The sequence below is a fragment of the Patescibacteria group bacterium genome (genome assembly GCA_041665345.1).
Classification (GTDB): Bacteria; Patescibacteriota; Patescibacteriia; order PEXW01; family PEXW01; genus JBAYJA01.
The window spans coordinates 627,521-685,191 of sequence record JBAYJA010000001.1; the positions used below are offsets into that span (position 1 = coordinate 627,521).

Below are 57,671 nucleotides of genomic sequence, written 5' to 3' on the forward strand. Positions count from 1 at the left end.
TTGCCCAACCTTGTTTTGAATTGGGGCCACTGCTTCATTCCGAAATTTGTCATTGTAATTATTAAATTCATCAACCCAAAAACCCTTGACGATTGGATCAGTGACCTTGGTGAGTACGCGGGTGCGGTAATTCCGGTCAACCAGCATCCGCGCCACCCCCAACATGGTTGAGCCAGGATACTCCAAGAGTGCGAGAATGGTGTTGTTCAAGATGTACTCCATACGCGCAGACCACACCCCTTCCCAAATCTTGGTAAACACACCCATTAAACCGGAAGCAACTAAGTGCCGCTGCGTTGCGTCCACTGCTTCCAGTACGTTGAACGCAATGGGGTACTCCATGTCAGACGGATTGAAGTACACCACATCATTCACTCGGTGGTTGGGAATGAAGTCTAAGACTTTTTCCACCAGGTCGCCGTGCGGGTCAACCAGGGCTAAGCCATGACCAGCGTTGATATCATTAATAATCAAATTTTCCAAAACCGTGGTTTTGCCCATACCCGTCTTCCCAATGAGGTACATGTGGCGCCGGCGGTCATCCAGCTTTATGCCAAAACGCCGATGCCCACCCTGGTAATTGGTGGCAGCAAAAACGTTAATTTCTGGACGCGCTTCAGGCATAGTTACTCAATGAAAGGAAGATTTGTTGGAATTTGCGGTTGCGGTGGTGCAGGCTCCGTTGGCTGCGGTTGCGCTGGGGCTACAGCTGGGGGCGGGGTCAGTGGCTCTGCTGTGGGAAGTGCTGCCGGCGCTGAGGCTTTTGCGGCAACTGAAGCTGAGCGCATTTTTTGGATAATTTGTGGGGTTTCCGTTGGCAGGTAAACTGGCGCCCCGCCCCGCTTCGTCTCCGATTTCTGCACTTGCCCAGCTTTCACGTCAATGGTTGGGAAGTGGAAAATGGATGCCATTTCTTCAACATTCATGTAGATTGCTTCGCGGCCACGCCACACCGAACGAATGCGATAGTTGTACAAATTACGCCGCTTCCGGTCTCGCATCCGGTACTCCTTCAAAAGCACAATATCACTGGTCTTTGTGAGTTTGCTAAAGGTAAAAATGTTACTATCCGCAATTGCGTACTGCTTCAACGCACCAACGACGCCGTTCACGCCCTTGGCTTTGTTAAAAGGTTTCCGACCATCTGGCCCGGGCGTGACTTTCCCCCAGTAAATGAAACGACCCTTGACCTTGAAAGCGATTTTCGAAAGCTTCATTTCAATCTGGGTTACCGTATCCCGCTCACCCGGAGAGAGGTGCAGCATGAGGGAAGGCGGATCATCCTTCTTCTGCTTCTGCGTTTCCCATGACCCAGGAGGGATGAGCGAGGCGGTGAGCGCTTCCCGAACACCCTGACCCACAAGCCGTGGCACCTCCCAAGGGCTACCTTTTTCCTTCCCCTTCTTGCCAATAAGCTTGTGCACAATTTCCTGTGCTTTGTCGCGCCAGGCGTAGTCCTCTTGCTGCAAGCACCACTGAATCCAAATCTGCTCGTCAGGACTAATACGGCTCATAATTTCCAGTAACGCACCCATAGGATCAATGAGCTTCTGCGACATGCTGTGTTCGAAGAAGGGGTAGGTCCGGATTGGGTAGGCACTGTGGCGTAAAAAGTTTATTTGTGCGGACCAGCAGTCCCACTCTTTCTGATGCTCCAGCTCTCTAGGCTTCGGCATGAAATCCACATAGTCCTCCACCTCGGTAATTTCCGCATCTGGGTACTGAGCGTAAATTGCAGACTCAATGATGTCTCGTTGAATAATAAGGCAACGGACAAAAAATTGGACGTACCCACCCAAACTCGCAATTTCTACCGACATGTTTGGCGGCACGAAGCCGTACGAAAAAAACTCGGTGAAAGGCAAGCCCCACTTCTCTGGAAAAATTGGCTGTTTGGAAATGCCATGGAAGTGCGCGAACATCTGCTCCGCTGCTTTTGGAGTTTGCTCGCTATTTTTGGGCACATCCACCGCCAAGAGCACGTACTTCCCCACGTAGTTCTTCATGACGTACCGGGTGGTAATCCACTCAAACCAGGCGTACTTCATGCCAACGAGAAAGGTCCAAACCACAGCGATCCAGCCACCGTTGTTGAAAATGAAAATCGCCATACTGACCGGGTTTCCGGCAGAGGCGCGAAAATCATTCAGGAGAAGCGTGGTGTCGAGGAGGGCCATCGTGAATTAGGCCGAAGGTACGTTTGCGAGGGTGTACTCGCCGGTTGGGAGTTTGGTAAATTTGGAACGATTGGTGAGTGCCAGGTGGATGGTATTTCGTTTCACGACGCGCTGCTTCAGCACCTCCTGCACCAGTTCATCACGTCGCATTGGTCGGCCAGCTTTCTGTAAGGTAGTCACAAGTATGTCAGCAACTACGCCTGGCTGAAAGCCCCATTCCTGCAGAGCATAAATTCCACGGCCAATGAGCACGTACTCTTTATTGAGAATGAGCTCATTATGCACGGTTGGTGCGTACGCAGTCCGATGATCAAATTTTGCTTCATTAATGAGCCGAGTGATCTCATTGAAGTGTAGGGGTTTCTTTGCCTTCTGTAGCACTAAGTGTATCTTATCATTCATTCGCTTGGGGACGATACTCCCCCACGCCACCAAGCCATACTCATCGTACGGATTACGAGCTAAAACCGTGCTGACATCAATGTACGCACTAATGGCGTTGTCGGTTAACTGAAAGCGGTGTTCCTGTGCGAAAGCGGTTTTTCCAATTTCTTGGAGCAATTCTTGCAATTTTATTGGTGTCTGACGTGCTTCGAGAATCCGCACCGCCTCGGTAATGGTATCAGCTACTAAGTGCACCGGGGCAGTCACAGACTGCCACGCTGGCCAGTAGCTTGGATTCTCCTGGAACCGCTTGCAACGATCAGCAAGCAAAAATTCCATCAAGAAGAGTGTGCAGGCGCGGTAGCCTGCATGCGTATCATTGACTCCCAAAAGTTGCTGCAGAAACATTTCTTCCCGCATGACTCCGCCGTGCTGGTCAAGCACTGTGGTAATAGCGTCTGCTACCGGTTGCAATAATTCATGCACGCCGTGCAATTTTCGGAGTTTCCCAATTGCGCCAGTGGCAATTTGACGAACCCGTTCTCGCGTCACCTTGTAGTAGGCACCAATCATCTCCAGGGTTTGCGCATCTTCTCCATTGAGGGCATGCCGACGACGCAAAATATCCTCTTCCCGAGTGGGTAAAGATTTTAGCAGCGTGGTTACCACCTCAACTGGGTTGAAGTGCTCAATCTCCTGGGTCTGCTTCTGGGAGAGTACTCGGTCGAGAATGGAACTGGTATTGTCGCTTTGCACGTTGTCCATACAATGGATTTCGCTAATCGTTGCATAGTATATCACTTTGTTTACAACATGTCAAGTTTTTGTGATGAAATACAAAAAGACTCACCCCACCAATGAGCAGTCTTTTACGCCCGCCGCCGTTGCTTCCAGTTGTTCCAAACAACGAGCAAGGATGCAGCGACAAAAATAGAGGAATACGTTCCGGCGGCTATCCCGATGAGCAATGCAAGAATGAAGTACTGTATGGAACCCCCACCAAAGAGCACAAGCGCAATGAGAATGAAAATTGCTGTAAGTGAGGTGTTGATTGACCGAACCATGGTCTGGTTCAAACTTTCATTCACCACCTCGTCAAAGTGCTTTCCGACAGACTGTAATACTCGTTCTCGAATCCGGTCGTACACCACAATGGTATCGTGGACAGAAAACCCAAGGACAGTCAAGAGGGCGGTGACGAAGAGCGCATCAACTTCGACGCCTCCAAAGTGGCCAAGGATGGCGAAGACGCCGATGACAATGCCAACATCATGGATGAGGGCAATAATTGCCGAAGCACCGTATACCCATGACGGCACAGGACCAGCGGACACTTTCCGAAACGCCCAGGTAACGTAGACAACAATCAAAGCGAGTACAAGAATAGTTGCGACAATTGCTTTACGCTTCAGTTCGGCACCAATGGTTGGACCTATCGTTTCAAAACTTGCTTCCGCAAAAGTTGGGTCCTGCTTCTGCAGCGCCGCAAGAATCGTATCGTGCTGCTCATTGGTTATGTGTTCCATCCGAAGGATGATCCCCTTGCTTTCACTGGTTTGCACATGCACTGTACTCACACCAGTGTCACGAACTGCTTTTTCCAAATCAGCCGTGCTTGGCACAGTTTCAGCAAACGAGCCACGGAGCAATGTGCCGCCGGTGAAATCAATACCCAGCCGTAAACCCCAGACTGCCCACGCCACAAGCCCAGGAATGACCAGAACGAGTGAGAGGGTAAAGAAGATGTTTCGCTTTTGGACTATCCGGTACATAAATTACTTCGGTTCAGACGAATCAAGACGGACACCGTACAAGCTCAATTTTTGCGCCCATTTGAATTGTATGACCAAGCGGAGCAAATTCCGGGTCACGGTAATTGCAGAGAAGAGACTTACCACAATACCAATGAGTAACGTAATGGCAAAACCTTTAATGAGACTGGAACCAAACCAAATGAGAATGAGCGCCGTAATCATGCTCGAAGCATTGGAGTCTCGAATGGAAAGCCACGCTCGTTTAAAGCCTTCTTGGATTGCGCTATCCAACGGGTGCCCGGCTCGCAACTCTTCTTTCGTTCGCTCAAAAATGAGGATATTCGCATCAACAGCAATGCCTATGGTCAAAATGAATCCAGCGATCCCAGCTAAGGTGAGCGTCACTGGCCAGAGTTTGAAAATCGTCAGCACCAGCAAGGTGTACAGACCCAACGCGATCACCGAGAGGAAGCCTGGTAAACGGTAGAAAAAAATCATGAATAGTGCCACGACGATGATTCCCAAAAGCCCAGCAAATAAGCTGCGCTGAATTGAATCTGCACCCAATGAAGCACCAACGGTTTGCTGGCTCACAAGGGTAACGGGAACAGGAAGCGCGCCGGCATTCAGGCGACGGGCCAGGTCTTTTGCATCTTTCAACGTAAAGCTTCCACTAATAACCGCATTGCCACCGGTAATTTCCTGATTCACCGTTGGGTTACTGAGGATTTGGCCATCCAGGAAGATCGCTATGGTCTTCCCAATATTCCGCTTCGTAATTTCAGCGAAGAGTTTTGACCCCTCGTCGTTGAATGTGAGAGCCACCTCAGGCTCGCCAGTCGTTTGCGCAAACGTCACGTCTGCACGCTTCAACTGCTTGCCAGTTAAGCCAGTAGCAACAAATTGTGCACTCGTTTGGGCAGCAGGATCGGTAGTGGTGAAAAGGATATGACTTCCTCGAACTTCTTGCACATCTTTCCCATCAACCTTTGTTGTCCGGGCTTCAATGCGCTTTATAATGTGGTAGCCAAATTGCGTTTTCACTAACTTGGACGTCACTTCTCCATCTTGCAGGTCATCGAAGAGGGCTTTCTCAAATTCCGCAACAAATGTACCACGCTGGGCAAAACCTAAATCGCCACCCTTTCCCTGTCCATCAGTTCCTGCATTACTTGGGTCTTGCGTATTCTCATTTGCTAACTTCGCAAAGTCTGCGCCAGCCGTACGTGCCTGGGTTAAAATGCTTTCGGCTTTTTTCTTCACTTCGGCATTGGCTTTTTCAGCTGCCGCCTTCTGCTCAGCTGTAGGTGCGGGTGGCGTTCCCGCTTCTTGAAATTCCAAAATTGGCGTGTCACCAATGAGCTGGATTGCTTGGGAGATGTCCTTAATCCCAGCAAGCTCCACAATGATTCGCCATTTGTCCCCTACTCTACTGGTTTGGACTACTGGTTCTGATACTCCAAAAGCATTCACACGCTGTTCAATAACGTCACGTGCGCTATCCAGTGCCGCGGCTTGATCAGCCGCAGCCAGAGCCTCTGTATTTGCTTCGTAGACCAAAGATGCTCCACCCTGTAAATCCAGCCCCAGGCGGAGGTCAAAAGACCGTTGCAAAAACGGCAATTTGACATTCAATTTTTCAGGAAGGGCAATGTGGGCGGTAACCGCGGTCAAGAGGATTATCCCACCAAAGGCAGACCAGAGTTTTGTTCGTGTCGTCATAGGGCAAAAACGCGCCAATGCGCCATCCCAGTGTACCAGAAAAAGCCCGGCTGTAAAGCCGGGCGTTAATCCAGTTGCGTACCTTACTCCTGCACAACCACCGTACTACCAACGGTCATCCATTTGAACACCTCAGCCGACTCCTTGGGCGAAAGACGGACGCAGCCATGGGACACGCGGGTGCCAAGATGACTTGTTCCTTCGTAGTAGACGCCGCCATTCTTCAAACGCCAGTACGGTAATGAGTGAATACCATACGCTCCATCGGCAGTAATTGCCATCCAATTATCCATGTACAGCGCGTACCGGCTGGAATACGCGGTGGGAATTTTGTTGTGAATTTGGAACGTGCCAATGGGCGTGGGCATTGACCACTTTCCAGAAGAGATGACATGCGTGGCAATGAGCTGCCCATCTTGGTAGCGGTACATTTTCTGTTCGGAGATATCAATGCGAATTGCTTTGCCGGTTGGAGATGCTGGCGCGCTTGTTGGCGCGGCTCCAGGGACAACCAAGACTTCATTCTCTGCATCCGCATCCACATTCACCGACGCGACATTCAACCCGTAGGTTGCATTTTTCCCAAATGGTACAAAATTCACACCACCGCGTGCACCATCAACTTGGTAGCTAATCACACGACCCTCTTTTCCAGTAGTGGTGCCAATAAGAATTTCTGGAACCGCGCCTGCAGTGGCCACGCGAACTGCACTGGGTGTACCCGCGCTAGTGAAAGATTGGAATACCTCACCGGTTGGCTGAAAAATTTTTACCAGCGCATTGGTGTCTGCACTTACAGCAATAATTTCTGCTGCCTGATCACCATCAACATCCGCAACGGAAACATTCAAACCTTTTCGAAAGGCCTGTGGGTACGCGAAAAATTGGTGTACGCGAGTTCCGTTGCCCCGGAAGAGTACCACCTGTGGTCCACCACCTTTGCCCGGCGCGGCAATAATTTCTGCCCGACCATCCGCATCAATATCTCCAACCGTAACCGAAACACCACCTCGGAAAGCTTTATCGAACGCCAAGAATGCAGCACGGCGTATGCCGTCCGTGCTGTAGACACGAATCTCCGGCGTCGTCCCCTGCCCAAAGGCAACAACGACTTCTGGGCGACCATCTGCATTCAAATCACCAAGTGCCACACGTACAGCAGGGAGGCCTTTCACATTCTCCAGGTACTTCGTTGTGATTACTGAACCATCCAAACGCAGTAAAGAAAAACTTGGCCGCACTCCAGCAGGGCTGCCTATGATAATTTCTGGTGTACCATCCAGAGTCGCATCCGCAATCACGACGCTCGCCCCAGCCGGAATTTTTGGCAGCGTTCGAATGATCTTTCCATTCTGGTCGTAGACCCCGGAGACAACCTTTGCTGCAGCTTGTGAAATTTGCCCAAAACAAAAGACGCCTAATGCTATGGCGAGTACTCCCAGATAGTGGATGGATCGTAAATGCATAAATTTCCTTTATTTTTGTTTAGTATGATTGCATTATAGCACAATATTGACGCTCTGTCAAAGAATCGGACTACTATTTTGTCTCCCAATCAAATTCTGTATAGGTCACGCCTTGTTGCTGCAGTGTAATTGCCTTTTTGATGTACGGGATGACATTATTGTTCATAGATGCTAAAAAAGTTGACACACTTTCAGCTTAGAGGTAGGTTTGAAAAAATAAACACACTACCTAAGGAGGAGCCCGTGAGTAAAGTACCAGATACGTTAAAGGATTCTTTCTTGCAATTCTCACGTAACGGCCGCTGGGGCACATGCGCCGCATGTCCAAGAGACTCAAATGGTCATGCCTACCCTGAGTTCTGTTATTTCACAGAACGTTACGACCACCAACTAGACGTTGATGAACTTGCGAGCACATACAAAGTGTATACACAAAATGCTCCGCCCGCATCAGTATAAGAACTTTCAACCCACTGCAACGAGTGGGTTTTTTGTCTGCTGAAACGTATACATGCACTAGGTGCTGCTATGCAACTTCTAATTCCTGAAAACCAGTCGTTGCATCAAATACTCTTTTATATTTCACATCCTCAAAAAGACCAATCACAATTTCAACTGTTACTCCAACTCTGCAACTATCCTTCAAATGACCGCCCAGCACTTTTCCTTCTTGATCTGAAACTGCAATGTGGATATGACAACCATCTGCGGAAATCGTGCCAGTCCCAGACACAATCTCAAATGGGCCGACCAAATTTTTGACTATCTGGTTCTCTGCTGTGGCACCAGCCATACGGAGGTTAGCATTTTCTAAAGCACCAACGATAGAAAGTAATACACCGGCGGAAATATGCTTCGTCCGATTCTCAATTTCCTCTTTGAGGAGATCTCCTGGATGTAATCGAAAGGTGAGTTGCTGCATATAAATACTTTCTAGTAAAACTTCTTTTTGGGAAAAAACATGTCGATACACTCTTCCAGGTCATGCATCAAGGGTAGGTCTGTTGCATTTTCTGGGGTGACCCATTGGTAGGCATCATGCTCACCATCCCGAATTTGGATGACAGGAGCGTTGGCTAAGGCGAGTGAGAACATAACATAGGCAAAATCAGAATCAGCATATCGAACGTAGACTTTCCGAAAGAACTGCAAGTCTTCTTCGGCAACCTGTATCCCAGTTTCTTCAAACAATTCACGAACCATAGCTTGCACTTCCGTTTCACCTAGCTCCATCTTTCCGGCTGGCACACCCCATTTGCCGCCATGTGACTTGTGCAAAGGACGGTGCAGCAGCACAAACTTCCCATCATGGACTACCCAGCAACCAACGACGGGCCGACGGGGTTGAAAATCTTTGGGTGGTTCAGAAAAAATCATTGAACCTTAGCAATTGCTACGCCCCATGACACTTTTTGTACTTCTTCCCACTCCCATCCACCGACGCTGCTGCTTTGGTGGACTCCGCTTGTGGGTCTAGAAAACTAAGCATCCTTGCCATGACATTGTTTATACTTTTTTGGTGTTCCATCGGGTTTCTTCGCTCCGCATGGACAAGGGTCATTCCGGCCAACCTTTTGCCCAACGTAAGGATCTGTACTTGCTGCAGAAGAACTTACCTGCGGCATTGACTGACTACCAGGCGCTGGATCCTGTGCTTCTTTTGCCGGAGCGGTTAAGGTCATGGGTCGCTGCGTTTGCGCTTGAGACAAATTGGACGTGATCCGCGTTTTAAAAATTGTATGCGTCAGCTGTGAGCGAATACCATCCAGGAGCTGCGTGAAGAGCACGTACGCTTCTTTCTTGTACTCTACCAAGGGGTCGCGCTGCCCATACCCACGCAGGCCAATCCCCTGGCGCAAGTAGTCCATGAGTTGGAGGTGTTCGATCCACAGGGTGTCAATGATCCGAAGTTCCACGGCGCGTTCCAGTAAGCGCATGAAATTTTGACTGCTGCCCTGCGCCTGAGCTGCGCCAGAGCGTTGCACTTCCTTTTCCAGATCTGCGTAAGCTTGCTGCAGCAGGCCGTGCAAGTGATCAGTTATTTTGCTTCGCGCGGCGGCGGTTGAGCCAACATCCCCTGTCCCTTGCCGGAAGGCTTCCATTTTCAAACGGGCTTCCAGTGGGATTGAAAAAATTGCATCAACGGATTCATATACTTCGTCCAAATTCCACTGCTCTTCACGCTCAGTGGACGTATGGGTGGACACAATCCGGTCAATCTCTTCCTGCATGGCTTGGAGCACCTGCGGACGCCGACCCTCCGGCGTTTCCAGCGAACGGAGCACATCTCGCCGGCGGGAGTAGATCACTTCCCGGTGCTTGTTAATCACGTCATCGTACTCCACCAAGTGTTTGCGGATATCAAAGTTATGTCCTTCCACTTTGCGTTGCGCGCTTTCAATACTTCGGGAGATCATGCGGTTCTCAATGGGCATATCATCTGGCACACCCATGCGCTCCATAAGCGACTTCACCCGGTCACCGCCAAAGATGCGCATGAGGTCATCTTCCATGGACAGGAAGAACTGGGACGAACCAGGGTCACCTTGCCGGCCCGCGCGGCCACGGAGCTGGTTGTCTATGCGACGTGATTCGTGGCGTTCTGTACCAACGACGTGCAAACCACCGAAGTCACGAACAATATTCCCTTCCTCAGGAACGGGCGGATTGCCACCCAGAATAATGTCCACGCCGCGGCCAGCCATGTTGGTTGCCACGGTCACTGCGCCTTTTCGGCCAGCCTGAGCAATAATCTCAGCTTCACGCGCGTGGTTCTTGGCGTTGAGCACCTCATGGGGAATGCCCTCACGCTTCAAAATTTGGCTAAGTACCTCATTCTTCGCAATGGAAATGGTACCAATGAGCACGGGTTGCCCTTGCTGATTCCTCACCTTCACATCACGGGCAATGGCTTCGTACTTTGCTTGCTCGGTTTTATACACGCTATCCGGACTGTCTTTCCGAATCATGTCACGGTTCGTGGGGATCGTCAGGACTTCAAGTTTGTAGATGGAAGCAAATTCTTCCGCTTCGGTTGAGGCCGTACCGGTCATCCCTGCTAACTTCTGGTACATGCGGAAGTAATTCTGGAACGTAATGGTGGCCAAGGTTTGCGATTCCTGCTTAATGTCCACTTTCTCTTTCGCTTCAATTGCCTGGTGCAGCCCTTCTGAGTACCGCCGGCCAAACATCAAACGACCAGTGAACTCATCCACAATCACCACTTCTCCTTCTTTCACCACGTAGTCACGGTCTTTCTTGAAGAGCGCATGCGCTTTTAGGGCTTGCTCCACGTGATGCACCATTTCCACCCCACCCACATCATATATGTTGCCAACCCCAAGCCATTTCTCAATTTTCCCGATCCCCTGTTCGGTGAGGGTTACGGCGCGGAGCTTCTCATCCAAATTGTAATCCGGACCTTCTTCCAAACGCTGGACCAAATCTGCAAATTTGTAGTACTGCTCGCTGGGGGTTTGGCTGGGACCAGAAATGATGAGCGGGGTGCGCGCTTCGTCAATGAGAATGGAGTCTACTTCGTCCACAATCGCGTAAACCAGATCCCGCTGCGCCAAGTACTGTGGGTCTGGCACCATGTTGTCACGCAAAAAGTCAAAGCCAAACTCGTTGTTCGTCCCATAGGTTATGTCTGCTGCATACGCCGCAGGACGCTGGATGGGACGCAGCTGGTGCGTTTGCTCATCACCTTCGTAGAGAGGATCGTACTGAAAAGCTGCTTCGTGCTGGATAATGCCAACGGATAGACCGAGGAAATGGTAAATTTGCCCCATCCACCGTGCATCACGCTTGGCCAGGTAGTCGTTAACGGTGACGACGTGCACGCCTTTGCCCGTCAGCGCATTCAAATACACTGGCAGGGTTGCAACCAGGGTTTTCCCTTCACCAGTCCGCATTTCTGCAATCTTCCCTTGGTGGAGGACAATGCCACCGAGCAACTGCACGTCAAAGTGGCGCTGCTTAATGGTGCGCTTTCCCGCTTCTCGAACCAAAGCAAATGCTTCTGGGAGCAGGTCATCTAAAGACTCACCTTTGGAAAAGCGGTTGTACAGTGCTTTGGTCTTCTCAGGAAAGTCAGCGTCCTTCAACTTCTGCACTTCTGGTTCCAACGCATTAATGCGTTCTACCTGCGCCTGCAAGCCTTTCACTGCCCGTGCATTGGGATCACCGAACAACTTCTGGAGTAATGCCATAGTTTCTCTATCTTCTCGGAAAACCAGCAAAAAAGCAAGCTTCTGCGGCTTTTCGGTGGTTTCCTGGCAAAAACTTCTAGTGGAGACCGTGGTGCCCAACCCGTGCACTCAGGCCACGTTCTTTGGCATCCCGAAGTTGGCGTTGCAATTTTTCCACAGCCAGGTCAACCGCTGCATACATTTCATCTGCCTTTTCTCCGGCTTTGTAGGTTTTTCCTTGCCAGAGCGCGGAAACTTCCACGCGGAAAATATTCCCATGCTTCTGGTTCTTATCCACGTCAAAGCGCACCCGGAGCTGGGTTAAGGGCTTTCGGCTGAGGTGCACCAGTGCACCAAATTTCTCTTCAGCGTATGCTTGCAGGCTGGGGGTCAGTTTGAAATTCTTGGCAGAGAAAATCATAGGGAGGCAAAATTTGCTTGCGAAGGAGTTTCAAAACCCAGGTACCGCACTTCTTCTTCTAACTGTACCCCAAGTTTATCACGGACTTGCTGCTTGACGTAACTAATGAGAATAACGATATCTTCGGCGGTTGCTGTGCCCGTATTGGTGATGAAATTTGCATGGTCTTCAGACACTTTGGCGCCACCAATTTTCTTGCCTTTCAGCCCAGCTTCCTGGATGAGCTTCCCCGCGTGGTTCCCCGTGGGATTTTTGAAAATGCATCCAGCACACCACGCGCCCTTGGGTTGCCAGCCCCGGCGGGTTACCGCTTCACGCACGCGCTCTTGAATGACCGTTGGATTCTCAGGCGTCAATTCCAGCACCCCACCGGTGATGAGTTCCTGGGTATTGTACTTAAAGCGTGAGTAGCGGTAGGACACGTCAAGCTGATCCCGGGTGTAGGTTTTCTCTTCTCCGGCCAAGGTTAGGGCACGTACTTCTTTGGCAAATTCCGCAATGCCATGTCCACCCGTTCCTGCATTCCCAGCCAAAGCACCTCCAAATGAGCCGGGCACACCAACCGCAAATTCTATGCCACCCAAATTGGCACCAATTGCTGCACGAACGATGCGGCTGAGTGTCGTACCTGCATCCGCGTCTACCGTATTCCCTACGACTTCGCACCGGCTGGATGTGAACTGAATAATCAAGCCGGGAAAACCAGCATCTGCGACTAGTACATTGCTGCCACCACCCAGCGGAGCTACCGGTAAATGCGCTTCGTTCGCAAGAGCTAAAGCCTTGGCGATGAGTGCTGTATCGCCAGATGACAGAAAGTACTTCGCCGGGCCGCCAACTTGGAAAGTGACGTGCTTGGCAAGTGGTTCGTTCTGCAGCATCCCTGGGAGTGCTGCAAGTGTCTGAAGTGGATTGGCCATAGACAGAGGTGGGGTGGGTTTGTATACTATAGCGAATAACAGATGAATTCCAAACTCGACACTGTTCCTTAGGAGGGAAACGTGCCCTTTTACATACAAGTCATTATTTTCAGTATAGGTAGTGCAATAATACTCAGCGTTGTCCTGCATCGGTACTTTGAGGCGAGAGGTTTACGTGTCGCCCAGCTGCTGACACGAACGCTCTACTCGGTCGACTATGAAAAGATTGCGGTTCGGACATGGTTACCCTTCCAATGGTCTATTTCCGTACAATTCCCAAAGCGATCCCCTAGTGAGTCTGCAGTACCGGCCTTGCTCTCAACCAATCTCAGCACGAATGCACCACCACTCGCAATGCGTGGCAGTACTCGACCAGACCAACCAACGATTGTTGAATTTGGTGAGTACTTCGTCTACTACCCACCGGAAAATCTTGATGCAAAGCACGCACTCGGGGTGGGTATACCGAAAACCGTCCCGCTGTTTGTTGGACCGCCAAGCGAAAAAACTATCCGCTGGGTGCCAGTTGCGCCAGTACTAGCGCCAGTCTCGGGTACATTTTACCCAGCAAAAATTGACGAGGGCACAAACTTTGCGATTAACCCACGAGAGGTAAAACGACGTGTGGTGTACCGGAATCCAATTTTCACCGATTTCTTGGCAAAAGGTGAAACATTCGGCATTATCATACAAGCGAAAGACTCGCCCCCCGTTCCAGTGCTAGCGCCAAGCGATGCTTTCGTAATCCTGTTCGGATGCTACGCAGGTACCAAGGTTGTACAAGGTGCCAATCTACTCTTGGTGAGTCCAGTTAGTGAAACCGAAATTGTCCTAAGCAACCATGTGGGAACCTACTTCAACCGAAATCTGAAGGGCGAGCCCGTACCCGGTCCTGGTGACTTCGTCATAGCTGGAACCTCGCTTGGAGTGGTAAATGCCTTCGGCCTTGATGCCGAGGAACTTCTCGCGCCGTGCGATGCACACATTCTCCGACAACTTCGTACAGCCACCCCTGTGGACTTTCACATGCCAATCATGCTTCTACAGAAATTGTAATTTCAGCCCCATCTCATTGAGATGGGGTTTTTGTTGCGACATCGTAGAAGGAAGTAATATTCCCAGCCCCTACGGTGAGCACGACATCTCCTGGCTGAAGGATTGCCTGGGTTTTGGTAATGGCATCAGCGACGTCGCGCGCATACTGGGCGCTCTCACCCAAGGCAGTCACAATTTCCTGACTAGAGATTGCTTCGCCCTGCTCACGACCAGCAACGTCGTAAATATCCAAGATCACTTGCTTATCCGCAAGCCGAAGTGCTTGGACAAACCCAGGCAGTAGCGCTTGGGTTCGGCTACGCTGGTGCGGCTGGAACACGCAGAGGATTCTCCGCCCTGGGAATGCCTGCCGCGCTGCCTGTAGGGTTGCCGTGAGTTCGGTTGGGTGATGTGCGTAGTCATCCACAATGTCCGCGCCTTGCCACGTGCCTCGCCGCTCAAACCTTCGCCAGGTGCCGGGGAAGGCAGTAAGTCCTTGGCAAATTGCCGTTGTTGGAATACCCAGATGATGAGCAACCAGCGCGGCAGCGAGCGCGTTGAGGACATTGTGCTCACCCGGAACCTGCAACGTCACGGTTTCCGAAAGCAGCCCGTGGAAAGTGAAAACGGTTTTTCCGCCTGCAGAAGATAAACCGTGAACCTGTAGATCACCAGCGCTGAGTCCAAAGGTATGCACGGTGCCGGTAGCGTGTAACCGCAAGGCTGGGGTGGAAAGGTCTTCAGCGGAGAGTGCAATGGATCCATGCGCAGGCACCCGTGCAACAAAGGTTGCGAAAGCTTCCCGCACCTCAGCGAGATCATGGTACACATCCACGTGGTCAAGCTCTACGTTCAGAACTGCGACGTGGGTTGGTTCGTACGCAAAAAAGGCACGCTGATACTCATCAGCTTCGACAAGTACTTCCTCGCCGTTCCCAATGCGTTCATTCGTTTGCCCAAAGAGCGCAACCCGCGTGCCAACAATAACCGTTGGGTCTTTCTTCGCCGCATCCAGAATGTACGCCAGCATTGCGGTGGTCGTGGATTTCCCATGCGTACCAGCAATGCCAATACCAACTTTCCCCTGCATGAGCTCGCCGACTGCCTGCGGGTATGTCAATAGAGGAATGTGCCGAGTAATCGCTGCTTGGACTTCTGGGTTGGTATCCCCTGCTGCCACTGTCCGAATGACGAGGTCACATGTATCTGGTACGTGAGCTGCCTGGTGTGGCCCAATGGCAACAGCTACACCATGCGCCTGTAGCCACTCGGTTACGGGTTGGGATTGCAAATCACTTCCAGATACTTTTTTCCCGTTTTCCAGTGCCCACTTGGCAATGGCAGACAAACCAATGCCGCTGATCCCAATGCAGTGAATGGAGCTGGCGTTGCGTAAGGTCATACGAGGGAAAGAATTTTTTCCGCCAGGGTTGATGCGCCCGCAGTTGACCAAGACCCGGCGAGGGCTGTGCTGAGCTGCGTTCGATAGTCTGCATCAGCACAGATGCGGCTTATCAACCCTGCGAACTTCTCTGGCGTACACTCTGCTTGCTGGAGAACCACTGCGCCACGTTGAGCAAGGGTTTTTGCATTTTGCTCTTGGTGCGTGCCAGGCAGCGGCACAATAATTGCGGGTTTTTGCAGGGCAACGAGTTCGGCCAGGACATTCATCCCCGCCCGCGTGATGACCATAGTGGCTAGGGCGTACACATCCGGCAAATTTTCGTTGGTAAAGGAAATAGCCACGTACCCTGGTCGGTTGACGTGCGCAGCTTTCTGTTCGCCAGTGATGTGGAGCACTTGAAGGCTACTAGGCAGCAGCGGCAGCGCGCTGAGAAAAGCTGCATTCAGATCCCGCGCACCCGAACTCCCACCAACCACTACAACGGTTGGCTGGTGCGCATCCAACCCGTAGGTTTGGGCAGCCTGGCTAGCCTTGCCGGCCTGCAAATCCGCCCGGAGCACAAAACCTATTGCTTTAGCCCCACCTGGAACCTGCGCTGCTTGTTCTGGAAGCGCAGCGGTACGGAGTTTCGCGACCTTGGCAATCAGCCGGTTCGCCAAGCCCACCTGCATGTCCTGCTGGTACAGAACGACCGGAATACCCAAGCTCGCGGCTGCCCAGGCCACTGGCACAGCCACGTAACTACCAGCCGTTACAACTGCCGCAGGCCTGCTGAGCAGCAGACGAAACCAAGCCACCACGACAGCACAGGCGACCAGACAAATGTCCAAGAAATTTTGGAGCGAAAAATACTGCCGGTACTTGCCAGCCGGAATCCAGCTATAGGGCATGCCCGCAGCCTGCACCACGGACTTTTCCAGCCCAACGCGTCGCCCCCAAAACTTGACCTGGATGTCTGGCCGACGCTGGGCAATTGCACGGCTACAGGCCAGGAGCGGATTCACCGAACCCAGAGTCCCCCCACCCACAAAAAGCAACTTCATACGCGCACGCTTTTAGAGACATTCAGAGCAATGCCAATGGCAGCCAGGGTAATAATTAAGGACGTGCCACCATTAGAAATGAAGGGTAAGGGTACACCGGTCAACGGCAAAATGCCACTCAGCGCCCCAATATTCACAAAGGCCTGCAAAGTGACCCAGGTAATGACCCCCACCATAATCAGCCGGCCAAACGGGTCGCTCAGCCGCCGTGCCAGCTGCTGCCCGCGCCAGAAGAAACCAACGTAGAGTGCAACGAGACCCACGACCATGAAGAAGCCTAGCTCTTCGGCCGCAATGGCAAAAATCGAATCGCCCTCAGCTTCCGGCAAGTAGTTAAATTTTTGGATGGACCGGCCGTAGCCCCGGCCAAAGAGCCCACCAGAGCCAATAGCCAGCAAGGACTGATTAATGTGGTACCCCTCATCTTGCTGGCTGGACGATGGGTTGAGGAAAATGGTCAGCCGTGCGGCGCGGTAGGGTTCAAAGGTAATGAGCAACATAATGGCCACGACGCCTGCTGCAAACAGCAGCGCAATGTACCGACCCGGCGCACCGGCCGCCACGTAGAGGACAGTCGCAATGCCCACAATGACAATGCTCGTACCCAAGTCAGGCTGCAGAATGAGCATACCGCCAATGGCGCCAATCAAAATCAGTAAACGCACAAACACCCGCTGGGGTTCACGCTCCAAATCGCCTAGCTTGGTAAACCACCGCGCCAGGAAAAGAATAAGCGCCAACTTGAGCAACTCCGAAGGTTGGAAGAACAAACCACCAAAGGCAATCCACCGCTTGGCGCCCAAAAGCGAGGTGCCCACTCCAGGGATGAAGAGGGCAACGACGAGCAGGAAACTCACCACCAGAATTGGGACTGCCCACTTCTGCCAGTGCAGGTACGGTACCCGGGCCAGGAGCAGCATGATGGCAATCCCCAAGCAGAGGGAAATGATTTGCTTGGTCACGTACCCGTTTGGGTCGCCCAAATTTTGGAAGGCAGCCACACTGCTGGCTGAAGCCAAAATGATTATGCCAATGACGCAGAGAGCAAGGGTGAGGCTGAGTAAAATGCCGTCGACGCTCTGAGAGGATTTCATACGAGCGTCCGAACAGCTTTGACGAATTGCGCACCCCGGTCAAATTCATTCCGGAACAGTCCAAAGCTGGCTGCCCCAGGAGAAAGCAGAACTATATCCCCAGACTGAGCGTGCTTCTGCGCTTCTCGGACTGCACGAGGCATCGAATTGACCAGCTGGTGACGGACCCGCAAGGCTGGCAACATTTTCTGCGTGGCTGAACCGGGTAAGAGCACCACAAACTTTGCCGACGCATTCAGTGCTCGGATGAGTGGCTGTAAAGGGAAATGCTTGTCTGTTCCTCCGGCAATGACAACACATTTTTTAGGGAAAGCACTCCGAATACTCATGGCCGCAGCTTCCGGGTTGGTTGCGGTCGTGTCGTTGATCCAGGTGACGCCGCGGTGCTGGCGGACGGTTTGAAAACGTTCAGGTACCCCAGGAAAAGTCTGCAAACTTTTCGCAATGGTTGCGGGGGCAATGCCAAGCGCACGAGCAGCTAAGGCGGCAATCATTGCATTTTGCCAAAATGCTGGGTGCGCCACCGCTAATTTTCGCACTGCCACTAGCCTTTCAACCCGAGCACCAAGTTTTACCATAATCCAGCCACGGTCGAGCCAGGCATGGGCCCGAGCCTGTGGCTTGGCGGCAAACCACAGCACACGTGCCCGAGTTTGTTTGGCAAACTGCTGCGCCGCTGGATTATCCAAAGGCAAAAGCAGAAAATCCTTTTTGGTTTGTCCACGAGTAATGAGCTGCTTCGCTGCAAGGTACGGACGCATGCTGCCATACCGGTTCAGGTGGTCTGGAAAAAGGCTGGTCACAATGCCAATGCGCGGTGCTAAGGGCATGGCCTGCGTATCTTCCAACTGAAAAGAAGACACCTCCAGCACCACTCGCGTGCGCCCATCAAATGCCTGCGGAAAAGCCAGGGGCGATACCCCAACATTTCCCGCCAGCACAGTCTTGGGCAAATGACGCCGAAGGATGTGCGCCAGCATGGACGCGGTCGTGGTTTTTCCTTTCGTACCCGTTACCACATACACAGGGTTCTGGCTATGACTGCGGAAAAGCCCAAGGTCACCAATAATCAGCGCACCTTTTTTCCTGGCCGCACGCAGGGCTGGATGGTCTGGCCGGACGCCTGGATTTTTGATAATCACCTCAGCATTTGCAAGCAATGCACTGGGATTTTTTTTCCCAAAAGCGTACTGCACTGGCAGGCCTCGGAGGTTGAGCAAAACTTGAGTAAAATCTTTGCGCGGTCGAGCATCAACAACGCTCACCTGTGCATGATTTGCAACCGCGTAGCGTACGCTCGCTTCTCCCCCACCCTGGACACCCAAACCAAAGACCGCAACTTTTCGACCTCGGAGATCTGTGGGTACTGACGTGCGGGAGATAATGGACAAGGTGTTGGTCTTCGTCTCCCCGTCCCGCCGAAAAGAAGGGAGAGCACTGGTTTCATGCGTGCATGGTGCCTTTGTGTCAATATTCGCTTTTCGCACGCCCATGGCAACCAACTGCCGAACCACCCCAGCCCGTAGGTCAACCAGCCCACCGCGCGCTGTGGGTTGAACACTCCCGCGCAGGGCTTTCCGGATAATTTGCAAACGTTTCTTATTGGTCACCTCGTAGCATCTTCCACAAATGGACGGCCCCAACCATACCCGCACTTTTTTTGGCTTAACCCCTTGGCGTTTGAGAAGCATGATCACCTCAGCCGCAATATTTTTCACTGCACCTTTCCAACCTACATGGAGGAGGCCAACCCAGCCCGTTTCTGGTTCAGCCAGGAAAACTGGGATGCAATCAGCAGTAAAAACCCCAAGGGCAATATTCGGCCGCTGTGTCAGGAGCCCGTCCGTTGCCGGCAAGTAGGTTTTAGGCGCCAGCACCCCGGCGCCAATATCATGATCAGTAACAATGCGCACCCGTTGTCCATGCACTTGTCGGCCGAGCACTAGCCGGTCAACAACAATCCCAACGGCTTTCCCAAACGCTCGCCGCTGCGCCAGCACCTTTTGCCGCGGGTTTGCCCGGAAAGTCAACGGCAAAAAGCCTCTGGCGGCGGTGCCAAACTGAATTCCTGGGAGCTGCGCTAGTTTTGCTGAACGAAAAACCTCCATACCTGCAGAATAGCATATGCTTTTCCTCCCCTGCGAATGGTACGGCGAAGCGTGGTTCTAACCCCGCTCCACCAGGAAGAGCACAATGCCCAGCACGCAGAACACCCCCGCGATGACCCAGAAACGCATGACGATTTTTGCTTCGGGCCAGCCTTTGGCTTCCAGGTGGTGATGGAATGGAGCCGACAGAAAAACTTTTTTCTTGCGAAAGCGTTTCGATAGAAGCTGAATAATGACGCTGACAGACTCGAGAACGAAAAGGATGCCAATGACGGGGAGCAAAAAAACCTCATTGGTGAGCATGGCTAAAATGCCAAGGGTCACACCGAGAGACATGGCACCGGTATCGCCCATGAAGAAGCGCGCCGGCGGTATGTTGAACCATAAGAAAGCAAGCAATGCACCCACCACCACGGCCGTGAACGTAGCTAACTCAAACCGACCCTGGGCAAATGCAATGGCGCCAAAGGCCGTAAACGCGGCGAGTAACGTTCCCCCTGAGAGCCCATCTAAACCATCAATTTCATTCACCGAAAAAGCTGTGGAAACAATGACAAAAATGAAGAGCGGGAAGTACCACCACCCAATGGCAAAATTACCAAAAAATGGAACGTGAATTGTATCAAAATCGAGTTTAAAAAAGAACCACCAAGCACCTATGAGTGCAATCGCGGTGTAAATGAGCACTTTATGCCGGACCTGCAGCCCCCCGCCCTTCGGCCCCCACCCGCGGACATTGAAGTAGTCATCCACCAAGCCAACCAGAGCCGAAGCCACAAGTGTCGCTAATGGCAACCAGGTTTGCTGACGGGTGAGAAAATTAAGATCATGCCAAAACCCGCTGGGCACAACTTGCCGCAGCACAAAGAAGAACACTGCAAAGAGTGCAACCGTAAACCAAATAAGCACGCCACCCATGGTTGGCGTTCCAGCTTTTTTCTTATGGAACTGCGCAAATACTGGCGCATCAGTCGTGGCCCGAATTTTTTTCCCCAAGCGATACTTGTACAGGATACTTGCCCAGAGCGGCGTTAATCCCATGGTAAATGCAAACGCCAACGTTGCAAGCAGAAGAATGCGAATAATCGGAAAGAGGTCGGTCATACAACAATTTGCTGGAAGCGGAGCAAGAAGAGCACCCACAGGACACCAAGATTCACCATGCACGTGCCTGCAGAGAGTAGGGATGGGAGGTGCTGCGAACGTCGGTACACCCATGGCGCAAACCACAGCCACAGTCCCAAGGTAAGAATGCTCGCAATGAGCGGGAGGCTCCACAGTAGCCAACCCACCCCAATGCCGTCAATCCCATAGGGAATGCTATAATGGGTAACCACATTCGCACTACTGGGAGGAATACTGCTAACGACAATGAACCACGCCCCAACGAGCGCACCTGCACCAACGGCAAATCCAATGGTAACCCCACGACGCAATGCAACCACCCCAGCGAACGCTCGGTGGAACATTCCTCGTCCTCTTCGTTTGTGCATGGTTGGAAGTATGCTTTGCCTCATGGCGTTCTTGCAGTGTACCTCCATGCGGGGAGAAGTCCAAACCATTGACGAAGGTGCGCACCTGGCTGCCGGGATGAGCTACTGGCAAACCCGGGATTTCCGGCTCAATGAGGAACACCCACCACTCATCAAGCTTCTGGCCGGTGCCGCTGCCCTTACTGCCCGACCCACACTCCCGTTTGACAATGCTTCGTGGAAGGAAGGGAACCAGTGGGCTTTCGCTCAAGACCTTCTGTACCACAGTGGTAATAATGCCGATGATCTCCTATTTCGAGGACGCGTACCGATGGTTGCGCTTAGTCTCCTTCTGGGTTGGGTTATCTACCTGTGGGCACGTCGCTTCGGGGGTGATATTGCCGGGCTCCTCGCTCTAGGTTGGTACATTTTTGACCCGAACTTCCTTGCGCATGGTCGGTACATTACCACCGATGTGCCAGTGGCTCTGGGCTTTGCAGCAACACTCTACCTCCTCACGCGTTACATTTCGAAGGCAACGTGGAAGTACGGCGTGGCTTTCGGCGCCGTCTTTGCGTTGACGCAAGCAACAAAATTTTCTGCAATTATTCTGTGGCCAATCATTTTCTTCACCCCGCTCCTCTGGATGCTCTGGTCACCAGGGACACGTGGTCAGTGGCGGCTTGCGTGGCAACGCACGTACCGCACGCTTGGGTGGGCGATTGCCGGTATGGTGGTCATTATTCCTCTGGTCTACCTTGGCCAATTCCAAAAAGGCAGCCAAGACTCCTGGATTACCTGGGCCATGGAGGAGCGTGACCGCGTCGTGAGTTCCGAAGCAATGACCACGCAACCCCCAGCGGTGCAACGTCTCATCACGCTATCAGATCCAAGTACCAGTACAGGAAAAGTGGTTCGCAACATCCTTCTGAACACTCCCATCCCCGCTTGGTCGTACGGCAAGGGCTTGGCGCTGGTCATCAACCATGACTTCTGGGGACACCTTTCCTACCTCAACGGTATGTACGGCAACAAAGGCTGGGTACAGTACTTCCCCATCACCTTCCTGGTCAAAACACCGTTTGCAACTCTCATCGTCTTTGCACTCGCGATTGTCGCGGGTTTGGTTGCAGCCAGAAAAAAACTGCTGCAACTGCCTCCAGCTTTCTGGGTACTGAGTGGTAGCGCAATCCTCTACTTCGCCTGGAGTCTCACTAGTCACATCAACCTGGGGCAACGGCACATTTTCCCGGTCTACCCTGCAGTGTTCGTGACCATTGGTCTGTTTCTTGCCGCGGTTGTCCAGCAGCACCGCCGCTGGCTCACCTGGCTGTTTGCCAGCATCACCGGTCTGTACCTACTCACCAGTCTGCTCACCTACCCTGCGTATACTTCCTACTTTTCCGAAGTCATTGGCGGCACTGCCAACGGCCCGCGCTACCTGGTGGATTCAAACATTGACTGGGGGCAAGATGTGAAACGTTTACAAACGTACATGGAGGAAAAGCAAATACCTTTCGTTTGCATGAGCTACTTCGGCCAAGCAAATTTGGTCTACTACGGCTTGGACTTCCGGTACCTCCCAACCAAAGCTGACCGACACGATCCTGCCGCAGTAAATTGTGCAGTTGCAATTAGCGTTACGAGTCTCCTGGCACAGGATGGTGACTACTGGTGGCTGCGGCAGTACGAACCCGATGCACGTATTGGTGGGTCGCTCTACGTGTACGATTTCCGCAACGGCCGATCACCGCAGCTGGCAGCAAATCCGCTGTAATTTTTTAATACCGCGCTTGGTGAAAAGTAGCTTTTTTGGTATAATCATTTCACCATGCTGCAAACAAACGGCCAATAATAATGAAAACGGAAATTCTCACCAAACTCATTACAGAGGCCAATTTGCTTCCAGTACAGTCCTTACTGGATGCGCAAAAAGCTGCGGATGCAAACCATACCCCCTTGGAGCAATACCTAGTGGAGGAAAATGTCGTATCCGAGAATGTACTATACGAGGCAATTGCAAATTACTACCGGCTGCCATTTACTGACCTGAAGCAGAGTACTATCCGCAAAGATGTGCTGAATTTAGTTCCCGAACCTCTGGTGCAGGTCCACCAAGTGGTGGCTTTTGACAGTGACGCGAAAACGATTAAACTTGCAACGCTTGACCCGCGTGACCTGCAAACGTTTGAATTTATCAAGAAAAAAACTGGTCTCACGCCTGAGTTGTCCATCACCACCCCTTCCAGCATCAAGAATGCCATTAGCCAGTACCACAAAGGCATGTCCGCAAAGTTTAAGGAGATTGCTGAGGAAACGGAAGCCAAAGATGCTGGGGGAGCGAAAGAGTTGACTGAGCTTGCCGAAGATTTGCCCATCATCCGGATTGTGGACAGCATGCTGGAGTATGCCATTTTCGAAAGTGCATCTGACATTCACCTGGAGCCCCAAGAAAAGGACTTAAGCGTTCGCTACCGCATTGACGGCCGGCTGAAGCAAGTGATGACCCTGCCAAAAGCTGTGCAGTCCGGGATTATTGCGCGCATCAAAATCCTTTCCAACCTAAAAATTGACGAGCACCGCTTACCCCAGGATGGACGCTTTACCATTACGACGAAAGACTACAAGGTGGCTTTTCGGGTTTCCATTCTCCCCGTGTACGATGGGGAAAAAGCCGTCCTGCGCATCCTCAACGAATCCGCCCAAGTACTGACCATGGAACAGCTTGGCTTGCAGCCCGGCCCCTTGGACATTCTCAAGCGAAACATTCAAAAACCGCACGGTATCATCCTGGTTACCGGGCCAACTGGTTCTGGGAAAACCACGACGCTCTACACCGTCCTGAACATTTTGAATAAGCCCGAAGTGAATATCTCCACGGTGGAAGACCCAATTGAGTATCGCATGCCCCGGGTAAACCAAAGCCAGGTGAATCCCAAAATTGGCTTCACGTTTGCTGGCGGCTTACGCTCACTCCTCCGCCAAGACCCAAACATCATCATGGTGGGGGAAATTCGGGACAATGAAACCGCGGAAATTGCCGCAAACGCCGCGATGACTGGGCACTTGGTCCTTTCCACCCTGCACACCAACGATGCCGTTACCGCCTTGCCTCGGCTGGGGGAAATGGGTGTCCCCTCTTTCCTCATTGCGTCCACGACAAACATCATCATGGCCCAGCGTTTGGTACGCAAAATTTGCCTGCACTGCATCCAAAGTTACACATTGTCGGAAGCAGCCGTGCAGGATCTGCAGAAGCATTTCAACATTGACTTCATTCTCAAAACTCTGGAACGCGAGGGCGCCATTGTCTCTGCCAAAGCTCCCATTGCCTCACTCCTGTTCTACCGTGGCAAAGGCTGCAAGCAGTGCAACCACGAAGGGTACAAAGGCCGCATTGGTATTTACGAAGTTTTGGAGGTTACCCACAGCGTTGCTGACCTGATTTTGAACAAAGGCACCACCGAAGATCTCCGCCGCGCAGCCCAGGAGCAAGGCATGCTCACCATGGCGGAAGATGGTTTCATCAAAGCAAAATTCGGCATCACCACCATTGAGGAAGTCCTCCGCGTTACCAAAGAGTAAACCACTAGTATGCCAACCTTTGCGTACACTGCCCGCGCTACCAACGGTGCCACCACCTCTGGGACGTTGGAAGCAAAAGATGAAAAATTCCTAGCCGCGGTCCTCAACGTTCGCGGACTTGCATTGCTCAACGCACACCAGGCTGAAGCAAAGAGTGGGAAGAAAAAATTTAGCCTGAATATTTCTTTTGGTGGGGTTCCCATTGTCCAGAAAATTTTCTTCTTGCAGAATTTGCAAGTGATGGTCCGAACCGGTTTCTCCCTTGGGCACGCGCTCGATACCCTTGCCCTGCAAACGGAGCATAAAATGTTCCGGGGGATTATTCAGGAACTCAGCCACGATGTTGAGGCGGGCACGACGCTTTCCGCAGCCATGGGCAAGCACCCCAAGGTTTTTACGGAGCTGTTCACCAACATGATTGCAGCTGGTGAAGTGTCAGGTAAATTAGAGGAAGTGCTGAAGCGACTGACTATTCAAATTAAGAAGCAGCACCAACTTGTTTCAAAAATCAAGGGTGCACTCACCTACCCCATCATTGTGGTTTCCGCCATGGTTGTTCTCGGCGTGGTCATGATGGTTGCGGTGCTCCCCAAACTCCTTACGGTATTTGATCAATCTGGCGGCGTGCTCCCGCTGCCGACACGCATTCTCATTGCCATCTCCAATTTTCTGCAACACAACTTGGTGTACGTCATCATTGGCGCGATTATCGTGGTCTTCACCTTCCGCTGGGCGGTGAAAAAGGGCAAGGGCCGTGCGTACTGGCATAGCTTTTTGCTGCAGCTGCCAATCCTGGCGCCAATCATGAAGAAAATTAACTTAGCAAAGTTTACCCGAAACTTAAGTTCACTCCTCAAAACCGACATCCCGATTGTGCAAACGTTTCAAATTATTTCCAAAACCTTGGGGAACGATAGCTACCGACGCGCACTGGAGCACACGGCCGAGATGCTGAAGAAAGGTGCAAATATATCAAAAGTCCTTGCTCAGTCTCCCAAACTTTTTCCGCCCATTGTCGTGCAAATGATTGCCGTGGGTGAAGAAAGTGGTACGCTGGATACAATCTCCGAAGAAATTGCAAACTTCTACGAAGAAGACGTTGACCAAATCATGTCTAACCTGACGTCTATCTTAGAACCAATTCTCATTCTCCTGCTGGGCGCGGGTGTTGCAGGCATGGTGGTTGCCGTAATTTTGCCTATTTACTCCCTCAGTGATCAAATAACCTAATCCATGTCGCTACTTCACCCCTTCAAACATGCAATGGGCATAGATATCAGCGACCAGGTGTTGCGGATGGTGCAACTTGCACCAGCCCGTAAAGGGTACCGAGTTCGTTCGGTCAGCGCTCGCCCGGTTCCAGCAGAAGCTATTCAAGAAGGTGAAATTCGCCAACCTGAAGTAGTCGTGAACATTCTCCGAGATCTGATCCGTCGGAGTGCACTGAAGCACCCAAATACGCGGGCTGCAGTGGTGTGCTTACCAGAACGAAAAACCTTTACCAAAATTATTGAAGTGCCAAACGTTGAAGACGCACAATTTACCGTGTCACTCCGTAATGCACTGGCAGAGCACATTCCACTCAATCTCGACGAAGCATTTGTTGACTGGCAACCCATTGGCTCAGCTGATCCAAAAGCAAAAACCAGGCGGGTTATTGTTGCCGTCGCTCCGCAATTGCTCATTGAGAGCTACGTTTCCGCACTGAAAGCAGTTGGCATTATCCCCATCGTTTTTGAACCAGAGTCAGCCGCACTCAGCCGAGTTGCCATTCCGTCATCAGCGGCGAAAGGCAGCCATCTGATTATTGATCTGGGCGCAACCCGAACTGGACTGATTATCACTGAGGGTGATCTGGTAGCCTACTCTTCTACCCTCCCACTCTCTGGAACTGGGCTAACAAGCATTTTACAGGCGAAGCTTAGCCTAACCACAGAACAAGCTGAGCAAGCGAAACGTTTATGCGGGCTGGATCCGCGGAAGGGCAAGGGCGCAGTACGAGAATTACTGGAACCTGAGTTAAAACCATTACTGCAAAGAATTCTGGAAATCATTAGCTACTACGAGGAACATGCAACTGCTGTGCTGCATGTGGTAGACGTAACCCTGGTTGGTGGTGGGGCAGCTATGCTAGGTCTCCCTGAACTAATGCAGTCAACTCTCAGCCTCCCAGTGCACGCTGGTACCTGGCCAGCAAATATTCGGGTACCTTCAACTCAGCTGCAGGCAGTGGCAACCTCCTACCTCACAGCCTTGGGTCTTGCGCTCCGTGGTGCCTCCGCGCATGCCTGGCGGAATGGGAATAACGACCTATGATGTTGCTCAACCTCACCACTCCAGACCTTCGATCTGAAATTCGTACCCGGCTGACCATCGGTGTTATCCGCAGTACACTCGTCACCCTGTTGGTTATTGCGCTTCTTGCCATACTCATTTCTGGCACTGGCGTTGTGCTGTTGCAAATGAAGGCAAAGGACTTAGCAGCTGAAGCAAATCAATCCACGCTTTTGCTGCAAGCCCAAGGACAATCCAGCATTGCCGAAACCACCCTCAAGCTCAATAGCCAAATTCTGGCTCTCCAAGGTGTGCAGAAGCGCTTTCAAAAATGGTCGCCAGTCATTGAACAATTTGCAGCGCTCACCCCTGCAGGTGTGACTTTAGAAAGCTTGAGCATTAGCCAAGGAACCAACAAGCTTACCTTCAGCGGCACCGCAGCAACCCGAGAAGCGTATACGAACTACGAAAAAGTGTTGCAAAATAGCAGTATTGTGGCTGATGTGATTTTCCCATTGCAAACGAAACGAACTGACTTAGAATTTTCGCTCACCGCGTCAATGAAGAAGCCATGATACGCCGCTCCCCCAAAATGACCCTTTTCGTTTGGTCCATTGGCGGCACGCTTCTGCTGGCTGCTCTTGGGTGGATGAGCATTGTATACATACCCCAAAAAATTTACTCCGTTTCAGCGGACATTGAGGATGCACGCGTGACCATCGCATTGAATGACCTGCAGCGCCAAAACCTTTCAACGCTCACCACGCAGTACGCCACTATCCAGGAGCAGTCAGCAAAACTGAGCGGCGCATTCCTGGATCGCACGCAACCCCTGGTCTTCGTTGAGCATATGGAAAAACTTGCAACCGAAACCAAGGTTGAGCAAGCTTTCGTTCCAACCGAGCCATCCCGTACCCGACCTGGCGGAAATGCATTTAGCCTCGATGAAAAGGCCTTCACCCTCAGCGTCACCGGACCCACAGCAAATGTGCTGCTCTTCCTAAGAAAATTTGAAGCTGATCCTGGCTACGCAATTACCACGTCCATTTCCCTGGCAGAAGTTGAGGCTGGCAATACGTCGCTCCAGCTCGTTGGTACTATCCCCTGGCACTAGTATGAAGAAAGTGAACCTGACACAATTTCGCCAACACCTGCACCCAGAGCGGATTAGCCTTTGGTTTGGATGGGTGCTGCTCGCCATGCTCATTATTGGCTTAGGGATTACTGGGTGGAAGAACTACAGCACGTGGATTCGAACATTAACCGTCAACGAAGTATCAGCCGACGTCCTCTCCCAGAAGCAAGAGCGTATTCGGCTAAAAGAGCTAGAAACCGCCCAAAAAGCCTGGGAAGCGAAGCAGCAGCTCGCACCCACGCCAGAAAAGGCTATCCAGGTCTTTTCCAATGGGTCTTGACGGATGCAGCTGTAGACTTTAGAATACGTTCACACGTTTTTTCTTGATTAACCCTCTGTATGGCACACGTCAAAGGTGTAGGCACAACTAGTCTCGGGCGCGATTCCCAGTCCAAACGCCTGGGCACCAAAGTCTACGCCGGCCAGAAGATCTCTGCTGGCGCAATTATCGTCCGCCAGCGTGGCACCAAAATCCGCCCAGGCAAGAATGTTCGCCGGGGTGGGGATGACACCTTGTTTGCCATGCTGCCGGGGGTGGTTGCTTTCCGCACGCGCAAAGTCCGCCGCTTCAACGGCAAGTTGCTCCCCGCAACCTTCGCGGACGTTGTTCCGGTAAAAGTCTAAAGTAGCTAAAGTGCAACCTTAGGGTAACCTAAAGTTTTTTTGTTTTTTAACTTAGTGATTGACAAAGAGGTCAGTCTGTGCTAGTTTCAGGTGAAAACGAAAAACCACACATAACTCTTTTGGAGGAATACATGTCCGAATTGAAAAATGTCCAGCAAATTGAGAATGCTGCACAAGTGGTCATTGAAATCCGCACTGCCAGTGGCTCAATGTACAAGTTCTCGTTACCGGATGCCGACGGGTTTCGCGACATCACTGCAGTGCAACTACATCGGGCAGTTCGATTCCGAGGAAAAATCCACGGTATCGCAATGAAAAATCCCCCAAAGAAAATTGGGGATGTCCTTGAAGACAAACGTTTCGTAGTTCCTACGAACACCGTGAAAGTCGGCGATTCGTTGGTCATCTTGCGAGAAGATGGTCAATTCGCCAGTACAACCGAAATAGCCTCAATCTACGAGGCGTAGTGCATCGCCCTGTTAGGCATGAAAGAGCTGGACGTATTCAGCTCTTTTTTTCTATTCGCCTTTTGCCCGCGCAGCATTTTTGCAGGCACCCAGGAAATCCAGGAACAACGGCTGGGGTTGGATGGGCCGAGAGGTAAATTCTGGGTGAAACTGAACTCCCACGAACCAGGGGTGATCAGCCACTTCCACTATTTCCACAAGATGACCGTCTGGCGAGGTGCCAGCGATAATCAGCCCAGCTTTTTCCAACTGCTCGCGGTACGTGTTATTCAATTCAAAACGATGCCGATGTCGCTCCTGCACCTGCGCTGTACCGTATGCCTTCGCGCTCAGCGTTTTGGGGGTAATTTTGCATGGCCAACTCCCTAAACGCATGGTGGCACCGTAATCTTGGCTGAGCATTTTCTTCTCTTGATCAGGCATAATGTGAATCACTGGAACTTTCGCTTCGGGGTCAAACTCGGTGCTCGTGGCTCCGGCTAACCCTGCCACATGCCGTGCAAATTCAATGGTGGCAATCTGCATTCCCAAGCACAGCCCAAAGTACGGGACCTTTTTCTCACGTGCATACTGCACCGCGGAAATTTTGCCTTCAATGCCGCGGTTGCCAAATCCGCCTGGAACCAAGATACCGTGGCTACGTTTGAGCTTCCCCCACTCCTTGGAATCCTTCTCTTCAAGGCCAACAGAATCCACCCAATCCACAACCAATTTGACGCTCTGCGCGTACGAGGCACTGCGGAGTGCTTCAATGACCGAAAGGTAGGCATCCCCAAGCTCCGTATACTTCCCCACCACGGCAATGTGCACCGTGGGTTTCCCGTTCCGCGCCCGCTTCACCAGCTCTTTCCAGGGTGCCAGGGCTGGCTTCTTCTTAGGCATGCCAAAGTGAGCAAAAATCGTTTTGGAGATTTGGTACTTTTCCAAGTGCAAGGGTACTTCATAAATGCTCTTCGCAGTTTGTGCAGGAATGACCGAAGTCAGCGGAACGTTGCAGAAAAGACCCAGCTTCTCCAAATGTTCCTTGTGGATTGGTTCGTCAGCCCGGGCAATGATCACGTCAGGCTGAATCCCCGCCCGCTGCAATTCCCGAACCGAGGCCTGTGCGGGTTTGGTTTTTAACTCTCGGGTAGCCTTGAGGAAGGGTAGCAGCGCCACATGAACGAACAGCACCTGGTTCCCAAATTCATTCCGCATTTGTCGGGCGGCTTCCAAAAATGGTTCACCTTCAATATCGCCAACCGTCCCCCCAATTTCCATAATCAGCACATCTGGTTGCTGCTCTGCCACCACATCCTGGATAGACTGTTTAATGGCATTGGTTATATGCGGTACTATCTGGATGGTTTTCCCCAAATACCTCCCTGCACGCTCTTGGGAAATGACTCGTTGGTACAGTTGGCCGGTGGAAACCGAAGATGAACGAGAAAGCCGGACATCCAAAAAGCGCTCATAGTGCCCCAAGTCTAAATCCGTCTCCGTGCCATCATCAAGCACAAAAACTTCCCCATGCTGGTAGGGGTTCATGGTGCCTGGATCTACGTTCAGGTAGGGGTCAAATTTTATGGAAAAAACCTCCAGCTTACTGGCTTTCAAGATTGCACCAATGGACGCCGCTGCAATCCCCTTCCCTAAACCAGAGCACACCCCACCCGTGACGAAAATGTAGGAGGTTTTGTGCGCAGCGGTCATACGGATAGTATAAAGGAAATTGCGGGATGTGTATCGGGGCAATGCACTGTGTGCGACCCAGCGGTTTTGAGGGTTGGGATATGCCGCAGCACGCTCTTGGGTATGGGCATACCGCACTGTGTGGCCAGAGCCGTGGCGATCTGCTTTGGCGTTAGCGCGGCGTACAGTGTGCCTTGCGCATTTGCTTTTGCAGGGATGCTGAATGTCTTGCCGTGAAGCAACCCCAGCACGGCCTCGGCTTGCTGTGCCGCCTGGACTTTGGTGTGCTGCTCACGTTGCACGCGTGCCGCATGGGCTGCCAAATGATCTGCCGTTGCCGGCTGTGCAACGTTACGAGGGAAGAGGAAATTCCTTGCGTAGCCTTCGGCCACCTCAGCGATGTCCCCAGATTTGTGCGACTGCAGCGCTTTGGTGAAAATCACTTTCATGGCTTTTCTGACAAGATTTTCACTGCCCGATCCAGCTGCGCATCAGCGCCACTTGCTGCTTTTTCAGGGATTTCCACCACGACATCCGGGACAATGCCCGCCTTATCAATGGTTCGACCCAAAGGGGTATACCAGCGAGCAATGGTTAACTTCAACTGTGAACCATCTGGCAACGTTTCCAGGGTCTGCACGCTTCCCTTGCCAAAGGTCTTTGTCCCAACCACGGTTGCGCGCTTGGCGTCTTGCAGGGCGCCGGCCACAATTTCTGAGGCTGAGGCGCTGCCCCCATTCACCAAGATCACCATGGGTGTATCCCCAAAACGGGCACTGCGGGTAGAACGTTCCACCTGCTCTTCCCCTTTGGCATCACGCTCCCGAACCACCACTTCCTTCCCAATGAACTCACCAGTAACCTCAATGGCAGCGTCCAGCAGGCCACCGGGATTGCTCCGGACATCCAGAATGATACCCGCAGGTGGCTTCAGTAAGATATCCTGAATTGCGGCATCTAATTCTGGTAGGGTCTGATCGTTAAAACTGACCAAACGAATGTATGCAAGATTGGGCTCCAGCCGCTTGGTGATGACTGTATCCAAGGTAATTTTCTCTCGGGTAACGGTAAACGTTTTTTCTGCATCATTGCGAACGACAATGATAACCACTTTTGTCCCAGCTTTCCCACGAATACGCTGCACAGCTTCGTCAAGGCTCAAAGCGGTAACATCCTGACCATCAATACTTACCAGCAAATCACCTGGCTGTAAGCCGGCACGTTCGGCCGGAGAATTTGGAAGTGGCGCAATTATGGCGAGATTCTTCTCTTTAAAACCAATTTCCGCGCCAATACCTTCAATGCTCAGGTTCAAATCCGCTGCAAACTGCTTGGCCTCAGTTGGGGTGAAAAATGATGAGTATGGATCACCCAGACTGTCGACAATCCCAGACAGCGCACCGTAGAAAAGCGCAGACTGATCCACTGGCTGCTGAACGTAGCTTTGCTGAATGCTCTCCAGGGTTTTATCAAGCACTGCCTGGTTTGCCGGTTGCACGCCCAGCCGTTCCTGCAAGGCCGAAACGCCGGTCTTTCCACCAAAGCTCTGCATCGCTGAACCATACCCACTCACAAAACCCGTAAGGAGTAACGCCAAAACAAGGAAAACCCAAAAACCCGCTCGCCGACGGCGTGGGGTGGGTAACGGAAATTGGACGGGTGTCTCAGTCATTTCGGGTAATGGTTGCACCTAATTGGCGGAGGCGAGCTTCAAGTTGGACGTACCCTCGATCAAGATGTTCTATCCCATTCACTGTGGATGTCCCTTGGGCAATGAGTGCTGCTATAACATGGGCAATACCTGCACGGATGTCAGGGATTTCCAATGTTGCTGCGTGCAGCGGGGTTGAACCGGTAATTGTGGCGTAGTGCTGTGCGTGGCGACCGGCAAAGCGACACTCTGCGACTGGGCATTCAGCAGAAACTCCAATATCTGCACCCATATTGCACAAGTCCCGGGTATAACCAAAACGATCTTCGTAAATGGTTTCGTGCACATGGGAAACGCCTTCCGCTTGCGTCAAGACGGTTACCATTGGCTGCTGCCAATCAGTCATGAAGCCTGGGTGGGTATCGGTAGTAATGGACACGGGTTGCAGTGCACCTTGGCGCCAGAAGCGAATCCCATCTGGCTGCACCTCGTAGTGCGCGCCGATTTTGCGAACGACATTAAGGAAGCTTATCAAATGCTGGTGCTCTGCGCCTTCAATGAAAATATCCCCGCCCGTACCAATAGCTGCGGCAGCAAACGACACAACTTCATTCCGATCCGTCAGCACCCGGTGCGTGGCACCATGGAGCTTCTGCACCCCGTCTATTTCAATCACCCGGTCTGCACCCAGGTGGATAATCGCTCCCATTTTTTGGAGAAACATGACCAGCTCGGTAATCTCTGGTTCCACCGCTGCATTTTCCAAACGCGTATGCCCATTTGCGCAAACTGAGGCGAACAGCACAGTCTCCGTTGCGCCAACCGAGGGAAATGGCAAACGAAAGGTCGCCCCATGTAAACGCGAAGCATCAGCAATGTATGCGGTGTCAGTCTGTTCCACCTTTGCGCCCATGTCCCGTAAGGCAGTCAGGTGGAAGTCAACTGGACGCGGGCCAATTTTATCTCCACCCAACACCGGAACTTCGGCATGTCCACCCCGGTGCAGCAGTGGGGCAATGGCTAAAATGGGAATCCGGTTCTTCCGGCTCAAGGCCCGCACCTCGGCATTTTTGATGGTTGGGGTGTGGACGTGCAGGGTATTCCCTTCCCACTCAACCTGCGCCCCAATGCCCTGCAGCAGCTCAGCCGTAATGTCCGTGTCCCCCAGTTGCGGGCAATTTTCAATCCGACATGGCTCATCGGTCAACAGCGTTGCCACCATAAGTTTGGTTGCAGCGTTCTTGGCTCCGGCCACACGGGTTCGACCGGTGAGAGGAGTCCCGCCGGTAATGCGAAAGGAAGGCATATCCCTGTGAGTATACCGAAAGTTTTTGCAATGTGCTACCCCACAGATATAGAAAAACCCCGGTCTTCCAAAGTGTGGAAGATCCGGGATTTCGTACTACGTAAAATAAAGGGCTGATACCTGCCTACAATGAAACTTCATCGAGCAGACCCGCGGGATAACTAGCATCCCAGCCGTGGACGTCGATCAAATAGCAGCGCTCCCAGCGCCAGGAACCGTCACTGTCCTGGTCCAGACAGAGGACGCTGCGGTGACCGGCCGGATCCTGCAGAATCGTGTTCCAGCACGAGAGGGATTTGATGCCCTTTGTCTTGTTAAGCCAACGGAGGGTAACTCGACCCTCTTCCTCATACAGCGCCCGACCGTCTGCCGCACCCAGCTGAGGCTTACAATCAGCTGCGCTCGCCTTAATGCGATGGAGGTGCTCGTCAGCGGTAATCCAGCGCTCCCCTGGCTGAAGGTAAACCTTGGTGATAATCTTGGTGGCATCCAGGATACTGTCCGTGCGTGGGTGCAGAACCTCAATTACCTTCCAGCCTACCCCGAGGAACTTTTCTGGGTCAAAAGGCTTGAGTGGGAGAAAGTAGGGCTGAGTAGTGGGCAGGCCATCTTCAACAATTTTCTTCGTACTCATGGGTAACTCCTTATTTCAAACTTCTGTTTTTTTAAGTTTTAAGAGACATGATAGAGAACGTCCAAGTATACAGAAAAGGTCGAAAAAGTCAATAGCAACCTTCGAATATGCTATGCTGCGAATATGCGGTTACTCCACCGTCGTCTCCTTGCCTTGACCTTCATCTGCCTGTTTCTGGTCTGCGCCCCTTTGGCCGTGGCCTACAGCCGTGGGTTTCGTTTTGATCCAAAATCTTTAGACTTTTACAAAACCGGAGCAATTGTCCTTAGCGGCAAACCCAAGTCTGTCCTCATTCAAGTCAATGCTGAGCCCGGGCGGACAAAATCCCTGCCGACGTCTATCCGGAATTTGCGTCCTGGTACGTACCAGCTCAGTCTTTCAGCTCCGGGATATGAACCGTGGCAGCAGGAAGTTCGGGTTCGTGATGGTGAAGCAACCATCCTTGACCCGGTGCAGCTGTTCCGAACACCTGCATTCGAAACTGTTCGCACAGCAATTGGCGCTGGAGCGAAGTTTGCCCCCCAGGGTGGAAGTGTGGCGTGGCGGCAGGGTTCGACACTGACAATTACAACGCCAACCACACTGGTCACCTGTACGAGCATTCCCGAAGGACAAACGTTTGTATGGGATAGCCAGGGACAGAGACTGGTGGTTTTGGGGAAAGACGATACTGTGCTTGGCACCTGCTCACGCCAAGGGGTATGGAAACAAATCCCCGTTCCACCCGCTGCTGTGCGCTTTGCGAGCGCAGATGGTGACACACTCCTTGCAACCACGCCAACCGGCCTAGCGCTGCTGCGTGGGAACACCTGGGTTACCGCAACAGTAAAAAACCTGAAGCAAGCGGTCTTGAACAATGGAAAAAGTTTTTCCCTGGTCCAAACCCCAACCGGTTTTGCTCTGCTTCGGCTGAATGACCAACTGAAAACCATGAGCACGCAGGAACTACCAGCGAGCATCAAAACCCCCAAACTCTTTGGGGATCACCAAGTGCTGTGGATTAGCGATGCAACTTCAAACTCTTCACTCTGGATCCGGGGTGAGCAGGCATCCGACGTCCTGACGCTGCCATTGCTGGCGCATACTGCCCAACGCATTCCGGGCACGGCTGATGTACTTTTCATCAATGCGTTTTCCGCGATGATTGGGAAGGCAGATGGTGCAAGTACCACGGCTTCCCGCTGGATTACCCCAGTCTTTGGCGTGACGCATCTGGGCAGGGAAACGGTAAGCATTGCGCGGGCTGACCGATTGCTCATCCGGCACATTCCACACAACACCGTGCTGGATATCCCCTTGGAAAAAGGTGTGGCTGTGAGCCAAACTTCAACTGAGGGTGTACTTGAGTTTCTACTGGAGGACGGCAAAATTCTCCGCTGGGTACAGCTCCAGGTTTTCTAAAAAGCCTACTGGCTAAGTTCAACCAAGGTTATCCCATTGGGTCCCACCAACGGGCTGCTTTGCTTTCTGCCAGGAAATCGCTGGGATACCAAGTATTGCTGGTCAGGATTGGAAAGGGTGATGAACAACCGAGTACCAGCTGGCAAATTCGTATACTGTTCGTCGCCAGGTGGAATAGTGCCATCAAAACCAATTGCATGGCGGCGAGGGAAAACCAGTTTGTCCCGGCTTCCAGCCAGCACAACCGAACCAGCAGGAATCTGCTCCACTAACCACCGTGATTGTGCTTGGGCTTCTGCCACCCGCGGCCACGTGTGGAGGATGCCAATGGTTGAATCATTCAACACTAGCCACGTACTAACCACAAGCATTGCTCCTCCCAGCACCCAGCTCAACCGCCAGGTGACCTGACTTTTCACCTGCAACTTTCCTAAGGCATACCCGCACCCGAGCGCTGCAAGCGGAACAAGTGGTAACCAGTACCGAAGGTAGGACAAGTCCAGCACTGGTTCACGAATCGCCGGGAACTCCACAAACTTGTAGTTCCCATAGAGAATAACCAGGAGCAGCCCTCCCACCAGCGAGCCACCCAGCACGGCTCGATGGGTTGGGTCTCTCCACTTTTGGAGTCCAAGCCAAAAAATGCCAACTGCTCCAGGGATCAGGATGTACCCCAACGGCCCAACCGCGTATACTTTCAACCGCTCCCACGCCACTCCAGGTTTTGTCCCAAACGGAAAGAAGACATTCTTCACCTGCTGGAACGTGTTGAGTTCTTGCACAATTGGCGCCGGCGAAAAAGCACCGTTGGCTCGGTACCCAACCGCTGCCAGCTCACCGTACGTTTGCTTTTGGAAGACGAAGAGTGCAAGCATGGGCACCAGAGCAACCGCACCGGCGATGAGCGTCATGCGCCACGGAATGTGCTTCCACGAGAGCAGGGCAAAAACAATGAGACCAGGAACCACCCACGAGACTTCGCTGGGACGAATTGCCAGCATTGTTCCCCAGACCAAACCCGTAAGCATTGCACTCCCCCACCACCGCGTGCGCCAAGTCTGCTGCCCGCACCACAAACCCAGAATGAGCAGACTGGTGAACACGCCATTTTGCCACATCCCCCGACCGGCGTAGAACCAAAATGTGGGGAAGCTGGCAAGAATAACAGTACTCCACCACGCAACCGCTGAGCCAAAACTTCGTTTAAGTAAGGACCACCAAGCAAGCATTGCTGTTGATGCTAAGGCGGGTCCAAACATGAGCATGCCAAACGTGCCCAAGACTTTTCCAATGAATCCAAGCAGGTGTGGGAAGAAGACGAAACTTCCTGGGACGAGCGCTGTGCCGTTATTCAGGACACTCCGAGATGCACCAGGGAGTACTGTTGGGATCTTCGTTTGACTGGTAGCCTTGTCCTGTTGGGCAAAACTGTAGTTTGCCGTTTCATCCGGGGAACTGAAGACTGGCCACTGCAGAGTTTGCCAGGCTGGAATGCTGAACACCCCAAACAAGCCAAGCCAGATGGCGACTATCCCCAAGATACGTTTGACTGAAGGTGAAAGCTGCATATTCGCATTCTAGCAGCCTCCCAAAGGCCAGCAATGGCTCTAGGCGGTGCCTGAGCCTTTCAAATAGTCTGCAAGTGCTTCCTGCCACGGACGCAGAGCAGGGAGCTTTGTCGTCTGTAATTGGGAAAACCCTGGCCGCTTTGCCGGTCGTGGGTACTTTTCGGGCGGGACAGGCGTCACCGGCACGGATCGCCCTGCCACCCGGAGAATTTCCTGGGCAAAAGTATACCAGGTGCACGCCCCGGCATTCGTCCGATGGTATATCCCAAAAGGTGCTTCAGATTGGACAAGGTGGAGCGTCGCCTCCGCGAGGTCAGGTGCATAGGTTGGGCTGGAAAATTCCGCTTCGACTACCTCAATAGTTGGCTGCTCTTTGGCTAGCTGGAGCATAACGTCCACAAAACTCCGTTTGGCATTTTCAGATTTCGCTGGTTTGCCAAAAAGTCGTGAGAGTCTGACGACGTAATGCTGTGGATTTTTTGCTGCCTCAAGTTCGCCGTCTGCTTTTGACTGCCCGTAAACACTCACGGGATCTGGGGTATCACTTTCCACATACCCACCCTGCTTTGTCCCGGCAAAAACGTAGTCTGTAGAAAAATGAACAAGAGTTGCGCCAAGTTCCGCACAGGTCGTGGCGAGATGTGCAACCGCGGTTGCATTGAGTAACTTTGCTTTCTCGGGAGCAACTTCAGCGCCATCAACATTGTTGTATGCCGCGCAGTTAATGACAATCTGTGGCTCCGCTGCGGTGAGTTTGACCGTGACACTTCGGCCATCAGTAATATCCAAATTCTCCATATCCCAGGCAACCACGTTGTACCCTGGATTTTCTGAAAACACCCGGACAATCTCTTGCCCTAGCATGCCTTTAGCACCGGTGACAATTACTTTTTGCATCTCCTATTCTATTCCAAACTTACCATAGCTGTCTCCCGCACCGCTAGAATGATAGCCGCTTGTATTTTTTTCCAAGGTACTGGTAAGAGCATCCTCGGCATTGGTTCTGTTTCCGCATCCTCAAAGTAGACCAGGCTCTTCAGTATATGAGCGGTGTTAAAATGGACCGAGGAATACTTTTTGGAGAAAAGGGTAAAAAGTTTCGACAGATTGTACTCCTGTAGTAAAAAATAAAGATCAACAAAATCTTTCTTGCTGCCACGGTCAGAGATGGCATCGAGCTTCATACAGGCAATATCTCGTCGATCAGCAAGGGACACTCCCTGATCTTTCAGAAATGGAAAAAGGAGCCTGTACCGATACGCAAAAAAACTTACTTTTACCCCATCAACCCGAGCAATGAGAGTGTCAGCTTCCTGCAGCACCGGTTCGTATCTGCCGAGTGATTGCAGGCACTTGCGCAGAACCGGAACAGAAAAATGCTTCGGGGTAAAAAAGTCTAAATCTACCGAGACACGATGACCTAGCTGCAATGCCAAGGCTGTACCCCCAGCCAGGTAAAATGCCTTCAGGGACGGTTCGCGCCCTATCGTTGCGAGAAGGCGGTAGGCGCGTGCAGTAATGACTTCCGGGTGGATGGCCATGAAAAATTGAGTATGAGCTGCCAAAAAATCTTTGACTTTTTATCAATGTATCGGACCTTCGATGCAATTTTTTTTATTCTCGGTAAGGAGTACATCCCTTTCAAGATTTTATAGTCATTCAGGTCTCCATACTGCAACACCCGCCCAATAATAAAATCGGCGTGCTTGCGCTCGTCAATATCCCGCACGTTTGTGTCCCAAAAAAGTTCCTTACTGAGCTTCAATTTCATATTCCAAGTATAGCAAAAAAGACCCCACATTGCAACGGAAAACATTGATAATGCTATTTCACCTTCTTGGTAACGAAGCTCCCTTCTAGATACTTCCGTTTCGCTGCCTGGAATGCGGCCATGAGGCCTTCCACACTATTAGCTGTGCCATTCTGCATGGCTTGGCAGATAGGACAGTCATCAAAACCTTGCCACCCCTTTGCCGCCTTCGGCTTCCGAGGTTTACCACGTTGCACACTGTGTGAAGTGGACATAAGAATAGTTCTTTACGCAGACTGAGCGAACGGCTCCAGCGCCATAATCTGCTGCCGCTCAGTTTTCGTCATAATCCGTTTGCCGTACAGTAAATCCACGATAGCAAGTAACTTGCTATCCTCCTTTCGCGTCAACAACGTTAAATCACCTCGCAAATCAGCAAGCTTGCCGTCAAGGTAATCCTTGGTTACCATTTGGGATCCTACTGACATTAATCGTTTTTCGACACCAGAAAATCGTGTATCCAGACCATTTATTCGTCCATCAAACCTAGCCTCAAGGGTATCAAAACGTTTGTCAACATACACCGAAAGCGCATGAACAGCTTCTAAAACATCATCAATTGAAGATTTTTTTGGGGACATAGAAAAAAAGGGGTGAGTAAACCCTCTTGCCTGTGGACAGTATATCCCTGGATTCCAATTGGTCAACCCACTAGCCTACGGCTTAAGGCTCTACAGCTTACGACTGTTTTCGATGCTCATACTGCTGCTTGTAGTATGCCAAATACTCTCCGCTCTTCAGGGGTTTCCACCACTCTGGATGATCAACGTACCATTGGATAGTAGCTTGAAGACCCTCTGCAAGGCTCCAGGTTGGCTTCCAGCCTAACTCACTTGTGGATTTAGTAATGTCCACCGCGTATCGCCGGTCATGCCCCTCACGGTCCTTCACAAAGGCTTTCATTTCTTCACCTTTGCCAAGCTGCTTCAAAATTGCGTCAAGGATCGTCACATTCGGCCACTCGGGATTTTGGTTCGCGCCAAAGTTGTAGATTTCCCCAATCCGACCTTTTCGTAAAGCAAGATCAATCCCTCGGCAGTGGTCTTCCACGTGAAGCCAGTCGCGCACTTGCATGCCATCGCCGTAAACAGGAACAGTTTTTCCCTCAACGAGATTGGTAATAGCGAGCGGGATAAACTTCTCGGGGTACTGGTTGGGTCCAAGATTGTTTGTGCAACGGGTAATGACCGCGGGAATCCCGTACGTCCGAACGTACGCCAGGACCATCAAGTCCCCCGCTGCTTTCGAGGCTGAGTAGGGGCTGGATGGATGAAGCTTGTCCGTTTCTTTCGAAAACTGCCCGGGTTCAATGTCGCCGTACACTTCATCCGTAGAAATTTGGACATACCGCCTGAGCTTCCGATCTTTCGCAACTTCCAAGAGTACGCGGGTGCCAAAAATATCAGTTTTCAAGAAAGCTTCGGGATCGAGTATGGAACGGTCCACGTGCGTATCGGCTGCGAAGTTTACAATAGCGTCACAATCCGCTGGCAGAGCCTTTCGCACTGCTTCAATGTCCGCAATATCCCCTTGCACAAAGCTATACCGTGGGTCATTTTCCACATCCTTCAGGTTTGCCAAGTTGCCGGCGTACGTAAGCTTATCAAAATTCACCACCGTATCTTCGGGATGTTCGCGGAGAATGTAATGGATGAAATTGGAGCCAATGAACCCGGCACCACCTGTCACAAATAATTTCATATTGTAATGAGGCTAATTCCAAGTCCCGCCAGCCTGCCCCGCATCTGAACCCGAGTCTGCCGAGGGAGAGTGGTGCGGGGTGATGAAGAGTTTCATGGACGCTACGCCGATTTCAGCTTCAACTCCAACTGCTCTACCCGCACTTCAACGTCACGTAAATGTTGACGCATTACCACAAACTCCTGGTTCATATCTGTATAAATCTTGGAAAAACGATCTACTGATTGCACCAGTGCTTCCAAGGTTGATTCAATTCGTTGAAATCGTTTATTATGTTCCGTCAAACGATCTTCAATCGTTGTCAGACGATTTTCAACACCAGTTAGGCGGCCTTCAACACCACTAAACTTGGTTTCTAAGCTCGTCTGCCCAGCCTCAAGACCCGTTAAACGTTTCTCAACCCCAGTAAAGCGGCCATCAAAATCGTTAAAACGCCGGTCCAAAAGGCCGAGTTGCTGGTCAAAATGCTCTTTCGTTAATGAAGACATAAAATCAATGGGTTAACCCCTTGTCTAACCCAGTATATCGCTTGCCAAATAGAGGTCAAGGGTGCTTGAATCCTATCGATTTTGGGTTGTCCAATCAAAACCAATTTCTGGATCGTCAAATGGAATGCGCTTTTCGTCTGGGCTCTTGGGGTCGTAACTCATAGTAGTGTGGTAGAAGAGCATGACCGGCTTATCGCCTAGCACCCGATACCCATGGACAACGCCAATTGGGATTTTAATCAGTACAGGATTCTGCTCACCCGCGTAAAGAACCTGCGTTTGCTTGTACGTCGGCGAGTCTTTCCGCGTATCGTAGAGAACAACCTGCGCCATGCCGCTGGCCACATACCAAAGATCGTCCTGTTTTTCATGGTAATGAAAAGCTTTTATAACCCCTGGGTAGGTTACGGTAACTGACGTTTGCCCAAAATTTGATAACAATTTGTCATCATCCCGCAGGACTTCACGAAAAAAGCCACGATCATCCGCGTGGGTTATGAGTTTTTTTATTATGACTCCTTGAAGTATTTTCATAGGTACAATACTAATAAAAAATTACTTATCCTTATTTAAATACACTAGCAGTCCCAAGCCTAAAACTATTAAGCCACTCAAGGCGGCAATGACCATTGCCAGCCAGCCAATTGATGAGGTTTTATACCATACCAATGCAGCCGTGCCAAGGGCGAAGAGCGTTATCCGAGTGAAATCTTTCCAGGTCAACTTTTCTTCCGACTTTGCTTCGGGTACTATCATTGGCCAAGCAGTTGTAAGAACCCCAAATACTATTGATGTCCACAAAAAAATGTATACGTTAAAAAAATTACTAACAAATCCAGTTCTGAGATTGTCGATGAGGTAGAACCCTAAAAATGCAACGAGTGAAACCTGGAACGCAAATGAGAGGAGCTCACGCATTTCTGATCCTGAGAAGGGCCAAACGATAGAGAATGTAATTTTCTTCATACAACGTCAATACCTAGAACAATGCTTGAAAAGCTTTAGAAATGTCCGCAAATATAAATGACGGCCGATGCGCGATAAAAGTAACATTCTTCAAATGGATAAAGGCCTCTGGTCGAGAAAGTAAACCCTGGACTTCAAGTGAGAAAGTGAATTTTTTTCCTACGGCGCTAAGGCTGTGCAAATCAAAAGTTTTTTCGACTGAATAACTCCCCTCTTTTTCGTTTTCAATGCTCGCTGACGAGAGCGGATCAAAGAGAAAATCAGCTGCCTCTACCGTTGCAGCAGAAATCTGGGGGACGACGGTAATGCGTTGATATACATTGGCATACGCTTTTCGAAGATCACTATTTGGTTGAAGCATAAAACCGCATGTATTCGAAAGGATGACGTCTGCGTGCGGAAGCTGAAGTGTATTCATATCAGATCGAAGACTCACTTTTTGTGGTTTTTTTACTTCAGTAAGCTTTACCTCCTGCCCATTTACCCAAATTGGACTCTGCAATCCAAGGGCATGAACCGCCTGCACAGACAAATCGGTACAATTTGAGTAGAGCCTAACTGGTGTGGATGATTGATCGAAAAAGAGGTATTTACTCAATTCAACTGCATCACCTTGAAATCGAAGATTGCTCACCACTGTTGCTTCACTATACTGAATGAACCGAAGGGTATAAAAACCTGGATCGCCTTTTGGGACTTCCAAAACATTCTTCTGTGTCAACCCCACTACTTCTGGGATACTTTTCGTCACCAAAACCACTCCCCGATATTCAAGCTCCACCTGCAAATTTTTTTTCCCGCTGGAAGCATACGCAATTTTGCTATCAAAAGTAATTTGCTGAGGTCGACCATCAAAATACATACTTACAGTAAAATTACCCCGAAAACCGCCAGGAACTCGAACGGATCGAATTTGCGCGTGGGCATTGTATGTAGTGGGCGGAATGTACCCAAGGAAACCATCACGGATTGAATATACCTTCTTCTGTTTTTCTAAAGACTCCCAAAAGGTGTCAAGACTTTGAATCTCAGGATGGTTTTTAATATACAGCGCACCATCCCCTAACTCTAAGCGACGCCATTCTAAGCCATACGCTATTGGCAGCCGAAAGGATGATGACATACTTTTGGCATTCACGGGAACTTTCGCACTTAATGCTACGGTTGCATAGGGATCAGCAGAAAATTCCGCTCGCATTGTCATCGTCTCAAAACCACGAGGTAGCGTGACAGCTAAGTCCACCCGATCCTTATACGGACGGGTTCTCAGACCTTCAGGGGTGGAAACCAAACCAATTTCTCCCGCACCAATATATTGGACACTAGACGGAAGATCCGTAAATGAGGTAATGGAGACTTTATGGTTTCCAAAAAAGGCAAAGTTTTGGTTAAGGATAAACAGCAGTACGAAAATTGGCACTGCAGCAACAGTACTTTTTGCTACAAAAAAAGGCGAAAACTTACTTTTTTTCATCAGAAAAGATATGGCCATCGCTTAACAGTATAGCGTATGATTGACCGAAGTGTCATTGTGTGTGGGTAAATACGTTAATTCCAAAAAATTTCTATAAACTGAAGAACCACGCAAATCATAAACCCTTTGACATATTATTAAAAATACAGCATAGTAAAAAAGCTTCTTTGAGTTCATTTGTTGGGCTTTAGAATATATTCGTTTTATGAAAAAAGCACTCATTACAGGAATTACTGGTCAGGATGGCTCATACCTCGCTGAGCTCCTCCTCGAAAAGGGCTATGAAGTACATGGCCTCATCCGCCGAGCATCAACCTTCAATACCGAACGGCTAGCAGGTATCTACCAGGATCCACACATACCAAATCGGAGTCTCATTTTGCACTACGGTGATCTGACTGATTCCTCTAATCTGTTTCGGTTGATTGAAACAATTTCTCCAGACGAAATCTACAACCTTGGTGCACAAAGCCACGTGCGGGTCAGTTTTGACATGCCAGAGTACACGGGAAACGTAGACGCCCTGGGGACAACCCGATTACTCGAGGCAATCCGTGATACCCGAATCAAAACTCGTATCTACCAAGCATCGTCAAGTGAAATGTTCGGCAAGGTTCAGGAAACGCCACAAAAAGAAACGACACCCTTTTACCCAAGGAGTCCCTACGGCGTCGCGAAAGTGTACGCGTACTGGATAACCGTAAACTTTCGGGAAAGTTACGGATTATATGCGTGTAATGGTATTCTTTTCAACCATGAATCACCCCGCCGAGGCGAAACGTTCGTTACCCGCAAGGTTACACGCGGCCTTTCACGAATTAAACTAGGACTTGACACAATGCTCTACTTGGGGAATCTCGATGCGAAACGAGATTGGGGCTACGCGAAGGACTACGTAGAATTTATGTGGAAAATGCTCCAGCAGCCGAAACCTAAAGACTACGTCATAGCAACTGGAGAAACCCATAGTGTCCGACAGCTCATAGAAGAGGCAGGAAGCCATCTTGGGATGAGGATTATCTGGCAAGGGAAAGGGCTTGATGAGAAGGGTATCGACGAAGTCACGGGGAAAACCATCATCGCTATTGATCCAAAGTACTTCCGTCCAGCTGAGGTTGATCTCCTGATTGGCGACGCAAGTAAAGCGAAACGTGAATTGGGTTGGACACCACGAACGACATTTACAGAACTCATCAAGCTTATGGTCGAGTCGGACTACGCGACAGAGAAGAAAAAGAAGAAGTAGCCCTATGGAGAAAGACGCAAAAATATTTGTAGCAGGGCACAGGGGCCTGGTTGGCTCTGCAATAGTTCGAAATTTAATAGCTCAAGGGTATACGAATCTACTTCTCAAGACTCGTGAGGAGCTTGATTTATTGCAATTTGACGCTGTCCAAACATTTTTCTCAACCGAAAAGCCAAACTACGTTTTTCTGGCAGCAGCAAAAGTCGGCGGCATCCACGCGAACAACACGAAAGGTGCGGACTTCATTTATGAGAACCTTACGCTCCAGAACAATGTCATAAAGTCTGCACATGACGTGCATGTGAAAAAACTCCTCTTCTTGGGCAGTAGCTGCATCTACCCGCGTGATTGCCCGCAACCAATGAAGGAAGAGTACTTCCTCACTGGAAAATTTGAAGAGACGAATGCACCATACGCAGCAGCAAAAATTGCCGGCATTCTCATGTGCCGGGCTTTTCACAAGCAATACGGTGACAACTTCATTTCCATTATGCCGACGAACCTGTATGGCCCGAATGACAATTTTGACCTCCAAACATCACACGTGTTCCCAGCACTCATCCGTAAATTCTATGAAGCAAAAGCCAGTAATGCGCCGACGATAACCGTATGGGGCACAGGGAAACCACGACGGGAGTTCCTGCATGTGGATGACCTTGCATCAGCCGCAATCTTCCTTATGAACACGTACAACGACCCTGAAATTGTAAACATTGGAACTGGCGTAGACGTCAGTATCCGAGAATTTGCCGAACTTATAAAAGAGGTGAGCAAGTACCCTGGCGAAATTGTATGGGATGGCTCAAAGCCGGATGGTATGCCGCAGAAACTTCTTGACGTAACAAAGGTGAATAATTTAGGTTGGGAGGCGAATATCAAATTACGCAAAGGTATCGTACAAACTCTTGACTGGTACAGCGAACACGTACATGCCTGAATACACAGGGAAAAGTATCACAATACGCCCAACCAAAGGCTGGATTGCCATAAATTTTCGTGAACTTTGGCATTTCCGCGGTTTGCTCTACACCTTCACTTGGCGAGACATTAAGGTTCGCTACAAGCAGGCAGTTATTGGCATTTTATGGGCACTTATTCAGCCATTTACCACAATGGTTATCTTCTCTGTGTTTTTCGGCGGATTGGCGAAAGTCCCCTCTGACGGTGTCCCTTACCCAATCTTCGTTTTCTCAGGACTCCTTTTCTGGAACTACTTTTCAACCTCACTAACAAATTCCAGCAATTCGCTCATTGATAATGAGAACATAATTAAGAAAGTATACTTCCCAAGACTCATCCTCCCAATTTCACCCGCGATAACTCCGATTGTTGACTTCTTCATTGCGCTGGTCATCCTTGGCGGCATGATGGTGTTCTACAAATTCACGCCCTCATGGGAATCACTCATTTACCTTCCCATACTCATTCTACTCTCCTTCCTTACAGCCTCTGGCGTTGGTTCGCTACTTGCTGCAATTAATGTCCGTTACCGCGACATACGGTACGCACTACCGTTCTTCATTCAAATCATGCTGTATTTAACGCCAGTGATATACCCGACTACGTTACTCTCGGAAAAGTATCAGTGGTTGCTTGCACTCAATCCAATGACTGGCATCATAGAAACGGCCCGGTCCGTGTTCATACACACCAAGCCGGTGAACTTTCACCTTCTACTCATTTCTTTCGTGGCTGCATTGTTTTTCTTTTTCTTGGGAATCTACTACTTTCGCAGAACCGAACGGATTTTTGCTGACGTTGCATAATACCTATGCCAACCCCTATTATCAACGTCGAACACCTTTCAAAGAGCTATATACTTAGGCACAAAACTTCCTCCTACCAAACGTTTCGGGAAACTGCTGTTGAATTTTTTAAAAAACCATTTGGTGCGAGCGAAAAAACACCAAAGAAAGAAGATTTTTGGGCACTTCAAGATATAAATTTTGAAGTAACAAAAGGAGAAGTGATTGGCATCATTGGCCCAAATGGCTCAGGGAAATCAACCTTACTAAAAATCCTCTCGCAAATTACCGCGCCCACCAAAGGCGAAATTTCTATTCGCGGGCAGGTTGCATCATTACTTGAGGTCGGAACTGGCTTTCATCCTGAGCTAACTGGGCGAGAGAATATTTTTCTCAATGGCTCAATTCTCGGATTGTCAAAAAAAGAAATTATTAAGAAATTTGATGAAATCGTCGAATTCTCTGGTGTGGAAAAATTTCTAGATACTCCAGTAAAACGCTACTCCTCTGGCATGCACGTCCGGCTGGCATTCTCGGTGGCAGCACATATGGAACCAGACATCCTTATCATTGATGAAGTGTTGGCCGTCGGTGATGCTGAATTCCAAAAAAAATGCTTAGGAAAAATGGAGAGCATAACCAAATCCGAAGGTCGAACTATACTCTTCGTAAGCCACAACCTCATCGCCGTCCAAAAACTTTGTAATCGTGCCATTTCACTTGACCACGGCCACATCAGACATATTGGCCCAACTGCAGAAGTGATAAAGCACTACCTCACGGAAAAATCCACACCACTGCAAAACCCCCAACTTGAAGCGCGCGCAGGAGTTGGGAGTGTCCACTTTACTAATATCAAAATATCGAATATACAAGGCTCAGGACTTATCAAGAGTAACGACTCCTTACGATTCAATTTAGAATACACAAGCAACATACCAAACTCAATAGAGGACGCGCGCGTGGTTATAACCGTGAGCAGTGAGCTCTCACAGCAAACCGTACTTCGCTTAGATACTGAGGTCGCAGCAGAAACTATTAACCCGAGTATTGCCCCACGGGGAAAAATTGTGTGCGAAACTGGCCCAATCAATCTCACCGAAGGAAAGTATCTCGTTGAAATCGATTTTCTCATTCATGGTACCAGTCGCGACCATATTATCCGGGCGGCTGAATTTGATGTGGAGGCAAACCTCGAGGCCTACAACTACAAAGTAAAAGCAGATCAAACCGTTTGTGACTACGTTCTTCCCTATAAGTACACACAATAGCTATCTATTCTTTCAAATTTTGCTAAAATACTAATACTTCACACTTCTCATTTACAGGCTACATTATGGAATCCACCACACCAATACGAGTACCCTACGGTTACTCTGTTCACGGTCAAGAAGAAATTGACGCAGTAGTTGAGGTACTGAAAGGTAACACAGCGATTGGCGAAAAGACAAAAACTTTTGAAGAAAAAGTGGCAACACTCTTTGGGAAGAAACATGGAGTCATGGTGAATTCCGGATCCTCGGCGAACCTTCTGGCATTCGAACTGCTCCAACTTCCCGCGGGCAGCGAAGTTATTACTCCCATCCTTACGTTTGCAACAACGGTGGCTCCGATTATTCAAAAGGGTCTTGTGCCGGTATTCGTAGATGTCGATCCCCTGACGCTCGTTGTGAATATTGGGCAGGTAGAAGCAGCAATTTCCGAAAAAACCAAAGTGCTCATGATTCCCTCGCTCATGGGGAATATTCCAAACCTGGAGGCATTAGCGGCGCTTGCTGAAAAGTATAAGCTGTGGTTCATTGAGGACTCCTGCGACACACTTGGCGGAAAGTACGACGGCAAACCAACTGGAACGTACTCACACATTACCACCACGAGTTTTTACGGCTCACACATCATCAATGGCGCGGGTGGCGGTGGAATGATTTGCGTTAACGATGACCAATGGGCAGATCGTCTGCTCGTCCTACGCGGCTGGGGACGTCAGTCATCGCTTTTTGGCGAAAAAGCAAATTCCGAACTCCTTGAGAACCGCTTCAAAGGCGAACTTGGCGGTGTCCCCTACGACAACAAGTTCATCTTCAGCGAAATCGGATATAACTTTTTGCCGCTTGAGCTTTCGGCCGCCTTTGCACTCGTCCAGTTGCAGAAGTTCCCAACCTTCGCCGCCGCCCGAAAGCAACACTACAACACGCTACACAATTACTTTGCGTCGAAATACACAAAATTCTTTGACCTCGCAGTTCAAACACCAAAAACAGAAACTGTGTGGCTAGCTTTCCCGCTGTTTATCAAGCCAGATGCACCCTTCTCACGGCTTGAACTCATCACTTTCCTCGAGCAGAAAAATATCCAGACTCGTCCAGTATTCACTGGGAACATACTGTTGCAGCCGGGGTACGGACATATTCCGCACCGACTTGCTCAACCTGAGTACCCAAATACACTCGCAATTATGCGCAATGCCTTTGTGATTGCATCACACCATGGCTTGAAGGATGAGCAAGTGGAGTACCTCTGCGGTGCCTTCGATGAATTCCTTTCTCGTTTTTCTTAAAAGTATATGAAAGTTATCATATTGGCTGGGGGGTTTGGCACGAGGCTAGGAACTATTAGCGAACTCACCCCAAAACCAATGGTCCGTATTGGCGATCGGCCAATCATCTGGCACATCATGAAAATGTACTCGCATTACGGGTACAAGGACTTTGTTCTGAGCTTGGGCTACAAGCAGGAACTCATCAAGGAGTACTTCCACAACTACCACTTTTGCGCCACAGACTTCAGCATCCACCTTGGTACCAAAAAGGTGGAAACGCTCAACTCGCACGACGAAATGGACTGGAATATAACTATGGTTGATACTGGCCTGAACACGTTGAAGGGTGCTCGGCTGAAACGCGTTGAAAAGTACCTAGACGATGACGTGAACATGGTGACCTATGGCGATGGGGTTGCAGAAATTGATATAAACGAACTCGTAAAATTCCATAAATCCCACGGAAAAATTCTCACCATCTCTGGGGTGCACCCTCCAGCTCGCTTCGGAGAAATTATGGAAACTGACGGCAAGCTGATGGACTTCAAGGAGAAACCTCAATCTTCGGTGGGACTTATAAATGGGGGCTACTTTATTTTCGATAAGCGTCTATTCCAGTATCTTAGCGAGGATGAAAACTGCGACCTTGAGTACGAAACTTTTGAGAAACTGGTCCCACTGGGTGAAGTCATGGTGTTCAAGGGTATTCGCAACTGGGAGTGCGTCGATACCGAACGCGACCTCAATCACTTGAACAAAGTTTGGGGTGAAGGAAGAGCCTTCTGGAAAACCTGGAAGTAATGACCTCCATGGATAAACTCTTCGGTGGCATCTACAAGGGAAAGCGTGTCTTCATCACTGGCCACACGGGTTTCAAGGGGTCCTGGCTTGCTCTCTGGTTAACGAAACTCGGTGCACACGTTGTGGGCTACGCAAAAGATATCCCAACCCAACCGAGCCACTACCAACTTCTGCAGCTTCCACTGACTTCTATTTCAGGAGACATTCTAGATTTTTCACACCTTCATAAGGTAATGGAGGAGGAGCAGCCGAATATTGTTTTTCACTTAGCTGCACAGCCAATTGTACGAGCATCCTACGAGGATCCAGTACAAACTTTTGCAACGAATGTTCTGGGAACTGTGCATGTCTTAGAAGCATGCCGGAAGAACTCTTCAGTACAAGCAATAGTCAATGTGACGAGCGACAAGTGCTACCAAAATAATGAGTGGGACCGAGGCTATCGTGAAGATGATCCTATGGGTGGAGCTGATCCATATAGCGCTTCGAAAGGTTGCGCAGAAATTGCCGCGCAAGCATATCGACACTCTTTTTTTAATCCCACGAGAGTGACAAAAAATCACCAGATGCAGCTTCTTGCAGACGCGCGTGCTGGGAATGTTATTGGAGGTGGCGATTGGGCACAAGATCGCCTTCTCCCAGATCTCATGCGTGGTGCCAGTGTGGGCGCGACCACGATAATTCGCAATCCCCAGGCAACACGACCTTGGCAGCACGTCCTTGAGCCACTGAGTGGTTACCTACAACTTGGTTGGAAGCTTCTACAGGGAGCTACAGACTATGCGGGCAACTGGAATTTTGGACCAAACGATGATGCAGGGTTAACAGTCCAAGAAGTTATAACTCGGTCGCAAAAGTATTGGGATGCAGTACATTATACAATTGATGAAAATACACGCTACGTCCACGAAGCAAAACTTTTACAACTTGACGCATCAAAGGCGCGTACACAATTGCAGTGGAAAAGCCTGTGGGACAACGAAAAAACTTTTTCGAAAACAGTTGAGTGGTACAAAGACTACTATCAGAACGGACACGTCAATAGCAACCGAGACTTAGCGGAGTACGTCAGCGATGCACGCAAAGCAGATCTCCTATGGGCCAGAACATGAACATTTCGCCAACGACTATTCCTGGTGTGTACGTGATTGCTGCAAAACCTCTCCTGGATGAGCGGGGCGTTTTCGTCAAAGTGCTTCATGCTGAAACATTTTCCAAGGCAAATCTCCGAAGTGATTTTGTGGAAAGCTACTACTCTGTTTCGAAGAAAGGCGTTATACGCGGCATGCACTTCCAATCACCGCCCCATGCCCACGTAAAACTCGTCTATGTGTCCCGCGGAAAAATCATGGATGTCATCCTTGATATTCGCAAAGACTCACCCACCTACGGTCAGCACGTGGTTGTGGAACTTTCAGATGAGAACCGGAACATGGTCTACGCACCCATTGGCTGCGCTCATGGTTTCCTAGCGCTCGAGGACGATACCTGCGTCACGTACCTGCAAACGAGTGCATACGCACCAACATCTGATTCCGGCGTCCGAGCAGATAGTTTCGGCTGCGCGTGGGGTGTTGCAGAACCAATCCAATCACAGCGAGACAAGGCATTTCCTACTTTTGCAGAACTCAATACCCCGTTCACCTTTCAGAGCAACCAAAACGTATGAAAATCCTTATCACCGGCGGCACGGGGTTTATTGGAAAACACCTCATCCGACGCCTACAGTTGAACGGTCACAAAGTCTGTGCCGTCACCCGCCCTTCATCGGATACACACTTCTTCACCGAGCAGCACGTAGAGACATACACTTTCGATAAAAACATTGACGACTTCACTCGCTACTTCCAAACGCAGCACTTTGACGGCGTCGTACACCTTGCCTCGCTCTTCTTGGCACAACACAAATCTGCCGACATTCCTAACTTAGTGGATTCAAATGTGTTTTTTGCCACTGCACTCCTCGAGGCGGCAAGTAAAGGTGGCGTGGGATGGTTTATCAATACCGGCACATTCTGGCAGCACTACCAAGACAGTGAGTACGACCCAGTGAACCTCTACGCCGCAACGAAGCAGGCATTCCAAGACATTGCCAAGTACTACGCCGCAACGTCATCTATAAATTTTGTCACGCTGCAACTGAGTGATACGTTCGGCCCAGGCGACACGCGTCCAAAAATCTTTAATCTCTGGATGAAGCATGCGAAAACCCACGAACGCTTGGACATGTCCCCCGGCGATCAGTGCCTGGACATTAGCTACATCGACAACGTCATCGATGGCTACGTGCGTCTCACGGAACTTCTCACCCGTGACACAGAGCGAAAATCCAACGGTTGCGTATTTGCCTTGACGTCAGGCCGGTCACGTCCGCTCAAGGAGCTTGCGGACATCTTCCAGAAGGTCACTGGTGTTACCTTGAATATCCAATGGGGTGCACGTCCGTACCGGCCACGGGAAGTAATGGAAACTTGGAGTAAGGGCGTAACAATTCCTGGCTGGACACCGGCGGTGAGCCTGGAGGAAGGGATACAACGCACCTTCCATGAATAGTCAGCCTTACATTAGCGTTTGCATCCCCTGCTACGACATGGGTGGCGTGGGGCATGTATTCCTACGCGAAAGCTTTGAGAAACTCACAGTCCAAATGTATCGCGACTTTGAAGTAGTCATTTCAGACTACTCCAAAACGCCTTTCGTCAAACAGCTGTGTGAGGAGTACCGCTCGAAACTCTCCATCCAGTACTATGTGAATACAGACCCAACGGGTGGCATGGCTGCGAATGCAAACAATGCAATCCGGCATGCAAAAGGGAAAATTATTAAAATTGTCTTTCAGGATGATTTCCTCTTCAATGAGAAGTCTCTGCAAATTATTTCTGATAACTTCGATCTACAAACAGATACCTGGCTTGCAACGGGATGCGAACACACGTCTGATGGAAAATCCTTTTACCGTCCTCACTACCCGAAGTACAATCGAAATGTATTCAAAGGAAAGAACACAATAGGGGCACCTTCGGTCATTGCTATAAAGAATGACCATCCCCTATTCTTTGACCCCAAACTGAAGTGGCTGGTGGATTGCGATTTCTACAAACGCTATCATGACGCATTCGGCCCACCAAAACTCGTGAATGCAATTACTGTGGCAATACGTACAGGCGATCATCAAATTACCAATACCGAGGCAACGGAAAAGGTTCGCAAAGAAGAACTTGAATACGTTGTAAATAAATTTAAAAAATCTGCACAACAAATACTGCAACTTCCGGATGTCACACTGGTTGCCGTTTCGTCAATAAAAATTCCAGAAACAATTCGAGCACTTGAATACTCGATGCAGGGCATACAATTCGGCAGGGTGTTACTCATCTCCCACGAAAAACCGAAAAAATTACCACGAGGTATTGATTTTCAGCGATGTGAGAAAATTCAGAGTATCGATTCGTATAGCAGGTTTATGGCGTATGAGTTACGAAAGTATATTACTACCGAATACGCACTCGTAATCCAGTATGATGGATTTGTTGTAAGACCAAAAAAATGGGAGCCAAACTTCTTTAGGTATGATTACATCGCAGCGCCTTGGCCCAAAGATACGCACTATACATCTGATGGAAAAAATGTGCGGGTAGGAAATGGTGGGTTTTCACTCCGCAGCAAAAAGTTACTAAATGTGCTACACGACCTTCAGTTACCATTTACGGATAACGGTACAGGGTTTTTCAACGAAGATGGAATAATCTGCGTGTACTACCGAAAACAACTCGAGGAATACGGAATACAATTTGCACCAGTTGAGGTCGCCTCAAGATTTAGCAAGGAGACTAATTGTGAAGACTCAATACCACAACCCTTTGGCTTCCATAAGAACACCTCGGCAATTCCATTTGGGTACTTCCTTGGTTCTAAGGTAAAAAAGGCGCTCCACTTATAATACTCCATATGGTTACCTACGAAACACAATGCTACGAAAATGATTACGAATACATCCTAACCGGTGATCGTCTGGAAAGGGCAATAAAAAATTGTAATTACAATTTTGAAAAAAGAATTGTACTAGTAAATAAAGTTTTCAATAAGAGGAAGGTTGCCCAGCTGTGCGAAAAAAATATAGCGCGTGGTGTAATTGATGAATACCATTTTTCAAATGATTACATTAAGGAAGCCTTGAAATTTTTTAGCATTAAAGAATCCTCATTTAAGGGTGGGTTAAATTTTTCAAGGGCACAACTTGTTGGACTGTATCTTTGCAAAACGGAATATCTTTTGCATTTTACGACCGATTCGTACATAGAAAAAAATAACTCTTCTCAATGGATAAGCGAAGCAATCAAATTAATGGAGACTGAGAGTAAGTACGTTTGCGCGAATCCTTGCTGGAACGAAAAGTATGAGGGAGCAAAAGCTGAATCCCTTACTGAAATAAGGGACTGGTACATTGGTTACGGCTTCTCTGATAATTGCTATCTAGTACCAACGCATGTTTTTAAAAACAAGATATACAACGAATACAACCAGGCTTCTGATAGGTACCCAGGTTACGCCGGTGAATGCTTTGAAAAAAGGGTTGACAGCTATATGAGGAATCATGGTTTACTGCGCTTAACAAATAAACACATTTCCTTTACCACAAACAATTTCCCAAAAAAAACGAGTATTAAGATAATGAATTTTTTTGAAAAGCATAGTGTTAGGAAAATACGTAACGGGATCAAAGTGGTAAAGAGCATCTATAAAAAAAACGCGGAAGCATGACGCTTCAAGACTTCGAACTCGCTCACTCTACGAACAATGCTGGTCACTGAAATCTACAAAGGACAGGGTCTTGGGAACCAACTGTGGTGTTACGTCACTACCCGAGTCATCGCCAAGGACAAGGGATACACATTTGGAATACAACATCCAGAAAAATTTAAATGTTTGGATTTTTTGAATCTTGACTTTGGGAATGCAGTAATAGGGGGTTCGGGACCTGAAGGTGGTCCACCGCAGACTTTACCCGACGGTATTGAATATTACTACCAAGAAAGACGAATTTCCCATCCGTCTGATGGTTGTGATATCCGGCTTTACGATAAAAATCTAGTTGACGCTCCAGATAACACAAAAATTGACGGTTTAATGCAGGATGAACAGTACATAGCACACCGCCGTGATGAAATTAGGAATTGGTTGCGTGTGAAGAAAGAATTTGAATGTCTTGACTACTCTGATGAAAATATTTGCATCATTAATTTTCGTGGTGGTGAATACGTGCATGTAAAAGATGTTTTTCTGCCAAGAAGTTACTGGGATAATGCGGTATTGGAAATGAAAAAAATTAATTCAAACATGAAGTTTGTTGTAATTACCGATGATGTTTCAGCGGCAAAAAAGTTTTTTCCAAAGTTTAAGGTTTTTCATTTCAGTATTGGCAAAGACTATGCCATTATAAAAAATGCGAAGTACCTCATTCTTTCAAATTCCACATTTGCCTGGTTTCCAGCTTGGTTAAATGAAAATTTAAAATTTTGTATTGCTCCAAAATATTGGTCTCAATATAATTTATCAGACGGATATTGGAGTTGTGGTTATAACATTACGACAAACTGGCATTACCTTGATCGTGAAGGAGAAATTTTTTCTTACGATACATGCAAAAAAGAACATACAGAATTTCAGCGGAAACATTCCAACTACTATGCACAAGCAAAAATTAAAGAAAATTTTTTGGTTATCTCAAACTACTACAACGATCTCAGTTGGGTTCCAGAATACACAGACAATTATATTGTTTACGACCAGAGTAATTCAAAAATTTATCCACCAAAATTGGATAAATCGAAGGTTATTCAAAGCCCCCACCTTGGCCATAATATCCGTGACTACTGTACATATATAATTGAGCATTATGATGCACTACCAGACGTTACAATCTTAGCATCTGGAAATGTTTTTCCAAGGCATGTACCAAAAGAAATTTTTAATAAACTAGTGAATAACAAATATTTTACACCAATTGAAGATTTTCGAAAGCATAAAGTCTACTGGCCAATTTGTTTTTTTTCGTCAGATGGTGGCTTTTGCGAAATAAACAACAGCTGGTACTTGAACGAATCTCATCCAACGAAATACTTTCATTCGTATAATGATTTTATACAATTTTGTTTTGTGAACCCCGTTATTCCAAGATACGTTAGGTTTGCACCAGGAGCTAACTACATTCTCCCCAAGGCAAACATTCTTAAGCTTCCAAAAGTTTTTTACCAAAATTTGCGTCTATTTGTTTCCCATTGCAGTACGGCAATACCTGGGGAATCACACATTATCGAAAGGGCGTTGCACACCATATGGAATGCGCCTTACATAGTAAGCGAAGAAATGCTGGCCCCTTTAGACGAGACTTTCTTAGGAATAAAAAAAAATAAAATAACCAAGCCTTCACTGAAGAAGAAATTCATGAGAAAAGCCAGGGCGCTCACAGAAGCAGCACTAATATTACTAAACAAATGAAAATTCCATTTTTGAATGTAAAAAAAAACCGTTCTGAAATTACCGAATACCGCAAGCAGATTAAGCTCTACGATGTTTTTACTTTTTTTAACGAACTTGACCTTCTGGAAATTCGTTTGAATATTCTCTACCCATACGTTGACTACTTTGTCATTATTGAATCTACGGAAACCTTCTCAGGCCTACCCAAAAGGCTGTACTACGAAGAGAATAAGGAGCGTTATAAAAAGTTTCAGGATAAAATCCTCCACTACGTCATTGATGATGTTCCGGCAACTGAAGCTGCGTTCCGAGGGCGCCTACAAGAAACCTCTGGGGGTACACTAGAACAGGAAATTCTACAGCAGGCACTTACATCTGATAATGTCCCACCAGGACAACTACACTGGCTGAAAGAGTTTTACCAAAAAGAAAGCATTCGAAAGGCATTAGTACAACTTGCCGACAATGATATTTGCTACGTTTCAGATGTTGATGAAATATGGAATCCTGCGGCAGTTGTCGACATTCGAAAAGACGACATTTTCAAATTGAAACAACTCGTCTACGTATACTACTTCAATAATCGATCAAGTGAACCTTGGGCTGGCACCCTCGTGACGAAGTATAAGAATATCAAGCATGGTTGTCTCAATCACCTGCGAACGGCGAGCAAGACGAAGTATACTTACATAAAGAATGGTGGTTGGCACTTCACCAACCAAGGTGGGGCAGATCAAATCCGAAAAAAACTAGAATCCTACGGTCACCAAGAATTCAACAATCAGGAGATAAAATCACAAATCGAAAAACGGATGGAAAAGAACCAAGATTTCATCGGCCGAAAATTTACATTCTGGCTAGAAGATCGAGATTTACCGGCGTATCTTATTGAACACCAACAAAGCTACACAAAA

At 49.6% G+C, this 57,671-nt stretch carries 57 protein-coding genes (2 of these 57 running past the window's edge); 24 read left to right on the plus strand and 33 right to left on the minus strand.

Annotated elements, in window-relative coordinates:
* The 11 genes from WCV85_03305 to murB all read right to left on the minus strand — a co-directional run.
* A protein-coding gene (locus WCV85_03305) for a type IV secretion system DNA-binding domain-containing protein (GenBank protein ID MFA6473879.1) crosses the window boundary here: on the minus strand, positions 1-624 show its 5' portion. 1,257 nt of this gene lie to the left of the window's left edge; the window shows 624 of its 1,881 coding nt (coding positions 1-624); the start codon lies at positions 622-624; its stop codon lies beyond the left edge, outside the window.
* 2 nt (positions 625-626) lie between these two features.
* Positions 627-2,177, minus strand: coding sequence for a hypothetical protein (locus tag WCV85_03310; protein MFA6473880.1), 1,551 nt, complete (start codon positions 2,175-2,177; stop codon positions 627-629).
* Between the two features lie 6 nt (positions 2,178-2,183).
* Positions 2,184-3,326, minus strand: coding sequence for a sigma factor-like helix-turn-helix DNA-binding protein (locus WCV85_03315; GenBank protein ID MFA6473881.1), 1,143 nt, complete (start codon positions 3,324-3,326; stop codon positions 2,184-2,186).
* A gap of 104 nt (positions 3,327-3,430) precedes the next feature.
* Complete coding sequence (gene secF / locus WCV85_03320) at positions 3,431-4,333, minus strand: protein translocase subunit SecF (GenBank protein ID MFA6473882.1); 903 nt, start codon at positions 4,331-4,333, stop codon at positions 3,431-3,433.
* Positions 4,334-4,336: 3 nt separating this feature from the next.
* A complete protein-coding gene (gene secD / locus WCV85_03325; protein MFA6473883.1) occupies positions 4,337-6,037 on the minus strand; it encodes a protein translocase subunit SecD in 1,701 nt (566 codons plus the stop codon).
* An 83-nt stretch (positions 6,038-6,120) separates the two neighbouring features.
* The gene (locus WCV85_03330) at positions 6,121-7,503 is read right to left on the minus strand and encodes a L,D-transpeptidase family protein (GenBank protein ID MFA6473884.1); all 1,383 of its coding nucleotides are present in this window, start codon (positions 7,501-7,503) and stop codon (positions 6,121-6,123) included.
* 526 nt (positions 7,504-8,029) lie between these two features.
* A complete protein-coding gene (locus WCV85_03335; GenBank protein MFA6473885.1) occupies positions 8,030-8,425 on the minus strand; it encodes a PPC domain-containing DNA-binding protein in 396 nt (131 codons plus the stop codon).
* Between the two features lie 11 nt (positions 8,426-8,436).
* Positions 8,437-8,880: an NUDIX hydrolase gene (locus WCV85_03340; protein ID MFA6473886.1), complete on the minus strand. Its 444-nt coding sequence runs from the start codon at positions 8,878-8,880 to the stop codon at positions 8,437-8,439.
* A gap of 104 nt (positions 8,881-8,984) precedes the next feature.
* The gene (secA, locus tag WCV85_03345; GenBank protein ID MFA6473887.1) at positions 8,985-11,714 is read right to left on the minus strand and encodes a preprotein translocase subunit SecA; all 2,730 of its coding nucleotides are present in this window, start codon (positions 11,712-11,714) and stop codon (positions 8,985-8,987) included.
* Between the two features lie 76 nt (positions 11,715-11,790).
* The gene (gene raiA / locus WCV85_03350; protein MFA6473888.1) at positions 11,791-12,114 is read right to left on the minus strand and encodes a ribosome-associated translation inhibitor RaiA; all 324 of its coding nucleotides are present in this window, start codon (positions 12,112-12,114) and stop codon (positions 11,791-11,793) included.
* Positions 12,111-13,034, minus strand: a complete 924-nt coding sequence (murB, locus tag WCV85_03355) for a UDP-N-acetylmuramate dehydrogenase (GenBank protein MFA6473889.1) — start codon at positions 13,032-13,034, stop codon at positions 12,111-12,113. The genes raiA and murB overlap by 4 nt, the downstream gene beginning before the upstream one ends.
* Positions 13,035-13,115: 81 nt before the next feature.
* On the opposite strand from murB, the gene WCV85_03360 reads away from it, so the two are divergent.
* Positions 13,116-14,090 (plus strand): hypothetical protein, encoded by a 975-nt coding sequence (locus WCV85_03360; protein MFA6473890.1) that lies wholly within the window; start codon positions 13,116-13,118, stop codon positions 14,088-14,090.
* A gap of 13 nt (positions 14,091-14,103) precedes the next feature.
* On the opposite strand, the gene murC is transcribed toward WCV85_03360, so the two are convergent.
* From murC to WCV85_03390, 6 genes are read right to left on the minus strand one after another with little or no spacing between them, the layout of a single operon-like run.
* Complete coding sequence (gene murC, locus WCV85_03365) at positions 14,104-15,471, minus strand: UDP-N-acetylmuramate--L-alanine ligase (protein ID MFA6473891.1); 1,368 nt, start codon at positions 15,469-15,471, stop codon at positions 14,104-14,106.
* The gene (locus tag WCV85_03370; protein ID MFA6473892.1) at positions 15,468-16,517 is read right to left on the minus strand and encodes a glycosyltransferase; all 1,050 of its coding nucleotides are present in this window, start codon (positions 16,515-16,517) and stop codon (positions 15,468-15,470) included. Before WCV85_03370 ends, murC begins: the two co-directional genes overlap by 4 nt.
* The gene (gene ftsW, locus WCV85_03375; GenBank protein MFA6473893.1) at positions 16,514-17,611 is read right to left on the minus strand and encodes a putative lipid II flippase FtsW; all 1,098 of its coding nucleotides are present in this window, start codon (positions 17,609-17,611) and stop codon (positions 16,514-16,516) included. The genes WCV85_03370 and ftsW overlap by 4 nt, the downstream gene beginning before the upstream one ends.
* The gene (gene murD / locus WCV85_03380; GenBank protein ID MFA6473894.1) at positions 17,608-19,719 is read right to left on the minus strand and encodes a UDP-N-acetylmuramoyl-L-alanine--D-glutamate ligase; all 2,112 of its coding nucleotides are present in this window, start codon (positions 19,717-19,719) and stop codon (positions 17,608-17,610) included. Before murD ends, ftsW begins: the two co-directional genes overlap by 4 nt.
* Before the next feature lie 57 nt (positions 19,720-19,776).
* Positions 19,777-20,823, minus strand: a complete 1,047-nt coding sequence (mraY, locus tag WCV85_03385; protein MFA6473895.1) for a phospho-N-acetylmuramoyl-pentapeptide-transferase — start codon at positions 20,821-20,823, stop codon at positions 19,777-19,779.
* Entirely contained in the window at positions 20,820-21,188 is a 369-nt protein-coding gene (locus WCV85_03390) for a DUF2127 domain-containing protein (protein MFA6473896.1), read from the minus strand. The genes mraY and WCV85_03390 overlap by 4 nt, the downstream gene beginning before the upstream one ends.
* 34 nt (positions 21,189-21,222) lie before the next feature.
* Between WCV85_03390 and WCV85_03395 the strand changes: the two genes are divergently transcribed.
* The 9 genes from WCV85_03395 (at position 21,223) to WCV85_03435 (ending at position 29,276) form a co-directional block, all read left to right on the plus strand.
* Positions 21,223-22,968: a glycosyltransferase family 39 protein gene (locus WCV85_03395; GenBank protein ID MFA6473897.1), complete on the plus strand. Its 1,746-nt coding sequence runs from the start codon at positions 21,223-21,225 to the stop codon at positions 22,966-22,968.
* A gap of 80 nt (positions 22,969-23,048) precedes the next feature.
* The gene (locus WCV85_03400; GenBank protein MFA6473898.1) at positions 23,049-24,776 is read left to right on the plus strand and encodes an ATPase, T2SS/T4P/T4SS family; all 1,728 of its coding nucleotides are present in this window, start codon (positions 23,049-23,051) and stop codon (positions 24,774-24,776) included.
* 9 nt (positions 24,777-24,785) lie between these two features.
* A complete protein-coding gene (locus WCV85_03405; protein ID MFA6473899.1) occupies positions 24,786-26,006 on the plus strand; it encodes a type II secretion system F family protein in 1,221 nt (406 codons plus the stop codon).
* 33 nt (positions 26,007-26,039) lie between these two features.
* Entirely contained in the window at positions 26,040-27,092 is a 1,053-nt protein-coding gene (pilM, locus tag WCV85_03410; GenBank protein ID MFA6473900.1) for a type IV pilus assembly protein PilM, read from the plus strand.
* A complete protein-coding gene (locus WCV85_03415; protein ID MFA6473901.1) occupies positions 27,089-27,625 on the plus strand; it encodes a PilN domain-containing protein in 537 nt (178 codons plus the stop codon). Before pilM ends, WCV85_03415 begins: the two co-directional genes overlap by 4 nt.
* On the plus strand, positions 27,622-28,164 hold the full coding sequence (locus WCV85_03420; GenBank protein ID MFA6473902.1) for a hypothetical protein: 543 nt from the start codon (positions 27,622-27,624) through the stop codon (positions 28,162-28,164). Before WCV85_03415 ends, WCV85_03420 begins: the two co-directional genes overlap by 4 nt.
* Position 28,165: 1 nt before the next feature.
* Positions 28,166-28,465 (plus strand): hypothetical protein, encoded by a 300-nt coding sequence (locus tag WCV85_03425; protein MFA6473903.1) that lies wholly within the window; start codon positions 28,166-28,168, stop codon positions 28,463-28,465.
* Between the two features lie 59 nt (positions 28,466-28,524).
* Complete coding sequence (rpmA, locus tag WCV85_03430; protein ID MFA6473904.1) at positions 28,525-28,809, plus strand: 50S ribosomal protein L27; 285 nt, start codon at positions 28,525-28,527, stop codon at positions 28,807-28,809.
* Between the two features lie 131 nt (positions 28,810-28,940).
* Positions 28,941-29,276, plus strand: coding sequence for a hypothetical protein (locus WCV85_03435; GenBank protein MFA6473905.1), 336 nt, complete (start codon positions 28,941-28,943; stop codon positions 29,274-29,276).
* A 51-nt stretch (positions 29,277-29,327) separates the two neighbouring features.
* Here WCV85_03435 and WCV85_03440 read toward each other — a convergent pair whose 3' ends face one another.
* The 5 genes from WCV85_03440 to WCV85_03460 form a co-directional block, all read right to left on the minus strand.
* Positions 29,328-30,968, minus strand: coding sequence for a CTP synthase (locus WCV85_03440; GenBank protein MFA6473906.1), 1,641 nt, complete (start codon positions 30,966-30,968; stop codon positions 29,328-29,330).
* Positions 30,965-31,396 (minus strand): 50S ribosomal protein L9, encoded by a 432-nt coding sequence (gene rplI, locus WCV85_03445; protein ID MFA6473907.1) that lies wholly within the window; start codon positions 31,394-31,396, stop codon positions 30,965-30,967. The genes WCV85_03440 and rplI overlap by 4 nt, the downstream gene beginning before the upstream one ends.
* A complete protein-coding gene (locus tag WCV85_03450; protein MFA6473908.1) occupies positions 31,393-32,619 on the minus strand; it encodes a S41 family peptidase in 1,227 nt (408 codons plus the stop codon). Before WCV85_03450 ends, rplI begins: the two co-directional genes overlap by 4 nt.
* Positions 32,612-33,904 (minus strand): UDP-N-acetylglucosamine 1-carboxyvinyltransferase, encoded by a 1,293-nt coding sequence (gene murA, locus WCV85_03455; GenBank protein ID MFA6473909.1) that lies wholly within the window; start codon positions 33,902-33,904, stop codon positions 32,612-32,614. Before murA ends, WCV85_03450 begins: the two co-directional genes overlap by 8 nt.
* Before the next feature lie 124 nt (positions 33,905-34,028).
* On the minus strand, positions 34,029-34,538 hold the full coding sequence (locus WCV85_03460) for a hypothetical protein (protein MFA6473910.1): 510 nt from the start codon (positions 34,536-34,538) through the stop codon (positions 34,029-34,031).
* A 123-nt stretch (positions 34,539-34,661) separates the two neighbouring features.
* Between WCV85_03460 and WCV85_03465 the strand changes: the two genes are divergently transcribed.
* Positions 34,662-35,939: a PEGA domain-containing protein gene (locus tag WCV85_03465; GenBank protein ID MFA6473911.1), complete on the plus strand. Its 1,278-nt coding sequence runs from the start codon at positions 34,662-34,664 to the stop codon at positions 35,937-35,939.
* A 5-nt stretch (positions 35,940-35,944) separates the two neighbouring features.
* Here WCV85_03465 and WCV85_03470 read toward each other — a convergent pair whose 3' ends face one another.
* The 11 genes from WCV85_03470 to WCV85_03520 form a co-directional block, all read right to left on the minus strand.
* Positions 35,945-37,507, minus strand: coding sequence for a glycosyltransferase family 39 protein (locus tag WCV85_03470; GenBank protein MFA6473912.1), 1,563 nt, complete (start codon positions 37,505-37,507; stop codon positions 35,945-35,947).
* Positions 37,508-37,546: 39 nt separating this feature from the next.
* Positions 37,547-38,404, minus strand: coding sequence for a dTDP-4-dehydrorhamnose reductase (gene rfbD, locus WCV85_03475; protein MFA6473913.1), 858 nt, complete (start codon positions 38,402-38,404; stop codon positions 37,547-37,549).
* An 8-nt stretch (positions 38,405-38,412) separates the two neighbouring features.
* Positions 38,413-39,048: a nucleotidyl transferase AbiEii/AbiGii toxin family protein gene (locus tag WCV85_03480; GenBank protein MFA6473914.1), complete on the minus strand. Its 636-nt coding sequence runs from the start codon at positions 39,046-39,048 to the stop codon at positions 38,413-38,415.
* Positions 38,991-39,278, minus strand: coding sequence for a hypothetical protein (locus WCV85_03485; GenBank protein MFA6473915.1), 288 nt, complete (start codon positions 39,276-39,278; stop codon positions 38,991-38,993). The genes WCV85_03480 and WCV85_03485 overlap by 58 nt, the downstream gene beginning before the upstream one ends.
* 53 nt (positions 39,279-39,331) lie before the next feature.
* On the minus strand, positions 39,332-39,532 hold the full coding sequence (locus tag WCV85_03490; protein MFA6473916.1) for a hypothetical protein: 201 nt from the start codon (positions 39,530-39,532) through the stop codon (positions 39,332-39,334).
* A gap of 12 nt (positions 39,533-39,544) precedes the next feature.
* Complete coding sequence (locus WCV85_03495; protein MFA6473917.1) at positions 39,545-39,898, minus strand: hypothetical protein; 354 nt, start codon at positions 39,896-39,898, stop codon at positions 39,545-39,547.
* 97 nt (positions 39,899-39,995) lie between these two features.
* On the minus strand, positions 39,996-41,018 hold the full coding sequence (gene rfbB, locus WCV85_03500; protein ID MFA6473918.1) for a dTDP-glucose 4,6-dehydratase: 1,023 nt from the start codon (positions 41,016-41,018) through the stop codon (positions 39,996-39,998).
* Between the two features lie 101 nt (positions 41,019-41,119).
* Positions 41,120-41,506, minus strand: a complete 387-nt coding sequence (locus WCV85_03505) for a hypothetical protein (GenBank protein MFA6473919.1) — start codon at positions 41,504-41,506, stop codon at positions 41,120-41,122.
* A 72-nt stretch (positions 41,507-41,578) separates the two neighbouring features.
* On the minus strand, positions 41,579-42,040 hold the full coding sequence (locus tag WCV85_03510) for a dTDP-4-dehydrorhamnose 3,5-epimerase family protein (GenBank protein ID MFA6473920.1): 462 nt from the start codon (positions 42,038-42,040) through the stop codon (positions 41,579-41,581).
* A 21-nt stretch (positions 42,041-42,061) separates the two neighbouring features.
* Positions 42,062-42,472, minus strand: a complete 411-nt coding sequence (locus tag WCV85_03515) for a hypothetical protein (GenBank protein MFA6473921.1) — start codon at positions 42,470-42,472, stop codon at positions 42,062-42,064.
* Positions 42,473-42,485: 13 nt separating this feature from the next.
* Positions 42,486-43,964 (minus strand): hypothetical protein, encoded by a 1,479-nt coding sequence (locus tag WCV85_03520; GenBank protein MFA6473922.1) that lies wholly within the window; start codon positions 43,962-43,964, stop codon positions 42,486-42,488.
* Positions 43,965-44,151: 187 nt separating this feature from the next.
* Between WCV85_03520 and gmd the strand changes: the two genes are divergently transcribed.
* The 13 genes from gmd to WCV85_03585 all read left to right on the plus strand — a co-directional run.
* Positions 44,152-45,192 (plus strand): GDP-mannose 4,6-dehydratase, encoded by a 1,041-nt coding sequence (gmd, locus tag WCV85_03525; GenBank protein ID MFA6473923.1) that lies wholly within the window; start codon positions 44,152-44,154, stop codon positions 45,190-45,192.
* A 4-nt stretch (positions 45,193-45,196) separates the two neighbouring features.
* Positions 45,197-46,129 (plus strand): GDP-L-fucose synthase, encoded by a 933-nt coding sequence (locus WCV85_03530; GenBank protein MFA6473924.1) that lies wholly within the window; start codon positions 45,197-45,199, stop codon positions 46,127-46,129.
* The gene (locus WCV85_03535) at positions 46,122-46,958 is read left to right on the plus strand and encodes an ABC transporter permease (GenBank protein MFA6473925.1); all 837 of its coding nucleotides are present in this window, start codon (positions 46,122-46,124) and stop codon (positions 46,956-46,958) included. Before WCV85_03530 ends, WCV85_03535 begins: the two co-directional genes overlap by 8 nt.
* A 5-nt stretch (positions 46,959-46,963) precedes the next feature.
* Positions 46,964-48,208, plus strand: a complete 1,245-nt coding sequence (locus tag WCV85_03540; protein MFA6473926.1) for an ABC transporter ATP-binding protein — start codon at positions 46,964-46,966, stop codon at positions 48,206-48,208.
* Between the two features lie 65 nt (positions 48,209-48,273).
* Positions 48,274-49,494, plus strand: a complete 1,221-nt coding sequence (locus tag WCV85_03545) for an aminotransferase class I/II-fold pyridoxal phosphate-dependent enzyme (GenBank protein MFA6473927.1) — start codon at positions 48,274-48,276, stop codon at positions 49,492-49,494.
* A gap of 6 nt (positions 49,495-49,500) precedes the next feature.
* The gene (locus WCV85_03550; GenBank protein ID MFA6473928.1) at positions 49,501-50,277 is read left to right on the plus strand and encodes a sugar phosphate nucleotidyltransferase; all 777 of its coding nucleotides are present in this window, start codon (positions 49,501-49,503) and stop codon (positions 50,275-50,277) included.
* 8 nt (positions 50,278-50,285) lie between these two features.
* Positions 50,286-51,389: a CDP-glucose 4,6-dehydratase gene (gene rfbG / locus WCV85_03555; GenBank protein MFA6473929.1), complete on the plus strand. Its 1,104-nt coding sequence runs from the start codon at positions 50,286-50,288 to the stop codon at positions 51,387-51,389.
* Positions 51,374-51,946: a dTDP-4-dehydrorhamnose 3,5-epimerase family protein gene (locus WCV85_03560; GenBank protein ID MFA6473930.1), complete on the plus strand. Its 573-nt coding sequence runs from the start codon at positions 51,374-51,376 to the stop codon at positions 51,944-51,946. The genes rfbG and WCV85_03560 overlap by 16 nt, the downstream gene beginning before the upstream one ends.
* Positions 51,943-52,830, plus strand: a complete 888-nt coding sequence (locus tag WCV85_03565; GenBank protein ID MFA6473931.1) for an NAD(P)-dependent oxidoreductase — start codon at positions 51,943-51,945, stop codon at positions 52,828-52,830. The genes WCV85_03560 and WCV85_03565 overlap by 4 nt, the downstream gene beginning before the upstream one ends.
* On the plus strand, positions 52,823-54,217 hold the full coding sequence (locus WCV85_03570; protein ID MFA6473932.1) for a DUF5672 family protein: 1,395 nt from the start codon (positions 52,823-52,825) through the stop codon (positions 54,215-54,217). Before WCV85_03565 ends, WCV85_03570 begins: the two co-directional genes overlap by 8 nt.
* Before the next feature lie 8 nt (positions 54,218-54,225).
* Positions 54,226-55,038, plus strand: coding sequence for a hypothetical protein (locus tag WCV85_03575; GenBank protein MFA6473933.1), 813 nt, complete (start codon positions 54,226-54,228; stop codon positions 55,036-55,038).
* Positions 55,039-55,074: 36 nt separating this feature from the next.
* Positions 55,075-56,775: a DUF3431 domain-containing protein gene (locus WCV85_03580; GenBank protein MFA6473934.1), complete on the plus strand. Its 1,701-nt coding sequence runs from the start codon at positions 55,075-55,077 to the stop codon at positions 56,773-56,775.
* Positions 56,772-57,671: the 5' portion of a hypothetical protein gene (locus tag WCV85_03585; GenBank protein MFA6473935.1), read on the plus strand. It continues 27 nt past the right edge of the window; 900 of the gene's 927 nt are visible here — the first part of the coding sequence; it begins with the start codon at positions 56,772-56,774; the stop codon falls past the right edge of the window. Before WCV85_03580 ends, WCV85_03585 begins: the two co-directional genes overlap by 4 nt.

Coding starts and splice junctions, on each gene's coding strand:
- murD (MFA6473894.1), bottom strand. CDS start 19,719: ATGGAGGTTTTTCGTTCAGCAAAACTAGCGCAGCTCCCAGGAATTCAG.
- WCV85_03505 (MFA6473919.1), bottom strand. CDS start 41,506: ATGTCTTCATTAACGAAAGAGCATTTTGACCAGCAACTCGGCCTTTTG.
- WCV85_03415 (MFA6473901.1), top strand. CDS start 27,089: ATGATGTTGCTCAACCTCACCACTCCAGACCTTCGATCTGAAATTCGT.
- WCV85_03580 (MFA6473934.1), top strand. CDS start 55,075: ATGCTGGTCACTGAAATCTACAAAGGACAGGGTCTTGGGAACCAACTG.
- WCV85_03560 (MFA6473930.1), top strand. CDS start 51,374: ATGGGCCAGAACATGAACATTTCGCCAACGACTATTCCTGGTGTGTAC.
- mraY (MFA6473895.1), bottom strand. CDS start 20,823: ATGACCGACCTCTTTCCGATTATTCGCATTCTTCTGCTTGCAACGTTG.
- WCV85_03545 (MFA6473927.1), top strand. CDS start 48,274: ATGGAATCCACCACACCAATACGAGTACCCTACGGTTACTCTGTTCAC.
- secD (MFA6473883.1), bottom strand. CDS start 6,037: ATGACGACACGAACAAAACTCTGGTCTGCCTTTGGTGGGATAATCCTC.
- WCV85_03450 (MFA6473908.1), bottom strand. CDS start 32,619: ATGACTGAGACACCCGTCCAATTTCCGTTACCCACCCCACGCCGTCGG.
- WCV85_03550 (MFA6473928.1), top strand. CDS start 49,501: ATGAAAGTTATCATATTGGCTGGGGGGTTTGGCACGAGGCTAGGAACT.
- WCV85_03485 (MFA6473915.1), bottom strand. CDS start 39,278: ATGAAATTGAAGCTCAGTAAGGAACTTTTTTGGGACACAAACGTGCGG.
- rfbD (MFA6473913.1), bottom strand. CDS start 38,404: ATGCAAAAAGTAATTGTCACCGGTGCTAAAGGCATGCTAGGGCAAGAG.
- WCV85_03470 (MFA6473912.1), bottom strand. CDS start 37,507: ATGCAGCTTTCACCTTCAGTCAAACGTATCTTGGGGATAGTCGCCATC.
- WCV85_03395 (MFA6473897.1), top strand. CDS start 21,223: ATGCTTTGCCTCATGGCGTTCTTGCAGTGTACCTCCATGCGGGGAGAA.
- WCV85_03370 (MFA6473892.1), bottom strand. CDS start 16,517: ATGAAGTTGCTTTTTGTGGGTGGGGGGACTCTGGGTTCGGTGAATCCG.
- rfbB (MFA6473918.1), bottom strand. CDS start 41,018: ATGAAATTATTTGTGACAGGTGGTGCCGGGTTCATTGGCTCCAATTTC.
- WCV85_03315 (MFA6473881.1), bottom strand. CDS start 3,326: ATGGACAACGTGCAAAGCGACAATACCAGTTCCATTCTCGACCGAGTA.
- WCV85_03530 (MFA6473924.1), top strand. CDS start 45,197: ATGGAGAAAGACGCAAAAATATTTGTAGCAGGGCACAGGGGCCTGGTT.
- WCV85_03540 (MFA6473926.1), top strand. CDS start 46,964: ATGCCAACCCCTATTATCAACGTCGAACACCTTTCAAAGAGCTATATA.
- raiA (MFA6473888.1), bottom strand. CDS start 12,114: ATGATTTTCTCTGCCAAGAATTTCAAACTGACCCCCAGCCTGCAAGCA.
- WCV85_03400 (MFA6473898.1), top strand. CDS start 23,049: ATGAAAACGGAAATTCTCACCAAACTCATTACAGAGGCCAATTTGCTT.
- WCV85_03335 (MFA6473885.1), bottom strand. CDS start 8,425: ATGCAGCAACTCACCTTTCGATTACATCCAGGAGATCTCCTCAAAGAG.
- secA (MFA6473887.1), bottom strand. CDS start 11,714: ATGGCATTACTCCAGAAGTTGTTCGGTGATCCCAATGCACGGGCAGTG.
- WCV85_03420 (MFA6473902.1), top strand. CDS start 27,622: ATGATACGCCGCTCCCCCAAAATGACCCTTTTCGTTTGGTCCATTGGC.
- WCV85_03440 (MFA6473906.1), bottom strand. CDS start 30,968: ATGACCGCTGCGCACAAAACCTCCTACATTTTCGTCACGGGTGGGGTG.
- WCV85_03510 (MFA6473920.1), bottom strand. CDS start 42,040: ATGAAAATACTTCAAGGAGTCATAATAAAAAAACTCATAACCCACGCG.
- WCV85_03575 (MFA6473933.1), top strand. CDS start 54,226: ATGGTTACCTACGAAACACAATGCTACGAAAATGATTACGAATACATC.
- secF (MFA6473882.1), bottom strand. CDS start 4,333: ATGTACCGGATAGTCCAAAAGCGAAACATCTTCTTTACCCTCTCACTC.
- WCV85_03570 (MFA6473932.1), top strand. CDS start 52,823: ATGAATAGTCAGCCTTACATTAGCGTTTGCATCCCCTGCTACGACATG.
- WCV85_03390 (MFA6473896.1), bottom strand. CDS start 21,188: ATGTTCCACCGAGCGTTCGCTGGGGTGGTTGCATTGCGTCGTGGGGTT.
- rpmA (MFA6473904.1), top strand. CDS start 28,525: ATGGCACACGTCAAAGGTGTAGGCACAACTAGTCTCGGGCGCGATTCC.
- WCV85_03435 (MFA6473905.1), top strand. CDS start 28,941: ATGTCCGAATTGAAAAATGTCCAGCAAATTGAGAATGCTGCACAAGTG.
- WCV85_03490 (MFA6473916.1), bottom strand. CDS start 39,532: ATGTCCACTTCACACAGTGTGCAACGTGGTAAACCTCGGAAGCCGAAG.
- WCV85_03465 (MFA6473911.1), top strand. CDS start 34,662: ATGCGGTTACTCCACCGTCGTCTCCTTGCCTTGACCTTCATCTGCCTG.
- WCV85_03515 (MFA6473921.1), bottom strand. CDS start 42,472: ATGAAGAAAATTACATTCTCTATCGTTTGGCCCTTCTCAGGATCAGAA.
- WCV85_03405 (MFA6473899.1), top strand. CDS start 24,786: ATGCCAACCTTTGCGTACACTGCCCGCGCTACCAACGGTGCCACCACC.
- murA (MFA6473909.1), bottom strand. CDS start 33,904: ATGCCTTCCTTTCGCATTACCGGCGGGACTCCTCTCACCGGTCGAACC.
- WCV85_03330 (MFA6473884.1), bottom strand. CDS start 7,503: ATGCATTTACGATCCATCCACTATCTGGGAGTACTCGCCATAGCATTA.
- WCV85_03495 (MFA6473917.1), bottom strand. CDS start 39,898: ATGTCCCCAAAAAAATCTTCAATTGATGATGTTTTAGAAGCTGTTCAT.
- WCV85_03425 (MFA6473903.1), top strand. CDS start 28,166: ATGAAGAAAGTGAACCTGACACAATTTCGCCAACACCTGCACCCAGAG.
- murB (MFA6473889.1), bottom strand. CDS start 13,034: ATGGCCAATCCACTTCAGACACTTGCAGCACTCCCAGGGATGCTGCAG.
- murC (MFA6473891.1), bottom strand. CDS start 15,471: ATGACCTTACGCAACGCCAGCTCCATTCACTGCATTGGGATCAGCGGC.
- ftsW (MFA6473893.1), bottom strand. CDS start 17,611: ATGAAATCCTCTCAGAGCGTCGACGGCATTTTACTCAGCCTCACCCTT.
- WCV85_03480 (MFA6473914.1), bottom strand. CDS start 39,048: ATGGCCATCCACCCGGAAGTCATTACTGCACGCGCCTACCGCCTTCTC.
- pilM (MFA6473900.1), top strand. CDS start 26,040: ATGGGCATAGATATCAGCGACCAGGTGTTGCGGATGGTGCAACTTGCA.
- rplI (MFA6473907.1), bottom strand. CDS start 31,396: ATGAAAGTGATTTTCACCAAAGCGCTGCAGTCGCACAAATCTGGGGAC.
- rfbG (MFA6473929.1), top strand. CDS start 50,286: ATGGATAAACTCTTCGGTGGCATCTACAAGGGAAAGCGTGTCTTCATC.
- WCV85_03340 (MFA6473886.1), bottom strand. CDS start 8,880: ATGATTTTTTCTGAACCACCCAAAGATTTTCAACCCCGTCGGCCCGTC.
- gmd (MFA6473923.1), top strand. CDS start 44,152: ATGAAAAAAGCACTCATTACAGGAATTACTGGTCAGGATGGCTCATAC.
- WCV85_03520 (MFA6473922.1), bottom strand. CDS start 43,964: ATGGCCATATCTTTTCTGATGAAAAAAAGTAAGTTTTCGCCTTTTTTT.
- WCV85_03460 (MFA6473910.1), bottom strand. CDS start 34,538: ATGAGTACGAAGAAAATTGTTGAAGATGGCCTGCCCACTACTCAGCCC.
- WCV85_03535 (MFA6473925.1), top strand. CDS start 46,122: ATGCCTGAATACACAGGGAAAAGTATCACAATACGCCCAACCAAAGGC.
- WCV85_03565 (MFA6473931.1), top strand. CDS start 51,943: ATGAAAATCCTTATCACCGGCGGCACGGGGTTTATTGGAAAACACCTC.
- WCV85_03310 (MFA6473880.1), bottom strand. CDS start 2,177: ATGGCCCTCCTCGACACCACGCTTCTCCTGAATGATTTTCGCGCCTCT.